Raw genomic sequence first — 57,671 nt, forward strand, 5'->3', positions numbered from 1 at the left:
CCCCCCCCCCCCCCCCCCCCCCCCCCCCCCGGTGGTGTTTACCCTTCCAGATTCAGCTCCACGTTGCGCTTAAGCACCAGACGCATAATGGCGTAATACACCACGCCGACGGCCAGCCAGCTCAGGCCGAGCACTTTGGCTTCAACATCCATCTCATAAATGACAAAGCCGATAATGCACAGCCCAATCACCGGGAAGAGCAGGTGCATCACCAGATTGCGCGACTTTTGGCGAATCAGATAGTGGTTGATCACCGCCACGTGCAGCACCAGAAAGCCCATCAGCGCGCCGAAGTTCACCAGCCGACTGAGGTTGTCGATATCGCCGTAGAACCAGAGACCGGAAACCAGTGAAATCAGCGCGACAAATAAGGTACTGACATACGGGGTTTTCAGGCGCGGATGCACCTTCGCCAGCAGCTGCGGGAGCTGCTTATCGCGGGCCATCGCAAACAGGATGCGTGAAACCGCCGCCTGAGCAACCAGCGCGTTGGCGATCCCCCAGGAAATCACCGTGGACCACATGGTGACGTATTTCAGCCATTGGCCGCCGGCCAGATTGGCGGTGTCGTAGAACGCGGTATCGAGGCTGCCAAATTTCATACCCTGCGCCAGGTCCGCGGCAATCCAGGTCTGGACAATGAACAGCGTACCCACCAGCATCAGGGCGCCTAACGAGGCCTTGCCGACGGTATCGACGCCGCCTTTGGTTTCTTCCGACAGCGTCGATATACCATCGAAGCCGAGGAAAGAGAGCACGGCAATCGAGACTGCGCCCATCACCAGCGGCAGGCTGAATTTATCGGCATTATACAAGGGGTCGAGCGTCAGGTGGCCTGCCCCGGCTCCGGAATAAAGCGCAATCAATCCCAGCACCACAAAAATAGTGAGCACCACGATTTCAGCAACCAAAATGGTATTATTCGCCCGCGCGGTAAAGGTAATGCCGCGTAAGTTAATCAGGCTGTTAATCGCGATGAAGCCGATAATCCAGACCCAGCCCGGAACGCCAGGCAGCATCGGCCCCAGCGCCGCCGCGCTGACGATATACAGCAGCGATGGCACCAGAATGTAGTCCAGCAAAATCAGCCAGCCGGCAAAAAAGCCGACGATAGGGTGTATTCCGCGCTGAGCGTAAGCGTATACCGAACCGGAAACCGGGAATGCGCGCGACATCGACCAGTAACTCATGGCGGTGAAAAACATTGCCACCATGCCGATCAGATAAGCCAGCGCCACCATGCCCTGCGCGCCATCCCAGACGTAGCCGAAGACGCCGAAAGGGGCGATGGGCACCATAAAAATCATGCCGTAAACCAGCAGATCGCGGAAGGTCAGCGCTCGATGGAGCTCCTGTTTATAGCCGAACTGTTCAACGCTCATGCTTGCCCCCATCAATCGACAGAGAAAGCTGTTTGGCGACCGTTTTCGGCAGCGAGTAGCGGCAGGTTTTCAGCGGATCAACGACCTGGCAAATTTGTAGGTCTCCGGCGATGCTCAGTACGTTAATCGCCTCAGCCAGCGTTAATGCGGTATTGTCGGCGATGAAATGGGCCATATTACGTGCCGCAAGGGCTGCCGCATCGTCGAGGGTAACGGCGGAGGCGAGGGTGAAAATCGTTTCGTTGTTTTCCAGCATCGGTAAGGGGAGCTGACGGTTTTTAACAACGGTTAACTCAACGAGGACTTCGCCCGGCACTTCCAGACCGCAGACAGACACTTCGCCATCCCCCATCGCGGCGTGTAAATCGCCCAGCCCGAATAGCGCGCCAGGCACGTTGACCGGCAACCACAGCGTGCTGCCGGCGGCGATCATTTTGCAGTCCATATTGCCGCCGTGACTATCCGGCGTGCCGCAGGAAATGGGTTCTCCTGCTGGAGCAACGCCAATGACGCCGATCATCGGCTTCAATGGCACGCGCACGTTTCCCGGGAGGACCGCATGATCCTCGACGATTGGGACGATGGTGACTGTGGGCTCATGCAGTTCATCGCCAATGACGCCGAGCTGCGGCGCGGTCACCATCACCGCCTGTTGAGCCGTCAGGGTGATGCGTTTGATGCTGACTTTTAAGCAATCGCCCGGCTCTGCGCCTTCAATAAAGACGGGGCCGGTTGCTGGGTTAATGCGCTGCCAGTCCAGTTCATTAAAGACGGCATCGGCTGAGGTAATTTGGTCGGAGAAGCAGTCGCAGGTTTCGAATAACACTTCACTTCCACTGTTGACGGTGGCGACAGGAACGTTATCGCGCGACATGGCGTAAACCACCCGATCTTTGGTTATTTTCATTAGATTCATCCCGATAATATTGTTGTGTTTTTTTATTTGGTATTTCCCGTCGGGGAAAGGGTGAATGTATCGGGAATATCGCAGGAAGGCAATTATGAGTGGCCTAAGAGTGTTTGCGGTGATTATTATTTAAAATCAAAACTTTATACTTAGTGTCTTAAATATAATAAAGTGGTGTATCTGATGTTTTTTTGTTTATTGTCTTATTCACAATAGCTAATTTCCTGATTTTTACTGCTCACCTGCTTATTTTGCAGCATATTATGCCAAGTATAATTAAATTGGCGATCCGCGAGATACACCCATAGTAATTATCAATAACTCTTACTATTTTCGCCAGCACTTCGACTGAGCAGAGAAGAAGATAGCAATCTCTTGCCTGGCAACGAACTGGCGCAGGGTGATAAACCCATCGCTCCGGTGAGTACAGCGTCAGCGGAAAATCACTCCATCGCCACTTTCACCGCTTCCCCCAGCTTGACCATCACCTCTTTATGCTTCTCGATCGGCGGCAGGGCGCAGTTGATCCTTAAGCAGTTGCGATACTTCCCGGATGCCGAAAACAGCGATCCTGGCGCGACCTGGATCTTCAGCCGACACAGCTGCTTGGCGACGCAGACCATATCCACCTGCTCCGGTAGCTCGACCCACAGCATAAAGCCGCCTTTTGGCCGGGTGACGCAGATGCCGCAGGGGAAAAACTCCCGCAGCCAGCAGGTATAGATCTCCATATTACGCTGATAGATCTGCCGCATCCGCCGCACGTGGCGGTGGTAATGGCCTTCGCGAATAAAGTTACAGGCCGCCAGTTGGGTGGAAGGGACGTTGGTGCCGCTGGCGGCGTACTTCATCTGTAGCAGGCGATCGTAGTAGCGGCCGGGGGCAATCCAGCCGATGCGCAGGCCGGGGGCGATAGTTTTGGTAAACGAGCTGCAAAGTATCACCCGACCGTCGATATCCCATGAATGAATCGTGCGCGGGCGCGGGTATTCGGTCGCCAGCTCGCCGTAAATATCATCCTCGAAAATCACGATATCGTGGCGCTGGGCAAGAGACAGCACCGCGCGTTTGCGCGCGTCACGCATGATGTATCCCAGCGGATTGTTGCAGTTAGGCACCAGGATCACCCCTTTGATTGGCCACTGATCCAGCGCCAGCTCTAAGGCCTCGATGCTGATCCCTGATTCCGGATCGGTTGGGATCTCAATAGCTTTCAGCCCCAGGCCGCGCAGTATCTGCATGGTGCCGTAGTAGCAGGGGGATTCGACAGCGACAATATCGCCGGGATGACACACCGACAGCAGCGCCAGCGATAATGCGTTGTGGCAGCCGCTGGTGATCAGCAGATCGTCGGCGGTGACGACTGACCCGCCGTCGAGCATCAGGCGGGCGATCTGTTCGCGCAGTTCGCGACGCCCGGCCAGCTCGTCGTAGTTAAGCACTTCGCTCAGGTTGTGCTGAATTGCCCGGCTCAGTTCGCGCCAGATAGGCTTAAGGCTTGGTTGGGTGACGTCCGGCGAACCGCCGCCGAAGGTGATGATCGATTTATCGTTGCGCGCATCGAGCATGGTCAACACCTGGTCCCACTGGGTGATCTCCACCGGGCGCTGCACCGGGCGCGACATCGGCGGCACCGGCGCCTGGGCTTTGCGCGGGGCGACGAAATAGCCGGAGCGCGGCTGCGGCACGATCAGCTGTTGCTGTTCCAGCGTCTGGTAGGCCTGCTGAACGGTACTGATGCTGACGCCATGCTCCTGGCTCAGGTTGCGCACCGACGGCAACTTTTCGCCGTGGCGATACAGACCTTGTTCGATACGCTCAGCCAGCAGGCTGGCCAGATGTTGATAACGGGTCATGCTGTATCCTTAATTATCGCCATACAGATAGATAAACCAGTACAGATGGCGGTCAAAAATGGGGCATGGTGTACGTTTTAGCCAATCTGTATGTTAAAGAAAAGTGTTTTGTGAATCTGTATTGTTCTGGCCCGGATCCGTGAAGATAAAGCCTCTGGCAAGGCGAGGAGGTAGAGGATGGAATTTCACGAGAATCGGGCAAAACAGCCGTTTATCGGCTGGGTATTTCTGGTGCGAGCGATTAAAAAATGGTGGCTTCGTGGGCAAACGCGCAAAATATTGCAGCGAATGAGCGACGAACAGCTGAAAGATGTCGGGTTGCGCCGGGATCAGATTAATTAAAAAGTGCGTTTTGTAGCCCCGGTAAGCGTCAGCGCTACCGGGGAATTACATTCACAAAATTTATCAATTGATGCTTCTACATCCTTCGTTTCTTGATACTTACCCTGATAAGTATTATTTTCCCCACAGCTAAGTGAGGAAAGTAACATGACCGAAGACGAACTGTTTGCCCGCCGCCCGATGGGGATGCGCATGGCGATGGTGGTGCGCCAGTGGCGCGCGATTATCGACAGCGCCATTACCGATACCGGCCTGACCCAGTCAAGCTGGACGGTGCTGATGCAGCTGCATCAGCTGGGGTGCAACGTCTCGGTAAGCGAACTGGCGGAAGTGCAGGGTATTGAACTGCCGCCGCTGATGCGCACCCTCACGCAGCTGGAAAAGCAGGGGTATCTACTGCGCTCAACATCGCCATACGACAAGCGCATCCGCCTGCTTACGCTGACGGCAGAAGGCCGTACCATCCTGGAAAAGCTGAACCGCGTCATTGAGACTTATCAACGGCGCGTGACGGAAACCATCCCCGATGCGGATCTCGACACCTTCAGCGCCACGTTAAATCAAATCGCCTGCAACTTGCGGACAATCCGCGAAGAAGATAACAAGATCTAAAACACTATGATGACGCCAGAACAAAAATTTGCCCGCTGGGTAAGGGTAAGTATTGCCGCTTTCCTGGTGATATTCGCCTGGTTTATCGTTGCCGATATCTGGATCCCACTGACCCCGGACTCCACCGTGATGCGCGTGGTGACTCCGGTCTCGTCGCGGGTCTCCGGCTACGTCTCGCACGTCTACGTGCACAACAATAGCCAGGTGAAAAAAGGCGACCTGCTGTATGAGCTCGATCCCACGCCATTCATTAATAAAGTTGAAGCGGCGCAAATCGCCCTTGAACAGGCCAAACTGAGTAACCAGCAGCTGGATGCGCAAATCGCCGCCGCTCGCGCCAACCTGCGCACCGCGCAGTACACCGCGCGTAATGACAAAGTCACTCTCGACCGCTACCAGCGCCTGAGCACCATGCAAAACGTGTCGCAATCGGATCTCGATAAGGTGCGCACGACATGGCAGACCAGCGAACAATCGGTCAGCGCCCTGAATGCGCAGATTCAGAACCTGCTGATCCAGCGCGGCGAGCGTGACGACAAGCGCAACGTGACGCTGCAGAAATACCGCAACGCGCTGGAAGAGGCGCAGCTCAACCTCGGCTGGACCCAGGTGCGCGCTGAGACCGACGGTATGGTCAGCAACCTGCAGCTTAATCCGGGTATTTACGCCACCGCCGCCACCGCCGTGCTGGCGCTGGTTAACAACAATACCGATATCGTCGCTGACTTTCGTGAAAAAAGCCTGCGCCATACGGCGGTGAATACCGATGCGGCGGTGGTTTTCGATGCCCTGCCGGGTAAAGTGTTCCCGGCGCACGTGACCAGCAGCGACGCCGGGATTCTTGCCGGTCAGGAAGCGGTGAATGGCCAACTGTCGCAGCCTGAGCAGTCTACCCGCTGGGTGCGCGATGCGCAGCGCATGCGGATTCACGTCGCGCTGGATCAACCGCTGGATAAGCCGCTGCCGACCGGCGCCCGCGCCACCGTCCAGTTGTACAATAGCGACGGCCCTTTCGCCCGCACCTTTGCCGGCCTGCAGATCCACCTGGTGAGCTGGTTGCACTATGTCTATTAACACCCTGGCGCACGTCTTTACCCCGCACGGCAATATCGTCTATACGGCCAATGATTTTCGTCAGACGGTACGCATTGCCGTCGCCGGGACCATCGCGCTGAGTATTTCGACCTTCTACGACGTGCAGTATGGCGTGTTTTTCGTCGTTTATCCGCTGATGCTGATGTCGTTGGTGCCGGTGTTCAACCGCCACGTCGCCCGGCAGTTTGTGTTCAGCGCGGCGGTCAATTGCGTCGAAATGGTGCTCATCGTTGGCTATCTGTCGCAGTGGCCGGTGATCATGACGTTAGTTGTGTTCGGTCTGTATGTGATGCGCTTTCGCTTCATGAGCCAGGGGCCGCTGTTCCTGCTGGGGTCGATGGGCGTGGTGTGCCAGAGCACGATGCTCAATTTTATGAGCTATCCCACCAGCAACTGGCACACGCTGATGTTCTCCAATATGGAGGCCTGCGTGATGGCGGTGGCGCTGAGCGCGCTGCTGCACTACCTGATCCCGGATGTCGAACCGCGTAAGCCGCCGCCGCGCATAGAGAAAGACGCCGCGCGGATCCGCCATGAATCGCTGCTTTCCGGCACGGTTGCGACCATTATCTTTGTGATCTTCCAGATCTGCGATCTGAGCGATTCGCTATCGGCGCTGATGGCCGGGGTACTGATCCTGTTCCCGATGCATTATCGCGGCGCGGTAATCAGCTCGATCTGGCGTGTGGCGGGGGGGGTACTGGCTTGTCTGTACATTCTGGTGGTGCAGCTGATTATCTATGATTTCAGCAACCACATGATCCTGATGATGCCGCTGATTGGTCTTGGTCTGGCCTTTAGCGCCCGCCTGCACGTGATGGAAAAAGTGGGCGCGGGCGTGGGATTCGCCAGCATCACCACTATCGGTATTATGTTTGGCCAGAATCTGCATCCGAATCAGGATCTGGTGTTCAGCGATCTGTACCGTATTACTTCAGTCACGGTATCGCTGGTGGCGACGCTGACCATGGTGTTTCTGGTCCATCGGGTACTGAACTGCTTCGCGCCGACTCGCTTTGTAGTGAGTGAATGATGTCACATCGTCAGGCCCTGCTGGCAATGGGATGATCGCCAGGGATAGCCCGCAAAATGCCGTGGGCTATCGCTTCCCGGGCGGCAAACTCAGTCATAATAGATCCCCACAATATCGGCTTCCCGGCTAGTTATAGATAATCATTATTCGTGCAGAAAATAGAAAAGGAGAAAAAACGGGAGTAAACCATCATGAAAATAAGGCAGTAGTCGCAGTGGTTGCCAAAAATAAGATATCGATATGCCACAAAAAAGATAAATAAGTAAGGCGCATGCATTCTGATGAATTTTCGGAAAAAGGGACGTGTCTTATTTATTGCAGGGTGTCTTATATCAACGTTATAAATCAAAAAGGCAATACATTAAAAAGCTGCCACATTGCTAACAACTAAACAGATATTTCATGATGTGAGGATAGGGTATGAGTGAAAATAAAACGTTGGAACGTTCCTCCAACGACGCAACAACTGAGTGGCGGGTTGGGCCGGGAGCATGGATCTCGCTGGTCGTGGTGTTATTAGTCTTCTCCGGGCTGCTTTTTAAAGTGGAAGGAATGGCATGGCTGGGAGCCTTTGACTTCACCACCCTGGGCGGCGCGTTTGGCACGATGAAGACCCCGGAAACCAATACTTTCATCGGTAGCGGCGGCATCAGCGCTAAGGCCGGTTTCCTCTTTGCGCTGTCGCTGGTTCCAACGGTGATGTTAGCGCTCGGGTTGCTGGAAATTTTTACCCACTATGGCGCAATACGCGCGGCGCATAAACTGTTGACGCCGCTATTACGTCCGTTACTGGGGATCCCCGGTTATACCGGTCTGGCGCTGATTACCGATCTACAAAGCACCGATGCCGGCGCCGCGTTGACCAAAGAACTGTATGACAGTAAAAAAATCAGTCGTAAAGATGTGGTGATTATGGGGGCATGGCAATATTCCGGCGCCGGTCTGATTAATAACTATTTCTCAATTGGTTCAGCGCTTTTTGCCTCATTAACCATTCCTATTATTATTCCGCTGCTTTTAATGTTTGTCCTGAAATTCGTTGGTGCGGCAATCACCCGTTTGGTTTTAAATACCGCCTACAAAGGGGACTTGGATAATGAATAATTCGTCAAAAGTCGCCAGTAACCCGTTTGATATTTTTGTTATCGGCGCACGTAAAGGATTTAATATCGCCATCAACAACCTGATGCCGAATGTATTAATGGCGTATGTGATTGCCGAAATGCTTAATTTGCTCGGGGTGATGCAGTTAATCGGCCAGCTGTGCGCGCCGCTGATGGGGCTGTTTGGCCTGCCGGGCGAAGCGATTACCGTGCTGCTGACTTCCTGGCTTTCCGCCTCGGCGGGGACCGGGGTTGCTGTCAGCCTGTTGAGTAAAGGCACCCTCAACGTGGTGGACATCACCATCCTGATCCCGGCAATCTTTCTGATGGGATCGCAGCTACAGTATATGGGGCGGCTGCTTGGGGTGGCGGATGTACCGAAAAAGTATTGGCCGCTGCTGATGGCGGTGAGCATTATCAACGCCGTCATCGCCATGTTGGTCATGCGCGTGATTGCATAATAAAAGGCAAGGAGTCAGTCGTGTCGCGAACGTTAGAACATTTCAATTATCTGCATCAAATTCCTGAGCTGGGCTTTGAGGAGTACAAAACTTCGGCTTACATCGGCGATACCTTAGAGGCGGAGGGATTCAGAGTTCACCGCCATGTTGGCGGGACCACCGGGATTGTCGCCGAAATCGATAGCGGCGAACCAGGGCCTGTGGTGGCGCTGCGGGCAGATATGGATGCGCTGGGCCATATTATCGATGGGCGCTTAGAGGCCCGCCATACCTGCGGCCATGATGGTCACTCCTCGGTGGTATTAACCGCCGCTGAAGAGATCCTCGCCGAGAGGCTGGTAAAACGCGGCAAGTTAAAAGTGTTGTTTCAGCCTGCCGAAGAGCTGGGGACGGGGGCGATGGCGTTAACGGAGGCCGGGGTACTGGATGACGTGGAAATGTTATTTGGCTTCCACCTCCGGCCACTGGAAGAGTGTCCGATGGGCAAGGCCGTTCCGGCGATGTACTACTCAGCCTCCGCGACGGTGATGGTTGATTTCCACGGCAAAGCCGCCCACGCCGCTCGCCCCCATCTGGGCATAAACGCGTTGGATGCCGCTTCGCATGCGGTACAGGCGGTGAATGGCATCCATCTGGCGCCTTCACTCACCTGGAGCGCGAAAGCGACGCGTTTTCTTTGCGATGCGGGCGTCACCAACTCTGTGCCGGAGAACGCGCACGTCTGTTGGGATCTACGCTGTGAGGAAAATGACGGCATGGCGACGCTCAAAGAGCGGGTGGTGAGAGCGATTGAGAGCAGTGCCGCAGCATATGGCGCCAGTGCGGATATCCGGATCGTCAAAGAGATGCCGGCGGCGATTATCGATGAAGACGCCACGGCTATCGTGAGCCAGGCGATTCGCGAAACCTTTGGCGAGGCTGGCTTAACGGCCGCGAAAAGTACGCCGGGTAGCGAAGACTTTTTTCACTATCTGCGTTTGCGCCCGGCGGTGAAAGGCGGCTTCTGGGGGCTGGGCTGCAACCTGCAGCCGGGCCTGCATCATCCGGAGATGCATTTCGATCGCGCCGCGCTGGCGGATGGCGTGCGGGTATTCAAATCCTGCGTTCGCCAGCTGTTGGGCTGAGGCTAAGCTGCCAGCCCCCGGGTAGCTGTTGGGCATTTGGTCGGTAGCCCCGGTAAGCGTAAGCGCTACCGGGGAAGAGTCCCGGATGTCGGCTTACGTCTCATCCGGGCTACCGCGGTGCGCATAGTTCGCCAACAGGTGATAGTCATTTCCGGCGACGCGAAACAGAGCTGCCGTTTCGCCGGGTATAACCCATCGTTGCTCATCGCCCGGCATACAGCTCAGGTAAATGCACAACCCGCAGCCGCTGCGCAGCTGGCGGGGAATATCCTTCACCTCGAAGGTCATCGCTGCCGCCTGCAGGGCTTTGCGCATCCGCACGACGCCCACTGTTGAATGGAATAAGAATAGATATTTGCTCATTCGCGTCTCCGCTGGCGCTGGCCGATCAGCGCCGCGCCGATCGCCCCGGCAAACTGAGCGTCGGGATGGGTCGCGACCGGCATGCCAACATGCTTCTCCAGCATGTGGGCGAAGGAGACGCAGTGGCTGACGCCGCCGGTAAACAGCAACGGTCCCTGCGTCGATAAACGGCCAATAAAGTTCGCGCTGCGCCGCGCCATGGCGTTGATCACCCCGGCCAGAATTGACTCCGGCGCGACTCCGGCGGAACGCAGGCTGATGACTTCCGACTCGGCGAACACCGTACACATGCTGGTGATGGCGTGCGGTTCTACACCTTCGGTAATGGCGTCCAACTGGTCGACGCTGGCGCCGAGGGTCCGTGAAATCACTTCCAGAAAGCGCCCGGTACCAGCGGCGCATTTGTCATTCATCAGAAAATCACTGAGGTTGCCCTGCGCATCCAACTGAATGACTTTGCTGTCCTGGCCGCCGATATCAATCACCGTGCGGGTTTCCGGCGCCAGCAGGCGCGCGCCGAGCCCGTGACAGGAAATTTCGGTGACCTGTTTATCGGCAAAATCGACCAACTGGCGACCATAGCCGGTGAGGGTTAAAAAAGGCGTTGCCGCGAGGTCCGCGCGCAGCGTCTCCCAGGCCTCGTGAATGGCATCGGCGGGGCGAAAGGGCGTCGGGCTGAGGAAACGGCGCACGATGGCGCCGTCTGCCAGCAGGATACCTTTGGTGGCGGTGGAGCCGGAATCAATACCTACCGAGTAGATCACGCTTGCTCCTTATAGCATTTCGATAAACGCGGCGACGCGGGTACTGAGCTGGCCGAGATCCGCCGTCGAATAATCGGTCTCGATCGCGATATAAGGAATGTCGTGCCGCTGGCGAACGTGACGCTTAATCGCCAGCGATTCCACGGCGTAGGTATGGCAAGCCTGCAGAATGACATCGACCACGCCGTCGGCCTGGTATTCCTCAACCATCTGGCTTAGCAATTGCAGGCGCTGGTCGTTAGGTGAAATACAGGAGCAGCCGATGGCGAGATATTTATCGGTTAAGGCATCGTAGACGTCGCCATCTTCCGCCACGCAGCGCTCGGTGGCCTTCGCGCCGGTACAGTTCTCGTAGCCCACCACCCAGCCGCCGTTTTCTTCGATAGCGCGGACGACTTTTTCCGCCGCGCCGCCGATCGGGCAGCCGGTGATCAGAATGCGCGGGCGGGAGGCTAACCGGTTTCCCTCCTGCCATTGTCGGCGGATGTTTTCCGCCATGGCATTGAGTTCGTCAATCAACGCGGTTTTGTCGAAGCGAAAGGTGGCGCCATAAACCACCTTTAGAATATCGCTGCCGCTAAGCGCCGGCGGATTGAGTTGCCCAAGGCGATAGAAGTTGGCCAGCGCCCGGCGTTCGCGATTTTTCAGTACGATGGCTTCACGCAGCGCTGCTTCGCTAATGGGCGTGGCGAACCGGGTTTCAATCACCTGCTGCAGACGCTTGATCTCTGCTTTCCACAACGCGCGGGAGGCGGCGTCGCTGGCGCTGTTCGGCAGTTGCATTACGTGTACCGCCTTGAATTCGGCCATGTACTCGTACATCTTCTTTTTGCCGTCGCAGGTGGTTTCGCCGACCACCAGATCGGAGAAATAAAAGTAGGGGCATTTATCGGTTTTGCCGAAGCCGTAGCTGCTTTTAATCAGCGGGCAGAGATTGCGAGGCAGGTCTTTCTCCGCCTCTTCAATGGTTTCATCAGAAGTGGAACACAGTGAGACGACCACGGCGCCCGCCGCCATGGCTATCTCCTGGGGCATAAAAGTGCAGTAGGTACCGACCAGCGGCACGTTCTGCTCTTTGAGTTCCATTACGCTGAGAAAGCCTTTCTGGCGAGCTTCTGAGAATTGATCGAAGAGGGTGGGTAGTTCGGTGATAAGCGACATGATTTTCCTTCCCCGTACACGGGAGATGATGAAAGAGTCGCCATTATAACCATGTTATTTGTGTGTGTTTATTGATCTCCCGCCCATCCTGACGGCGTTAATAGACCTTCTTCAAATCCATCTCTTCCTGAATGCGCTCGCTCCATGCCAGATGGGTGCGGATGGCTTCCTCAATACCGGCGTTGTAAAACAAAGGCCCCAGCTCTTTGGCGATAAAGTCGACAAAAAACTCGGCGTCGAACTGTTCCAGCTCCAGGTTAAAGGTCTCTTCGCAGTACTTGCTTAGCCGCTCGCGCAGCAGATCGCGCTGTGCCGGGCTGAGTTCAATATCGCTCATGCGTGGTTATTCTCTGTGGGTTATTCAGGATTGCCGGGCTTCGATGACCGCCTCTGAACGCTGGCGCAAATTACGGAGTAACCCTGCCAGACAGCAGGCGGCGACGATCCCGGCGGCCACCGCCAGCAGGTGGAACGGTAATCTGCCGCCATGGAACCACAACCAGCGCGCGCCTTCAATCGATAACGCGCTGACGCTAAGGATCACGATATTCAGCGAGGCGGACACGGTACCTTTCGGCAAATCGTTGGAAAACAGGGTAAAGCGGAACAGCGTCGGGAAAATCAGCCCGATGCCGAAGGCGTAGAAGCAGGTGCCGAGCACCGACCACAGCCAGACGTGTGGCCACGTCAAATTACCGATAATCAGGATCGCCAGACCAACCATCTGGATGGGCACGGCGCTTAACACAAAGCGCGGGCGAGTCGGGTCTTTCACCCAGCGCGCCACCGACAGATTAGCGATAATGACCGCGCTGAAGACCGGCACCTGGCTCCAGGCAAACTCGCTGGTGGTGAGCCCGCCGGCGTCCATTAAAATCACCGGCGATACCGCCACCCAACTCATCAGCGGAATATAGCTCAGCGCCAGCGTGGCGGCGCCGAGTAAAAAGATGCGGTTGCGGAAGACGTCGCGAAAATCGCGCACCACGCCGAGCGGGCTGAATGGCACGTCGCCGCGACGCACCGTCTCCGGCATGTTAAACAGTAAACCCAGCCAGGCCACCAGCCCCATCGCGGCGATAATGCCAAACAGCGCTTTCCAGTGGATAAAGTGCATCAGCGCCGCCCCGGAAAGCGGGCCGACGATCGGCGCCACCAGCACGATGGAGGTAATCACCGCCATCAGCTTGATCGACCGCTTTTCGTCATAGGCCTCCTGCACGGTAACGTAACCGACGGTGGCGATAAAACAGATGCTGGTGCCCTGCACAAAACGGGCAATCAGGAACTGGGTCATTGAGGTCGTCCACAGGGTGGCGAAGCAGGCGAGGGTAAAAATCAGCGCGCCGCTCAGCAGTACCGGTCGGCGGCCAATACGATCGGAAAGCGGTCCCAGCAGCCACTGTAGCGCCATTCCACCGGCCATATACAGGCTCACCGAGGCCGGAGCCAGCGCCACATCGGCGTTAAAATCCCGCACTACGTGCAGGATCCCCGGCTGGATGAGATCGGTGGTCAGGTAGGCGGAAAAGTCATACAGGATCAGCGCCATCGGAAAGAACAGCGATGCGCAGTAGCGTGCGCTCAATCGCGAAATCCATGACATAACCTTCTCCTTGCCGTCGTGTATTCATCGTTAGAATGGTTATGATGCTACCATTGTCAGCCGATATGCAGATGCAGCAGGGCCGGAATTTGCGATAACAGCCACAGGCCGAGGCCGATAGTGCCGCCGACCAGCGTGCCGTTGATGCGAATAAACTGCAGATCCTTGCCGATGTTGAGCTCGATCTGTCGCGACATATCGCGCGCGTCCCAGCTTTTGACCGTATCGCTGATATGGCGAGTCAGGAAGGCGGCAAATTCCGGCGCGACCCGATGCGCCGCCTGCTCCAGATGCTCATTCAGCGATTCACGCAGCGCGTCGTCGCGCACCAGCGTTTCGCCGAACCACTGACCGGCCTCGGCGATCCGTTGCTTGATGCGCGAATCGTCACTGCTGATATCGTTTTTCACCCAGCCGCGCAGATCCGCCCACACCTCGCCGAGATAGCGATTAAAGGTCTCATCGTTTTTCAGATACGCTTTGATGTTATCGGCTTTTTGCGCCATTTGCGGATCGGATTTCAGATTGTCGATAAGCTTCTGCGCCGCGCGGTCAAAGGCCTGGCGAATCTGGTGGCTGCGGTCCTGAGTGACCTCATCGAGCAGCGTATTTACCGCGTCGGTGACCATTTCGGCGCTGTGCTCGCCAAGCCACTCGGTGGGTAACAGTTTGGCCTTCAGCGGGTGTTCGGTCTCCAGCCAGTGCACGATACCGCGGGCGATAAAGGCACGTGAGCTGTCGCGCTGTAGCAGGGCGATCAGCTGGCTTATTAGTGAATCCAACAGCTTTTGATGACGGTTGTCGCGGGTTAGTCCCTCCAGCATCATGGCGCTGGTTTGCGTCAGGTCGACCTTATCGATAGCCTTGTGCACCGCGCGCCGCAGCAGACGCTGAATACGGGTATCATCGGTGAGCTCGAGAAAACCGCTCATCACCTGTAGTAAATGCTGGCCGACCCGGCGGGCGTTTTCGGGCTGGCTAAACCAGTTACCGAGCATCAGGGCCGGTTCGTAGCGGCGGATTAGCGCCACCAATGAGGGAGTATCAAGAAACTTCTCCTGTACGAAATGGCCAAGATTATCGGCGATACGGTCTTTATTGCGCGGGATGATCGCCGTATGGCGGGCGACAAACGGCAGCGGAATACGGCGAAACAGGGCCACCACCGCAAACCAGTCGGCCAGCGCTCCGACCATCGCCGCTTCGGAAATAGCCTTCAGCGCGCTGACCCACGGCCTCGGCGGTAGCAGCAGCGTAGTGATAAACAGCGCCGCCGCAATCAGCAGCAGCGACAGCGCCAGCAGTTTGGCGCGTTTTAATTCAGCGAGTTTTTCCATAGGGTTAAGCATATAACCTGACGGCGAGGTCATGCAAAAATCGGCACAACTTCCTGTACGCGCGGGTCAATTTGCGAGTGGGCTTCCAAAGTCAGGTCACGTATGCAGCAAGCAGAAATTAGCTTTCGGCACGGCTCGTGAAAGCGCGGTTTGCCCTCATGGAATATTCCGGATATACCTAACTTTACCCGCGTCGTCAGCTATCTCGACTACCCTTAATATCCTTAGCGGCATTTTTGACTGCGTTAATAGCGATAACAAGGAGACATGCGATATGGCTTATCAGACAGTGAATCCTGCGAATAACCAGCTTATTAAAAGCTATCCCGCACACAGCGATGCGGACGTGGAGGCGGCGCTGCGGCAGGCCGATGCGCTTTATCATTCTGCGTGGGCGAAAGGCGATATTGCGCAGCGTCTGCCGGTGCTGCATAAGCTTGCCGACCTTATCGACAGCCGGACGGAGGAGCTGGCGAAAATCGCCAGCCAGGAGATGGGCAAGCTCATTAAACAGAGCCGCGGCGAGGTCAAACTCTGCGCGCAGATCGCCCGCTATTATGCCGACAACGCCGAACGGTTCCTGGCGCCGGTGAAGTATCCCTCCGACCTTGGCGAAGCCTGGGTTGAACACCATCCCATCGGCGTCTTAATGGCGGTGGAGCCGTGGAACTTCCCCTATTACCAGTTAATGCGCGTGCTGGCGCCAAATCTGGCGGCCGGTAATCCGGTTATTGCTAAACATGCCAGCATCGTTCCGCAATGCGCCGAGACCTTCGCGCATCTGGTGCGCGAGGCTGGCGCGCCGGAAGGGGCGTGGACCAACCTGTTTATCTCTCAGGAGCAGGTGGCGAAAATCATCGCTGACGATCGGGTGCAGGGGGTGGCGCTGACCGGCTCGGAAAAAGCGGGCGGCATCGTGGCGTCGCAGGCGGCGAAACATATCAAGAAAGCGACGCTGGAGCTGGGCGGCAATGATGTGTTTGTGGTACTCGACGATGCCGACCTGGAACGCGCGGTGAAAATAGGCGTACAGGCGCGGCTGAACAACGCCGGGCAGGTTTGCACCGCCGCTAAACGCTTCATTCTGCATGAAAAAATCGCCGAGTCGTTCCTGAGCAAGTTTAGCGATGCCTTCCGCCAGGTGAAGATCGGTGATCCGCTCGATGAAAGCACCACCCTTGGCCCGCTCTCGTCGAAAGAGGCGCTGGAAACCTTAAGTAAACAGGTCGACGAGGCGGTGAAGCATGGCGCCAAATTACACCTCGGCGGCAAGCCGGTTTCCGGCGAAGGTAATTTCTACGAACCCACTATTCTGACGGGAATTACCCGTGAGAACCCGGCGTACTTCGAAGAGTTCTTTGGCCCGGTGGCGCAGATATACGTGGTGAAAGACGATGATGAGGCGATTGAGCTCGCCAACGACTCTCACTACGGCCTGGGCGGCGCGGTGTTTAGTCAGGACATTGAGCGGGCGAAGCGTATGGCCTCGGGGATTGAAACCGGCATGGTCTATATCAACTGGTTAACGGATACCGCGCCGGAGCTGCCTTTTGGCGGCGTGAAGCGCTCCGGCTTTGGCCGTGAGCTTTCCGACCTCGGTATCAAAGAGTTTGTGAATCAGAAGCTGGTGGTCGTTCGCCGCTAAACCATCCATCATGAAGAATCCCTCTCCCATAGGGGGAGGGATTCTTCCTTGCGGCGGCTATTTACGGAGCCCGGCAAACGCGGCGCGGATTTCTTCTTCCGGCAGTTGAATGCCGATAAACACCAGCGTGCTGTGCGGCGTTTCATCGCCCCATGGGCGATCCCAGTCGGCGCTGTAGAGGCGCTGCACGCCCTGGAACAGCAGGCGATTTGGCTCGCCGTCGATCCACAGCATGCCTTTATAGCGCATCAGTTGTTCGGCGAAGGAGAGCAGCAGGTTTTCCATCACCCGTGAAACTTCACTGATATCCACCGGATAGTCGAGCTCGACCACAATCGACGAGACGTCGTTCTGTTTTTCTGCCACAAAATGAAAGCGCGGTGTGGCGCTGACAACCTTCTCTTCCAGCATAAAACCGCTGGTATTAAAGAGCTGGCTTAAATCGATATCGCCGTGGATGACGGTATAAATCGGCGCCCGCGCGTTAATGCGCGTCAGCCGTTCACGCAGCTTTTCGGTGTCGCCGGCGACATCGGTTTTGGTTAACAGAATCCGGTCCGCGTAGCCGACCTGCGACTGGGCAATGGTAAACTGATCCATCTGCTGGTCGGCATGGACGGCGTCGACCAGGGCAATCACGCCGTCCAGCAGATAGCGTTCGCAAAGCACCTCGTGGGAGAAAAAGGTCTGAATAATCGGCCCTGGGTCGGCCATGCCGGTGCATTCAATCACCAGTCGGTCGAAGGCAATCTCGCCGCGATCGCGGCTGTCGAGCAGATCGAGCAGGGCATCTTCCAGTTCGTTGGAGCGCGTGCAGCAAATACAGCCGTTGGTCAGGGTTTTAATCTGCGTGGCGCGGTCGCCGATCAATTGATCGTCAACGGAAACTTCGCCAAATTCATTTTCAATCACGGCGATTTTGAAACCGTGCTGCTCATTAAGGATGTGGCGCAACAGGGTGGTTTTTCCTGCGCCGAGAAAACCGGTTAATAGGGTGACTGCAATCGGTGCCATTATTGCCTCCATTAACAGCAGCGTACGCCGCCTTTGCCGTCGCCGCCGTAGCGGGCCTGCTGGCGTTCGCGGAAGAATTCTTCATAAGTCATGTACGGCTGATCCGGATGGTTGGTTTGCATATGGGTGACGTAGTTGTCGTAATCCGGAATGCCGATCAGCATTTTCGCCGCCTGACCGAGATATTTTTTTGCCTGACCTAAGTTACCAAACATTGTAAGTTCCAGATAACGAATAAAGCCGGATGGCGACTCGCGCCTTATCCGGCCTACGTTAATGTGCTTTTTGTAGGCCGGATAAGCGTAGCGCTATCCGGCATCAGGATTAATGATGTGACGAGGTCTTCACGCCGCCTTCCGGTACCGGCACGTACGGAGTCTCTTTATCGGTACGCACCTTATTGTTGCGGACATTGAGCCAGGTTTTGATGCCGTAGAAGATGATGCTATACACCACCACCAGGAACAGAATGCTCAGGCCGGCGTTGGTGTAGTTGTTGACCACGATATGGTTCATGTTGGCGATCTGCTGTGCGGTCAGCTCGCCGCCGGCGGCAATCTTCTCTTTATACTGCTGAGCCATAAAGAAGAAGCCTTCCATCTGCGGGTTGCTGCTGAACAGCTTCAGGCCCAGCGCCCAGGTGGTACACAGCAGCAGCCACGCAGCCGGGATAACGGTGACCCAGATATATTTGGTGCGCTGCATCTTGACCAGCACGACGGTGCCAAGCACCAGCGCCACCGCGGCCAGCATCTGGTTAGAGATACCGAACAACGGCCACAGGCTCTTCACGCCGCCCAGCGGGTCGACCACGCCCTGATACAGCAGGTAGCCCCACAGCCCGACGCAGCCGGCGGTACCGATAATACCGGCGACCAGCGAGTCGGTTTTTTTCAGGAACGGCACGAAGTTACCCAGCAGATCCTGCAGCATAAAGCGGCCTGCGCGGGTACCCGCATCCAGCGCGGTGAGGATAAACAGCGCTTCAAACAGGATACCGAAGTGGTACCAGAAGCCCATATCCGCCATCGGGATGATTTTATGGAACACATGGGCGATACCGACGGCCAGCGTCGGCGCGCCGCCGGCGCGGTTCAGGACTGAAGGTTCGCCGATATCTTTCGCCGTCTGCAGGATCTGCTCAGGTGAAATCACGAAGCCCCAGGAGCTGACGGTCGCCGCCGCGTGGACGGTGACTTCTTTCAACTGCGCTGCGATCATCGCCGCGTTTTCACCGCCCATTTCATGCAGGTTTGGCATGACGATGCCAAGGCCTGCCGGCGGGGTGTTCATCGCGAAGTAGAGGCCCGGTTCGATAATCGAGGCCGCAACCAGCGCCATGACTGCAACAAAGGATTCCATCAGCATCGCGCCGTAGCCGATAAAGCGGGCGTCGGTCTCGTTGGCCAGCAGCTTCGGCGTGGTGCCGGAGGCGATCAGCGCGTGGAAACCGGAGACCGCGCCGCAGGCGATGGTAATAAACAGGAACGGGAACAGCGCGCCTTTCCACAGCGGGCCGGTACCATCAATGTACTGGGTCACTGCCGGCATTTTCAGGTCCGGGTTGAGGATAACAATCCCCAGCGCCAGGCCGACGATCACGCCGATTTTCAGGAAGGTGGCCAGATAATCGCGCGGCGCCAGAATCAGCCATACCGGCAGCAGCGCGGAGATGAACGCGTAGCCAATCAGGGTAAAGGTGATAGTGGTATCTTTAAAGGTCAACGCCGGGCCCCAGTACGGGTCGTGGGCAATGATGCCGCCGAACCAGATAGATGCCACCAGCAGCACGATACCGATCACCGAGACTTCACCCACGCGCCCTGGACGCAGGAAGCGCATGTAGATACCCATAAACAGGGCGATAGGCACCGTCGAACAGACGGTAAAGACGCCCCACGGGCTTTCCGCCAGCGCTTTCACCACGATGAGCGCCAGTACCGCGAGGATGATGATCATAATCAGGAAGCAGCCGAACAGGGCGATAGAACCCGGTACCGGCCCCATTTCCTGTTTAATCATCTCGCCCAGCGAAGCGCCGTTACGCCGCGAGGAGATAAACAGCACCATGAAGTCCTGTACCGCGCCCGCCAGCACCACACCGGCCAGCAGCCAGAGGGTGCCCGGCAGATAACCCATCTGCGCGGCCAGTACCGGGCCAACCAGCGGGCCGGCCCCGGCAATGGCGGCGAAGTGGTGGCCAAACAGCACGTAGCGGTTGGTCGGCACGTAGTTCAGGCCATCGTTATTAATGACCGCCGGCGTCGCGCGCGTTGGGTCAAGCTTCATCACCTTCTGCGCGATATACAGGCTGTAATAACGGTAGGCGACGAGGTACACGGAAACCGACGCGACGACGATCCACAGGGCACTGACGTGCTCACCGCGGCGCAACGCGACGACTGAGAGGCAAAATGCCCCGATGATTCCGAGAATCACCCAGGGTATGTGCTTGAGTAGTTTTTTGGTATCCATAGTAAAACCTGGCGTTAATTAGATTAATAATTGGCCGAAGCCGTCTGGTTTTGTGTTTGGGTTGGTGGAGGTATTGATTAGCTAGGCTGCCTCCGATCTTGCCAGAACGCCGCGCGCGTAAAGTTGGGTAAATCGGTGAGTGGTTATATGCGGGGTTAAGCGGTCGCTAGCCGGGGTAAGCGGTTGGCTATGAAGTGAGCAAGAGGGAAATATGTGATTGAGATCACGGGGTATTGTCGTGTGTCGCGAGGCATACCTGCGTCAGAATATATCAATTTAAACTCATTTTTCTCATTTCATAATGACTTCACACTTTACATCGGTTACTGAAATATATTCACTGATCCGATGAAAATAGCCTGCCATTGATGAAATTCCCGCTGAATTATTTTTGCGGTGATTGCCTTGTTAATATGAGTTGATATTTATACACGTTTGAATGTATTTAAAGGTTATAACTTTTCGTTGTATCCAACATGGATGGCTTTGGCTTTAATAATAATGAATAAATGGAGTTTAATTCATAAGGTTTTTATTATCTCTGCGCTGCCAGTGTGGGGATACGCCGCGCCTGGGGATACCGAACGTGAGCAGCAGTTCATCAACCAGCAGCAGCGCCAGCAAGCCTTGGAAAGTCAGCTCGCGCCTCCGTCACCGGATATTCATTTATCCGCGGAAGAAATAAATGTCGATGATGGTTTATTTCCCGTGGAACAACCTTGCTTTGCTATTTCTCAGGTTATTTTGCAGGGCGCTGAAGCCTTACCGCATTGGCTTCCGCTCCAGCGCCAGACAAATAAAGCGATTGGGCGTTGTCTGGGTGGGAAGGGAATAAATCTATTGATGGCCCAGTTGCAGAATATATTAATCGATCGCGGTTATATCACCAGCCGGATCCTTGCCCCGCAGCAGGATTTAAAAAGCGGTGTTTTACGCCTGGTGGTGATGCCGGGTTATATCCGTGAAGCCAGGCTTACGGAGGACAGCGATGATTATCTGTGGCTGGCGAGCGCATTTCCGGCGACTGACGGGAAACTACTGGATTTGCGCGATATTGAACAGGGGCTGGAAAACTTGCAGCGCCTGCCGACGGTACAGGCCAGCATGGAAATTGTTCCGGGCGAAACGCCTGGGCAAAGCGATATTGTCATTAACCGCCGACAGGAACGCTTCTGGCGCGTCGACGCCTCGCTCGATGATTCCGGCTCTAATGCCACCGGCCGCTATCAGGGGAACCTGACGCTGTCACTGGATAACCCGCTAGCCTTAAGCGATCTTTTTTACCTTTCCGGCTCACATAACCTCGACGGCAACGGCGGTAAATCCTCAAAGAACCTGACCGGCCACTATTCGATTCCGCTGGGTTACTGGCAGCTCGGATTAACCGCCAGCCAGTACGATTATGTGCAAACCGTGGCGGGGGCCAACGGCGATTACCAGTACAGCGGTAAAAGCAAGAACGTTGATTTCCAGATGAGCCGCGTACTGCACCGTAGCGGTAGTCAGAAGACCACGCTTAGCGCCGATGTGTTAGCCCGCGAGCAGCGCAACTTCATTAACGACACCGAGATTGCCGTTCAGCGGCGGCAGACGGCGGCCTGGAAGCTTGGTCTGCAGCATCGCCATTACCTGGGCAACGCCACTCTCGATGCCGGAGCGAGCTATCAGCGCGGTACCCGCTGGTTTGGCGCTCAGCCCGCGCCGGAAGAGCAGTGGGGAGAAGCAACCGCCCTCAGCAAAATCCTGCAATTCAATGCTCAGCTCAATTTGCCTTTTGCCCTGGGCGGGCAAAATTTTCGCTTTACCAGCCGCTATCAGCGGCAGATGAGCAGCACGCCGCTGACTTCGCCGGATATGTTTTCCATCGGCAACCGCTGGACGGTACGCGGCTTTGACGGCGAGCGCACCCTGACCGCCAGTCACGGCTGGTACGTACGTAACGATATCGCCTGGTCGACTCCGTTGCCGGGGCAGGAGTTTTATCTGGGGGCGGATTACGGCGAAGTCGGCGGCGCAGGCAGTGAAACGCTGGTGGGCAAACACCTCGCCGGGGGCGTGGCAGGGCTGCGCGGCCAGTACCAGCGCGCCAGCTACGACCTGTTCGCCGGTATCCCTTTAGCCAAACCAGATGGCTTTAAAACCGACCCGGCGACTTTTGGTTTCAGCGTCAGCTGGAACTACTGACTTTACTCACGCGCCGCCCGGCGGCGCGTGCTGCGCACATGGACGATCTTCCGCGCCGCGGTGGACAACGGATGACGAGTAACGGCAATGAATAAACGCTTTTATCGAATCGTATTTAATAAGGCTCGCGGGATGCTGATGGTGGTGGCGGAAACGACCCGCTCTCATCGGGCGGGCGTGTCGCCGCAATCCGGCGCCGACGCGCGAACCGGGTCGACGCTGACGTCCTCCCTGGCGCCGCTGGCTTTTAGCTTTCTGCTCGCTTTTTCCTGTCTCACTCCGGCTCAGGCGGCGATTGTCGCCGATAACCATGCGCCCGGCGGCCAGCAACCGCAGATCGCCAATAGCGCCAATGGCACGCCGCAGGTCAATATTCAGACACCGAGCGGCGCAGGCGTTTCACGCAACGTCTACAGCCAGTTTGATGTCGATGGGCGCGGCGTGGTGCTGAATAACAGCCACGCTAACACTTCAACCCAACTGGCCGGGATGGTCGCCGGCAACCCGAATCTGGCGAAAGGGGAAGCCAGAGTGATCCTCAACGAGGTGAATACCCGCGATCCGAGCCGGCTGAATGGCTATATCGAGGTTGCCGGACAAAAAGCGCAGGTGGTTATCGCTAACCCTGCCGGAATTAGCTGCGATGGCTGCGGGTTCATCAATGCCAACCGCGCGACGCTGACGACAGGCCAGGTGCAGTACGGTAACGGGCAGATTAGTGGTTATGATGTCAATCGCGGCGAAATTATCGTACAGGGCGGCGGCCTTGATGCGAGCTCGGTAGACAGTACCGACCTGCTCGCCCGCGCGGTGAAAATCAACGCCGGGGTTTGGGCGCAGGAGCTAAAGGTCACCGCAGGGCGTCATCAGATCGATGCGGCGCACAGCCGAACGACGGCAAAATCAGCCGACGGCAGTGCGCCGCCAGCGGTGGCGATAGACGTCAGCGCCCTGGGCGGGATGTACGCCCATAAAATTCGTCTTGTCGGTACCGAGCGCGGCGTAGGCGTTCACAATGCCGGCAATATCGGCGCGGCGGCGGGGGATGTAGCAATCAGCGCTGATGGCGCGCTCAGCAACAGCGGCGTGATTCAGTCCGCGCAGAATCTACAACTGTCCGTTAAGGGCGATCTTCACAACCAGGGGCAGCTGTACGCCGGAAAAGATAGCGTGGTGACGGCCAGCGCGACGCTAACCAATGACGGCATGATCGCCGCGCAAGGCGATACGCGGATTGCCGCCAACGCTTTGCGTAGCGCGCAAAACAGTACGCTCGCCGCCGGATTAAATAGCGATGGTTCTACCGCCAGCAGCGGCGCGCTGACGCTGAATAGCCAGAGCTCGCTGGCGCTGAATGGCCGCAATATGGCGGCAGGAACGCTGACGGCGCAGGGCAGGACGGTGGATCTTGATAACAGTCGAACCTCGGGGGCGCGGATCGTGGTCAGCGCCGCGTCCGGCGATATCACCACCCGAGATGCGGTGGTGGCGGCCAGCGAAAAACTCCAGTTGGCCACCAGCGGCAAACTCAACAACCACAGTGGCCTGTTGACGGCCAGCCAGCTTGAGCTGAAAGCAATGGCGCTGGATAACCAACAGGGCGTAATCCAGCAGATGGGCGAGGACGATCTACGCCTTGATTTTCGTGCGGGATTGGATAACCGCGGCGGTGAGATTGCCAGCAACAGCCATGCTTTGACGCTCAGCACCAGCCAGTTGCTCAATCAAAACGGAACGCTGCTGCATACCGGCAGCGGCGGCATGTCTATTACCAGCGAAGGCGCGCTGGACAATGGCGAAGGCACTATTGCCGCTAACGGCAATATCGTTTTGCACTCCGATAACATTAATAATCGCAGCGGTAAAATCAGCACGACGCAGGGCAATGCTCAGCTCACTACGCGTCACGAGCTGGAAAATTCGCAAGGGAATATCGTTGCTGGCGGCAGCCTTTCTCTACAAGTGGCCAGCCTTCGGAACCAGCAGGGGCAAGTGATTGCGGCGCAGGGCGACCTGGCCATGAGCGCTGAAGGAGGGCTGGATAACCGCGAAGGCGTTCTTGCCGCAAATGGCAATATCAAGCTTGACGCCGACAATCTTACCAACCATGGCGGAAAAATCAGCGCGGCGCAGGGCGACATTCAGCTCACTGCGCGCCATGGGGTGGATAACTCGCAGGGGAATATCATCGCCAGCGGCGATATCCAACTCCAGGCTGAAAATCTTAATAATCGTCACGGGCAGATAGGCACGGCGCAGCGGGGCAGCGTCAACCTGACGACGAGCGGTTTACTGGATAACCAGCAGGGCACTATTACCGCCTTTGATGCCCTGGGTATTCAGAGCGCCACCGTTGATAACCGGCAGGGAGAACTGCAGTCCGGCGGTAATCTCAACATCACCATTCACAACCGGGGGCTGGATAACCGGCAGGGGCAGATCGTCTCCGCCGCCGCTCTGGAAATAGCAGGCGTCAACCTGGCGTTGGCTAATACGGGCGGAACGTTACTTGCCGCGAGCAAACTTAGCCTCGATGCCGATTCCCTCAGCGGCGATGGCGAGGCGCTCTCTCAGGGCGATATGTCGCTCACGTTGCGTCAGGCGTTTCATAACGCCGGGAGGGTCATCGCCAACGGCAACCTGCAGTGGAATCTTTCCGGGCTGGGGCTGATTAATCAGGGGGTTATCAGCGCCGGCCGGGCGCTCAATCTCTATGCGGCGAAGCTGGATAACCGTCAGGAAGGTGAAATCAGCGCTGGCGAGAACCATTTGACGGTCAACGGCGAGTTGGTCAACCGGGGGCTGATTGACGGTGGTTTAACCCATATTGTCGCCACGACGTTAACCAATATCGGCAGCGGGCGCCTGTACGGCGACGCCGTCGCGCTGCAGGCGGCAACGCTGACTAACGCCGCGGAGAACGGCGTGGCGGCGACGATTGCCGCACGGGCATCGCTGGCAATGGGCGTCGGCACGCTCAATAACCAGGATCACGCGCTAATCTACAGCGACGGTACGCTCGCCATTGGCGGTCAGCTTGCTGAAGACGGTTCGCTCAGCGGCCGGGCGGGAGTGTTTAATAACCACAGCGCAACGCTTGAGTCCGCCGGTGATATGGCGCTCGATATCCAACAAATCAATAACTACAACGATCATCTGGTGACGAAAGATGTGGTGGTCGAGCAGTCATGGCGCCATGAAGCGGCGCTGAAAGGATCGGTACAGCGCTTCGACTGGTCGCTGGTCGATACCAGCTATAAAAACAAATATGGCGTTCACGACGCCATCATGCCGGACGGTAGCCGCGGCGATGAGTTCTATGAATACCAGTACCAGCGTACCGTTGTGGAAACGCAGGTGGTGGAAAGCGATCCTGGCAAAATCCTCTCCGGCGGCCGGCTCATCATCAACAGCGATAAGCTGAATAACTACGATAGCCAGATTATCGCCGGAGGAGCGCTCGGTGGCGTGATTGGCGAACTAAACAACGTCGCCACGACCGGCAAACGGGTGACCACCGACGTCGGCACCCAGACCCGTTGGTATGAGAAAAAGACCAGCCGCCCGTTTGGCGGCACCAAAACCAGCCAGGGGAAAAAAAGCAGCGAATATGAACCGACGCCGACGGTTCAGACCATCGATTTGCAAACCATGGAGTGGCAGGGCAATACCCAAATTGATGGCCATAGCGGTGTGATTAATCCGCGCGATCGCGCCGATGAAACAGGCGAAATACCCGCCGGACGACAGGTGGAAGTGACGCCGGTTAACGCTGACGGAACGGTTATTCGCGTCGTCACGCCGGATACCCGGCTTTCTGTCAGCAGTCTGTATCAGATCGATCCGCAGGCTAAAGCAGGCTATCTGGTGGAAACCGATCCGCGTTTTACCAACGGTAAAGCGTGGCTCGCCAGCGACTACATGCAAAATCAGCTGGGCGTTGATCAGGCGATGAAGCGGCTTGGCGACGGCTATTACGAACAGCGGCTGGTGCGTGAGCAGATCGTTAAGCTGAGCGGCGGGCGCTACCTGCAGGGCTACAGTAACGATGAAGAGCAGTACCGGGCGCTGATGGACGCGGGCGTCGCCTTCGCCAAACAGTACAACCTGATGGTCGGGGTGGCGCTGACGCCAGCGCAGATGGCGCTGCTGACCAGCGATATGGTCTGGCTGGTCGCCAGAGAGGTCACGCTAACGGATGGCTCCGTGCAGCAGGTGCTGGTGCCGCAGGTTTACGCGCGGGTTAAAGCGGGCGATCTCGATGGCAGCGGCGCGTTGCTTGGCGGTGAAAACGTGGCATTCAGCGTGAGCCGTGATGTGACCAACAGCGGGCACATCCACAGCCGCGGCGTGACCCAGCTAACCGCGGAAAACATTCATAACAGCGGCTATATCGGCGGCAACCAGCTTACGCTAAACGCGCGTACTGATATCAACAATATTGGCGGAACGCTGCAAGGCGGCGATAGCCTGATCGCGCAAGCCGGGCGTGATATCAACAGCGCCAGCACCCTCGGCGGCGGCCCAGGTAACATCAGCCTCGATCGGCCTGCGGGGATTTATGTCCAGAATGAAAACGGCCAGCTGGGGCTGCAGGCGTTACATAACATTAATCTGACGGCAAGTATGGTGAGTAACAGCGCGGCGGGCAGCCAGACGCAGATTATCGCCGGCAACGATCTCAACCTGCAGACGCTCGCCACCACCCATAGCGAAAGCGGAAGCTGGGGGAAAGGCAACGATCGTTCCTTGACCCAGCGTAGCGATATCGGCACGCAAATTAACGGCGGCGCGGTGGCGCTGTCCGCCGGCCACGATATGAATGCCCGCGCCGCCAGCGTGACGGCGACCAGCAGCCTGACGGTTGCCGCCGGCAATGATATTAACCTCAGCAGCGGCGAGTCCTCATGGCACCTGACGGAAAACAGCCATCAAAGCAGCAGCGGCCTGCTGGCTCGCCGCTCGCTCACCACTCACGATGAAGTGTGGGCGCAGAACGCCATCGGCAGCAATTTTAGCGGTGACAGTATTGTGATGCAGGCCGGGCGCGACCTGCTGGTGTCCGGCAGCAGTGTTGCCGGCACCCAGGACGTCAACCTTGTGGCGGGGCGTAACCTGACCATCACCACCGCCGAGGAGCGTCGCCAGGAAAACCATCTACGTAAAGAGAAACATAGCGGCTTTTCCGGCACCGGCGGCGTTGGCTTCAGCGTCGGCAGTTCGTCGCTGAAAGCCACCGATGTGACGACGGCGTTGAGTAGCGCCGCCAGTACCGTCGGAAGCTCACAGGGCAACCTTAGACTGAGCGCCGGTAATGTATTGACGGTTCAGGGATCTGACCTGGTGGCCGGCAACAATATGGCGTTGACCGGTAAAACCGTGAATATTCTGGCAGCGGAAAACCAGAGCACCCAGACCCATACCGTGGAGCAGAAAACCAGCGGCCTGACGCTGGCGTTATCCGGGATGGTGGGCAGCGCCATTAATACCGCGGTTTCCAGCGCCAACCAGGCCAGCACCGAGAGCAATGGCCGTCTCGCCGCGCTGAGCGGGCTGCAGTCGGCATTATCGGGCGTACAGGCGTATCAGGCATCGCAGATGCAGACTGCGGATTCCAGTTCGGAGAGCATGATAGGGATCAACCTTTCCTGGGGTAGCCAGTCCTCGAAATCCACTCAGCGACAAACGCAGAACACCAGCCGCGGCAGCAGCCTGATGGCCGGCAACAATCTCAGCATTATCGCCACGGAGACGGATATCAACGTTGAGGGCAGCCAGCTGCAGGCCGGCGGCAGCGCGTTGCTCAATGCCGCGCGCGATGTGAATTTATTCTCTGCGGAGAACGCCAGCACCCTGAGCGGTAAAAACGAGAGCCATGGGAGTTCGTTTGGCGTCGGTATTAACTTCGGTCAGGGCGCGAACGGGCTGACGGTCAGCGCCAGCGCCAACGCCGGGAAGGGCCACGAGAAGGGCAACAGCCTGACGCATAACGAAACGACCCTCAGCGCCGGTGAGCGGGTGACTATCGTCAGCGGTCGCGATACGACGCTGACCGGGGCGCAGGTGAGCGGCCATCAGGTGACAATGGATGTCGGGCGTAACCTGACGCTGAGCAGCGAGCAGGACAGCGATAACTACGATTCGAAGCAGCGTAGCGGCAGCGTGGGGGCGAGCGGCAGCATGGGCGGCGGTTCGGGGTCTCTTAACCTGAGCCAGAGCAAAATGCACAGCACCTGGGCGTCGGTGGAGGCGCAGACGGGGATTTTTGCCGGCGAGGGCGGTTTTGATGTGAAGGTGGGCGGGCATACGCAGCTGAACGGCAGCGTGCTGGCGAGCACGGCGGCGGCGGAGCTGAACCGGCTGGATACCGGGACGCTGGGTTTCCGGGATATTAAAAACTATGCCGAGTACAGCGTGGAGCAGCAGAGCGCGGGGGTGAGCACGAGCGGTAGCGTGGCGGGGCAGTTCCTTGGGAATGCGGCCAGCGGTCTGCTGATGGGGGCGAACGGCAGCGGCAGCGACAGTTCGCTGACGCGGGCGGCGGTGAGCGAGGGCAGTATCGTTATCCGCGACGGCGCGAATCAGCAGCAGGACGTGACGGGGTTAAGCCGGGATGCGGCGCATGCGAACCAGACGCTGAGTCCGATATTTGATAAGGAGAAAGAGCAGAACCGTCTGGCGACGGCGCAGAAGATAGGTGAAATCGGGCGCCAGGTGAGTGATGTGCTGGTGACGCAGGGCAAGCTGAACGCGCAGGCGGCGCAGAGCGACCCGGCGGCGCGGGCAGCGGCGCGGGCGAAGCTGGTAGCGGGAGGGAATGGCAGTCCGAGCGAGGAACAAATCAGCGCGCAGGTGAGCCGGACGGCGACGGCGGACTACGATACGGGCGGAAAGTACCAGAAGGTGGCGCAGGCGGTAACGGCGGCGATGCAGGGTCTGGCGGGGGGTAACCTGGCGCAGGCGGCGAGTGGCGCAGTGAGCCCGTATGTGGCGGAAATCATTCACAGCCAGACGACGGACAGCGCGACGGGTAAGGTGAATGTGGAAGCCAATGCGATGGCGCATGCGGTGTGGGGAGCGATAGCGGCGGCATCGGGAAATAACAGCGCGCTGGCGGGAGCGGCAGGCGCGGTGAGCGGCGAGCTGCTGGGGCGCTGGATAGCGGCGGAATATTATCCGGGTGTTAAGACAGAAGAGCTGTCGGATGAGCAGAAGTCGACGATAAGCGCGCTGAGTACGCTGGCGGCGGGACTGATGGGGGGGCTTAGCGGAGGCAGCAGCGCGGATGCGGTGGCGGGTGCGCAGGCCGGGAAGAACGCGGTGGAGAATAATGCTTTGAGTCCGATTGATTTCGGTAAAGGCATGGCTGACATGGGTTTATCCCAGCAGTCGCTCGGCGTTCATATGCTCCAGAATGGTGCCACACCAGAAGAACTCACGGCGGCGCTGATCAAGAACTCACAGGGACAGATACCGGACGGACAGAATGCAGCTAAAGGCCTGATGATTGCCTGGGCAGAATTCTTTGGGGTTCCGGTGAGTGCGTTGGCGGCGGATGGGGAAATGACGCCGCAACGAGCTGCGGAAATCTTGGCAAGTGGCGTGCCGACCAGTGAAGCGAAGTTAGTACAATATGTAGCAGCTAAGGCGTTTTTGGTTGTTGCGAAGAACACCTCTTATCCATCTGGAATTAGTTTTAAAATTGACCAACTGGAACATATGGGTTCTGTTGTAAAATACAATCAACAGAAAGGTATTACAGGTGGTCATAATGCTGATGCTTTCTATTCAACAGTAAGTGAGAAAAATGTGAAAATTGTCGGTGAAACTCAAAGCAGCGTGAAGGGTATTACTGAGGTTCAATATAAAATACCCGCTTACGATCGCGCCGGTAATATTACAGGTTATAAGGATAAAATATTTACCAAAACAATCTATGACCCTAAGATCTTTACTGACCAAAAAATGTTAGAATTGGGGCAGCAAGCTGCAAGTAGTGGTTACAAAGCAGCTATTGCATCTGGACAACGAGAATATACGGCAACCGCCGGCGGGATAAAATTCCAAGTTTATTTGGATAAAAAGACAGGAATGGTAGAAAATTTTCATCCGGTGACTAAATAATGAACGAATATATTTTTGAGAACATAGATTATGAAAACGATCCTGAATGGGTTGTTCGGGATTATTTTAATTCAATGTATCTACAGGGTAAATTCATATGGATGTTACCGTATCTTATAAATAAAATAGGCTGCGGTGTTAACGAAACATATTGTTCATTCCCTGATTTTGAAGACCCTGATCCAGAATGTCATTTTGAGGGCATAATGTTTGGGGTATGGGACGGAGAACTTATAGTTCCTGAATTTGTAGGCTTTAAATATGTCCGTCTGGCCTGTGAAAAGTATATTCAGTTACATCCTGAAGATACTGAAAAAGTAAATGAGTTGCTGGCTAAAATTCCAGCCTGAGTAAAGATCTCGGCTAGTGAGCCGGGATCGAGTTATCGGCGGTTATCCGCGACGGCGCGAATCAGCAGCAGGACGTGACGGGGTTAAGCCGGGATGCGGCGCATGCGAACCAGACGCTGAGTCCGATATTTGATAAGGAGAAAGAGCAGAACCGTCTGGCGACGGCGCAGAAGATAGGTGAAATCGGGCGCCAGGTGAGTGATGTGCTGGTGACGCAGGGCAAGCTGAACGCGCAGGCGGCGCAGAGCGACCCGGCGGCGCGGGCAGCGGCGCGGGCGAAGCTGGTAGCGGGAGGGAATGGCAGTCCGAGCGAGGAACAAATCAGCGCGCAGGTGAGCCGGACGGCGACGGCGGACTACGATACGGGCGGAAAGTACCAGAAGGTGGCGCAGGCGGTAACGGCGGCGATGCAGGGTCTGGCGGGCGGCAACCTGGCGCAGGCGGCGAGCGGGGCAGTGAGTCCGTATGTGGCGGAAATCATTCACAGCCAGACGACGGACAGCGCGACGGGTAAGGTGAATGTGGAAGCCAATGCGATGGCGCACGCGGTGTGGGGAGCGATAGCGGCGGCATCGGGAAATAACAGCGCGCTGGCGGGAGCGGCAGGCGCAGTGAGCGGCGAGCTGCTGGGGCGCTGGATAGCGGCGGAATATTATCCGGGTGTTAAGACAGAAGAGCTGTCGGATGAGCAGAAGTCGACGATAAGCGCGCTGAGTACGCTGGCGGCGGGACTGATGGGTGGGCTTAGCGGAGGCAGCAGCGCGGATGCGGTGGCGGGGGCGCAGGCCGGGAAGAATGCGGTGGAGAATAACCTGATGGGCGGGAACGAATGGAGCCAGGGTGAGAAAGCCAGAGAGCATGGCGCAGATGTTCTCTCATGCGCAGATAACCCGTCTGGTGAAGCCTGCCAGCGAGGAATTGCTGAAAATAAAGCTTATGCAGGTGCGTTGGCTTCAGCGGGGCTAATCTATCTGCCGGGAGGAATGCAGATTACTGGCGCGATAGGTGGAACGGCAAATGCTGGTATCCAGTATCTTATGAATGGAGAAGTTAATCCAACGGATGTGCTCATTGCGACGTATGTTGGAGCATTTACTGCAAATACGGGAGCCTGGGGAACCGTGGGCTGGAATGCGGCAGGTGGTGCAACATCCAGCTATCTGAACGGTGATGATCCATTTAAAGGTGGCGTAATAAGTGGTGCCGCTTCGGGTATCGGTTATGGAATAGGTAAAGTTGCCAAAATTTCATTAGATAAATGGGTTAATCCTGCATGGAAAAATTACGAGTGGGTTAATTTGGAGATGGGAATAAGCAAACCATTACCTTTATCACCGATACCTGGAATATCTGGGAACGCTATATCATCAATCATTACAGAAGCAACAGGACAAGGTGGCTCTAAAACTACTAATAATTTGTGGAAGAGAACTGAAAATGAAAAATGATTTTTACCGTTGGCTCACTGTTTTCACTGTTCTGATGATAATCATGAGCTTGAGTTCATTTCTTGCACTTTTTATTAAGCCAATTATTTTTTATTTCGAAACAGGAACTATTAATGTTTCAGTTATTAATTATTTGTTTTTGAGTATAAAAATTGGCTCGTTTGTTAGCGGGGTAATAATCATTGGTTTATGGATTAAACATCGATTTAATATCCACTAATATAGCTATTTAAAAAGATCCCGGCGCCAGTGCCGCGATCCTATCCATATAATAAACTACGATACGGGCGGAAAGTACCAGAAGGTGGCGCAGGCGGTAACGGCGGCGATGCAGGGTCTGGCGGGGGCAACCTTGCGCAGGCGACGAGTGGCGCAGTGAGCCCGTATGTGGCGGAAATCATTCACAGCCAGACGCCAGACTGCGATACAGACTGTAAAGGAAAACTTGCTGAAGATGTGGCAAAAGGGAATGCAGTAGTATCAGCCCATCTGGCAGGTACTGTTGGGTTAGGTATATTGCCAAAGGGGGCTCTGATAACAGCAACCATCAGTGGCGGAGCCAATACTGCAATACAATATGCCACGACTCGTGAAGTGAATTACACAGATGCGTTGATAGCGACTTGGGTTGGAGCAGCAACCGCAAAAACTGGTTGGTTAGGAACTGTGGGATGGAATGCGGCAGGTGGAGCAACATCAAGTTATATTAAAGGAGATGACCCCATGGTTGGGGCTATAACAAGTAGTGTTGGCTCTGGATTAGGATATGGGGTTGGTCATTATGTAGTGAAGCCTACTGCAAATACAATCGGTAAATGGATAACTGGTGGATGGGACCCCAAATTTGATCCCGTTAGATTAAAATATACGGAAATAAAAGGGCTGATTGGAATATCGAAAGAAATATCGCCAAGTAAAATTCCTTGAGCAACAGGAAACATAACTGGTTCCTTTCGCACAGAATACGGCAGTGTTGAAACTCAAGAAATTATCAATAAGGTTAAGAAATGAGTAGTTCAATCTTTCTTTTAAAAAGAAAAATGATCGCTAGTTTTTGCATATTTTTTGTCTGTATGTTCTCTGTAATTATTACTGGGCTATTGGCAAAAATTTTTTTTGTTACAGTACTATGGATTCTGGGTGATGAATTTCAATTGTCATGGAATGATATCCTACAAGGCATAAAAATCGGGAGTGTGGGAGGAGGGGTACTAGGTATCGGAATTATTCTTTCGCGCCTTTTTAAGGTTGAAGGATTCTAGTTCACGTTCAGAAGAAGTTTGTTCATAATATTATGAGTCCGCTATGTGACAAGGAGAAAGAGCAGAACCAGCCGGCGGTGACGCAGGGCAAGCTGAACGCGCAGGCGGCGCGGCGCTGACACAGTTTGCCCGGCAGGAACGCTAACGCGAATCTGTATTGCCCCTCCCCGTTATCCGGGGAGAGGCAGGCGAGGCCATTACACCGCGACTTCCATTTCCATCATCACCGGGTGGAAACGGCGTTTAAAGTAAATCAGGCCGTGCCCTTGCGGGCTCAGGGTAATATTGCGGATCTCCACCAGATACACCAGGTGGGTACCAATGGTTTGCACCTGGCTAATCTCGCCTTCGAGGCTGGCCAGCGAACCCTTCAGTACCGGCTGTCCGAGCGCGCCCTGCTGCCAGCCGCTGAGGGCAAACCGCTCTTCCATCGTCACCCCGGTCATCCCGGCGAAATGACGGGCCATGATTTCCTGTTCGTGGTTCAGCACGTTGATGCACAACTTGCCGTTGCCCTGAAATACCGGGTTCATCGCGCTGTTGGCGTTGATACAAACCATCACCGATGGCGGCGTATCCGTCACCGAGCAAACCGCCGTGGCGGTAATGCCGCAGCGGCCGGCTTCACCTGCGGTGGTGACAACGTTAACCGCAGCCGACAGGCTGGCCATGGCATCGCGAAAACGCAGGCGTTGTTCATCTAATTGCATTATGACCTCCCGCTGTGAATTACTTCAGCAGCTTATCCAACATGTTGATATCAGCGTTATTGTGCAGATGCGGCACCGTCCAGCCGTTCTGGTCGTACTCGGACAGGCAGCGGTCAACCATCGCCATCATTTTGTCCATATTGCCGGAGCTCTGCGCCTGGCGCAGACACTGCAGGCGAATTTCATCCTGGCTACCGGAGTAGTTGATCTCATACAGTTCATGGCGGCCGCCGAATTCGCTGCCGATGGCGTCCCACATCAGTTTGAGGATCTTGATACGTTCAACGTGATCCATACCGTTGGAGCCGCGCACGTACTTCGCCAGATACTGATCGATCTGCGGGTTGTTCAGATCGCGGGCGCTGGACGGCAGATAAATCAGGCCGCTGGTGACGTTACGCTCGATGATGTTCTTGATCTTGGCGTAGGCCATCGGCGCCATCACGCGATAGGTCTGCAGCGCGGCGTGATCCGGCAGCCATGCGCCGTTGACCCACGGCGTCGCTTCCGAGCACATGGAATCGCTTAACGCCCAGAACATGTTGCGCCACGCAACCACTTCGCCAAGGTCGGCCTGCACGCCGCGGAATTCGAGGGTGCCGGTACATTCCAGAGAACGTTTCAGCAGGGCGGTGATAAAGTCGAGTTTTACCGCCAGGCGCACGCAGGCCTGCAGCGGGTACATGCGGGCGAAACCACCTTCCATGGTCCAGCGGCGGCAGCGGTCAAAGTCGCGATAAATCAGTACGTTCTCCCATGGGATCAGCACCTTATCCATTACCAGAATCGCGTCGTTCTCGTCGAAACGGCTGGAAAGCGGATAGTCGTACGGCGATCCGGTCGCGCCGGCGACCATCTCATAGGAGGCGCGGGAGATAAGCTTGACGCCTTCGGCATCCATCGGCGCGACGAACATCAGCGCGAAGTCCGGGTTCTCGCCCATCACCTGTGCGGAGCCGAAGCCGATCATGTTGTAGTGGGTCAGCGCCGAGTTGGTGGCGACCACTTTCGCGCCGCTGACGATGATCCCGGCATCGGTCTCTTTTTCCAGCTTGATGTAGACATCCTTCACTTCATCAGCCGGCTTGTGGCGGTCGATCGGCGGGTTGACGATAGCGTGGTTAAAGTACAGGCCGGTTTCCTGAATGCGGGTGTACCAGTTGCGGGCGTTCTGCTCGAACTGGCCGTAAAACGCCGGGTTGGCGCCCAGCGCGCAGCCGAAGGCGGCTTTGTAGTCCGGGGTGCGGCCCATCCAGCCGTAGCTTAAGCGCGACCATTCGGCGATGGCGTCGCGCTGCTGGCGCAGATCGTCGGCGCTTTTCGCCACGCGGAAGAATTTGTGGGTGTAGCCGCCGCTGCCGGTATCGGTGCCCCAGCACAGGGAATCCTGCATCTCCGGTTTGTGCAGCGCATCGTACAGCTGAGCGACGGAAGCCGCGGCATTACGGAAGGCCGGATGCGTGGTGACATCCTTCACGCGCTCGCCGTAGATATAAATTTCGCGGCCATCCTGCAGGCTTTTTAAATACTCTTCGCCAGTTAACGGGCGTTTCGCGTCGGCGCGGAAATCTTCAGGTTTCATAGGGGCCTCTTCAGTATTTATCGGAATAATGATGTTAAATATATGTTTTGTTTTTGTTGTTTAATTGAAGCGGTTATTGCGCTTGTCGTGAAGGGACGTTTGCGACAACGGCGGGTACTTTTCAGGCGGGAGTGAATTTTGTGATCTCTGCAGCTTTTGGCGGGCGGCGCGGCGCTGACAGGCCCTATGGACCGTAGCCCCGGCAAGCGCAGCGCCGCCGGGGTATTACGATACCGGTACTTTTTGCGCCCGGTAACTGCTTGGCGAGCAGCCGACCTGGCGGCTAAAAAAGCGCGCAAAATAAGCGGGATCTTTAAACCCCAACTGCCAGGCTATCTCATTGACCGCGCTATCGGAAAACAGCAGCAGCCGCTTCGCCTCGCGTAGCTGGCGGTCGAATATCAGCCGCTTCGGCGGGCGGTTGGCGAAGCGGCGGCAGATATCGGTCAACCGCGATTCGGTCAGATGCAGCTCGCTGGCGTAATCCGGTACCGTCCAGTGTTGATGGAAGTGGCTGTCGATCATCTGGTTAAAGCGCTGGAATAATTTCAGCTCGCCGCGCATGCCGCTGGCGGCATGATCGTCGAGCCTGGCGTTGCGCAGCAGCAGGGTAAATACCGCCTGCGCCAGCAGCGCCAGGGTATGCTCGCGCCCCGGTAACTGAGCGGTGGATTCACGGCGAATCAGCTGCCAGTAGTGCGCCAGCGCCGCCAGCTCGTCGGGTTTATCCGCCAGCGACAGGCAGATCCCCGGCAGACCGAAGGTCTCCCGCGTACCGGGATAAAGCACCTCCAGCAGCGGCCAGATGAGTTCTTCGTGCACCGTCAACACGTGACCATCGCTATCGGACTCGGTAATAAAGGCGTGCGGTACCGAGGGCGGTGTTATCACAAACAGCGGCGCCTGCACAGAATAGCGGTGGTCATCAAGCTGCAGCTCAATCTGTCCGGTATCAAGAAAGTGCATCTGAAAATAGCGGTCGTGGCGATGCGCCTGCATGTCGCGGCCAAAAAAGGCCGCCATGCGGGCAAACGACTGATAGTGCACCTCTTCGGTGCCCAGACTCTCGTCGTAATCTTTATTGATGTCGATGTTGGCGATTGAATGCTGGCACATACCCGCTCCTTAGTGGCCTTTTTGCGCCGCTAAGCCCGGCGCGGCGGCGGCGTCCTCGCGCTGGCTCATCGGAATGCGGGTGAGCACCAGCGCGCCGACGATCAGCAGCCCGGCGACAAACCACAGCCCGGAGCTAAAGCTGCCGGTGGTATCGCGCAAAATGCCGATCAACAGCGGGCTGACGGCAGAGCCGACGTTGCCGATGGCGTTGATCACCGCCAGCGCCACCGCGCGCGATTGCAGGCTGATCACCCGATCCGGGGTGGTCCAGAAAATGGCCATCGCGGTAAAGGATCCCACCGAAGCCATAATAATGCCGATCAGTTGGATCAGGCTGTGGTGCGTTGCCGAAGCCAGCAGCCAACCCGCCGCGGCGAACAGGTAGGGCAGGATGGTATGCATCTTGCGCTCTTTGCGCCGGTCGGAGCGGCGGCTCCACCAGATCATGCCGAAAATGGTGCAGAACTGCGGGATCGCCGCCAGCAGGCCAATCATGATGTTGCTACTGCCGGTGTTGAAGCTCTGCAGGATCTGCGGCGTCCAGATATTAATGGCGCTGAGGGTATTGGTCAGGCAGAAGTAGGCGAGGGTATACATCAGCACCGCTGGCGTCAGTACTTCGCGCAGCGTGGAACGCGGCGAAGCCGGGACGATCGCCGCATGTTCCCGCTCGCGATCGATCATCGCCTTCAGCGCCTGTTTCTCTTCGTTGTCCAGCCAGTTGGCTTTATCCGGCGTGTCGTTGAGGAAGAACCAGGTGACGACGCCGAGCACCACCGACGGCAGGCCTTCCAGCAGAAACAGCCACTGCCAGCCTTTCAGGTTCCACAGGCCGTCGAGCGCCAGGATATAGCCGGAAAGTATCGAGCCGAGCATCATGGTCACCGGCATGGCGATCATAAACAGGGCGTTGGCGCGGGCGCGATGATAGGCCGGGAACCACCAGGTCAGATAGACGAGGATCCCCGGCAGAAAACCGGCTTCGGCGATGCCGACCAGCATCCGCAGGATGTACAGCGTATGCGGGCTGGTGGCGAACATGGTGCAGGTCGAGGCGATCCCCCAGACCACCATGATCCCGGCGATCCAGCGGCGCGCGCCAACTTTCGCCAGCATGATATTGCTGGGGATCCCGCACAGCACGTAGGTGACATAGAACAGCGTCGCCGCCAGGCCGAACATGGTGGAGGTCAGGCCGAGATCTTTACCCATCGTCAGGCCGGCGAAGCCGATATTAATGCGATCCAAAAATGAGAAAACAAAGAGAACAAACAGGAAGGTGATCAGGCGGCGGAACAGCTTTTTGATCACCCGGTTTTCTACTTCAACGGCTTTATTATCATTGTGTTGCAGGGTAGAGGTAGTCATGTTGCGCTCCACATTATCCGTTCAATAGACGGATTTATTGTTATCGGTTGTGGTGGTTGCGGTGTGGGTAAAACGGGCCGCCAGCGCTTCTGCGCCGCGGGCCAGCAGGGTGGTATCGACGCCGACGGCGACGAACAGCGCGCCCAGTTCGAGATAGCGTTTCGCCAGCTGTTCATTGGCCATCAGGATCCCCGGCGCCTTTCCGGCCTGGCGGATTTGCTGGATGGCATCTTCAATGGCGGCCTGCACTTCCGGGTGTTGTGGGTTGCCGCCGTGGCCCATATCAGCGCTGAGATCCGCCGGGCCGATAAACACGCCATCCACCCCTTCGACATCGAGGATCTGCGGCAGATTTTTCAGCGCTTCGCGGGTCTCAATCTGCACCAGTACGCACATGGCGTCATTGGCCCGGTGGATATAATCCGGGACGCGATTCCAGCGCGAGGCGCGGGCCAGCGCGCTGCCGACGCCGCGAATGCCGGCAGGCGGGTAGCGGGTGGCTCTGACCGCCAGCCGCGCTTCTTCGGCGTTCTGCACCATCGGCACCAGCAGGGTTTGCGCGCCGACGTCCAGCAGTTGTTTAATTTGTACCGGATCGTTCCACGACGGACGCACCACCGGCTGGCTGGGGTAGGGTGCAATGGCCTGAAGCTGGGTCAGCACCGTTTGTACATTGTTGGGCGCGTGTTCGCCGTCGATCAGCAGCCAGTCGAAGCCCGCGCCGGCCAGCAGTTCGGCGCTGTAGCTGCTGCACAGCCCAAGCCACAGGCCGATTTGCGGACGCCCGGCCTTGAGCGCCTCTTTAAATGCGTTGTTCATGTTGCTCTCCTCAAACAAAGCGGCAGCTGATGGCGCCCATGTTGCCGTAGTCGACGTGGAAGGTATCGCCCTTGCGCGCCGGGACCGGGCGGGTGAAGGAGCCGCCGAGGATAATCTGCCCGGCTTCGAGCTGGACATCGTATGGCGCCAGTTTGTTGGCCAGCCACGCCACGCCGTTGGCCGGATGATTGAGTACGCCCGCGGCGACGCCGGTCTCTTCAATCACGCCGTTGCGATACAGCAGGGCGGAGATCCAGCGCAGGTCGAGCTCGTCCGGTTTAATCGGCCGGCCGCCGAGGATCACCCCGGCGTTGGCGGCGTTATCGGAGATAGTGTCGAACACTTTGCGCGGACGCTGGGTTTCCGGGTCGATGTTGTGGCAACGCGCGTCGATAAGCTCCAGCGCCGGGATAACGTAGTCGGTGGCGTTGTAGACATCAAACAGCGTGCAGTTCGGGCCGCGCAGCGGTTTGGCCAGCACGAAGGCCAGCTCGACTTCAATACGCGGCACGATAAAGCGGTCGGTGGGAATATCGCTGCCGTCGTGAAAGAACATATCGTCGAGCAGCGCGCCGTAGTCCGGCTCGCTGATCTGCGAACTGGCCTGCATCGCTTTAGAGGTCAGGCCGATCTTGTGGCCTTTGAGCACGCGGCCTTCGGCGATCTTCATCTCGACCCACTCGCGCTGGACGGCGTAGGCGTCCTCAATGGTGATCGACGGATAATCCAGCGAGATCGCGCGGATCTGTTCACGCTGTTTTTCGGCCTGGTTCAGCCGCTGGGCAATCAGGGTTCGGGTCTGTTTATCGAGCATAGTGATTCCTGTGGCATTGTATTGCCGGATGGCGCTTCGCTTATCCGGCCTACAAATTCATGGCCGTTGTAGGCCCGGTAAGCGCAGCGCCACCGGGCAATTTGCACATTATTTAAATAACGCGTGCACGTTGTTCTGTTTGTAGTTCAGCGTCGGGTCGAGTTCTTCCATGGCGAACGACAGCGCCAGATAGCGGCTCTCCATCAGCGCGGCAAAGTGGGCTTTGATCAGCGCGAAAAGCATTTCGCCCACCTCCTGGCGGCTCTCAAGGCTGCGCCCGGCGCCGATCTTCAGGGTCATATGCACGAAGGCGTAATCATGCTTGCCGTCGGCCATCTGCCAGGTATCGAGCCAGTGGGCGCGGCTACGAATGCCGCCAATCGGAAAGATACCGGTGGCGGCCAGCGCCTCGTTGACTTTAGCGAACAGCCCCGGTAAATCGGCCTGTTCGCGGATATTGTCGCTACACTCGGCGATAAAATGCGGCATACGGCCTCCTTACGCCTGCGCCGGCAGCGGGAACACGGCGTTAACCTGGCCGGTACCGGAACTGGCGAATAGCTCGGTGATAAACTCCACCTTGCCGTCGTATTTATCCCAACCCAGCAGACCGAGCAGCATCACCGTGTCGTGCATGTTGCCTTCGCCGTAGCAGTAGTCGGCGTACTCCGGCAGCATGGTGCAGAACTCTTTGAATTTGCCCTCGCGCCACAGCTTCACCACGCGCTCATCCATCTGATGATCAAACTCGCGGGTATAGCTGTTCATCCCCTCTTCGGCGCGCTGGTCGTCGATAAAGCGATGCGACAGCGAACCGCTGGCCAGCACCGCTACGGTGCCGTCATATTTGTCGATGGCCTTGAGGATGGCCTCGCCCAGCTTGCGGCTGTCGGCAAAATCGTGAACGGTACAGAAGGCGGAAATGGACACCACTTTAAAATGCTTATCGCTATTCATGTAGCGCATCGGCACCAGGGTGCCGTACTCCAGCTTCAGGCTCGGAATATTGTGCGCTTTGGCGCGTACGCCAAGCTTGACGGCCTCGTCGGCAATCAGGTGGCCCAGCTCCGGGTTGCCGTCGTAGTCGTAGGTCATGTCGCGAATAAAATGCGGCAGTTCGTTACTGGTGTAGACGCCCTGAAAATGGTCGGCACAGTTGATGTGGTAGGCGCTGTTGACCAGCCAGTGGGTATCAAACACGATAATGGTATCGACGCCCATTTCACGGCAGCGCTTGCCGATTTCTTTATGCCCGTCGATAGCGCCCTGACGGCAGCCGTGGTTTTTCCCCGGCAGCTCAGACAGATACATCGACGGCACGTGAGTGATTTTTGCTGCTAACGCTAACTTACCCATATCAGACTCCCCATTTCGGGATCGGATGGTCGCCCATCGAGATGCAGACGTTTTTCATTTCGGCGAACACTTCAAAGCTGTATTCGCCGCCTTCGCGGCCGGTGCCGGAGGCCTTCACGCCGCCGAACGGCTGGCGCAGGTCGCGCACGTTCTGGGTGTTGACGAACACCATCCCGGCTTCAATACCGCGCGCCAGGCGCAGCACTTTGCTGACGTCCTGGGTCCAGATGTACGACGCCAGACCGTATTCCACATCGTTCGCCAGGCGCAGCCCTTCCGCTTCGTCTTTGAACGGCAGCAGGCAGGCGACCGGGCCAAAAATCTCTTCCTGGGCGACGCGCATGCGGTTGTCGACATCCGCCAGCACTGTCGGGCGCAGGAAGTTGCCGGATTTCAGATGCGCCGGCAGATCTGATGGTTTATCCGCGCCGCCGGCCAGCAGGGTGGCGCCCTCTTCAATGCCGAGGCGAATGTAGCCGGACACTTTCTCCCAGTGCTGCTTGCTAATCAGCGCGCCGACCTGGGTATTCGGATCGGTCGGATCGCCCACGCGCAGGCGGTTGGCGCGCTCGGCGAAGCGTTTGACGAACTCCGGATAAATACTCTGCTGAATGAAAATGCGCGAACCGGCGGTGCAGCGTTCGCCGTTGATCGAGAAAATGGTGAACAGCGCGGCGTCGAGCGCGCGCTCGATATCGGCGTCTTCAAAAATCAGCACCGGCGATTTTCCGCCAAGCTCCATGGAGTACTTTTTCAGTCCGGCGTTTTTCATGATGTTGCGCCCGGTGGCGGTGCCGCCGGTGAAGGAGACGGCGCGCACATCATGATGGCGTACCAGCGCGTCGCCAGCGGTGGCGCCATAGCCCTGCACCACGTTGAGCACGCCAGCCGGGATCCCGGCCTCCAGCGCCAGCTCGCCCAGACGATCGGCGGTCAGCGGCGACAGCTCGGACATTTTCAGCACCGCGGTATTCCCCAGCGCCAGGCACGGCGCCACCTTCCAGGTGGCGGTCATAAACGGCACGTTCCACGGCGACACCAGCGCGCAGACGCCAACCGGCTGCACGAGGGTGTAGTTGAGCATCTTGTCATCGACCGGATAGGTCTTGCCGTTCATCTGCTGGCACACTTCGGCGAAAAATTCGAAGTTATGCGACGCCCGCGGGATCAGCACGTTTTTGGTCTGGTGGATAGGCAGGCCGGTATCGGCGGTTTCCATCGCCGCGATCTCCGGGACGTTCTGATCGATCAGATCCCCCAGGCGGCGCATCAGGCGCGCGCGCTCTTTCATCGGCAGGTTAGCCCACTTCGGGAAGGCCTCTTTCGCCGCCGCTACCGCCTGGTTGATTTCGGCTTCGCCGCCGGAGGCGACTTCAGCCAGTACCTCGCCGGTGGCCGGGTTGGTGGTATGAAAATAGTCTGCGCCGGCAACGTTTTTACCGTTGATCCAATGGTTAATCTTTTTCATGACAGTGTCTCCTCATACGCTTGCTGGCTGATGATATGGTTGACCAGGCGGCCCACGCCCTCGACTTCAACGATCACCTCGTCGCCCGGCACCACATCGGATAGCCCTTTCGGCGTGCCGGTGGCGATCATGTCGCCCGGTTGCAGGGTCATAAATTCGCTTAAATAAGCGATGAGGAACGGGATGCTGAAGATCAGATCGGCGGTGGTGCCCTGCTGGCGCAGTTCGCCGTTGACCCAGGTGCGCAGGGCCAGATTATGCGGATCCGGGATCGCCTCTTTGGCGACGATCCACGGGCCAATCGGCGTCAGGGTATCGCGGCTTTTCACCCGCAGGTTCGGGCGGTAGTAGTTTTCCAGATAGTCGCGGATCGCGTAGTCGTTGCACACGGTATAGCCAGCGACATAATCCATGGCCTCGGCTTCGCTGACGCGGCGCGCGGTTTTCCCGATCACTACCACCAGTTCGGCTTCGTAGTGCATGTATTCGACGTTATCCGGGCGTACCGACTGCTGCTGGTGGCCAATAAAGGTGTTTGGCGCTTTGATGAACACCAAAGGCTCGGTTGGCGGTTTAAACTCCAGCTCGCTGGCGTGGTCGGCGTAATTCAGCCCCAGCGCGAACAGCGTGCCGTCGGCGGGCGGCAGCCAGCGGAATTCGCCTTCTTTCAATACCGTACCATCGTGCAGGCGCACCTGGTCGCGTTCATCGACCAGCACGTCGCGTACCTGTCCTTGCCATTCAATGCGTGCCTGTTTCATGCCAGCTCTCCTTCTGCGACAACCGGGTTTTCGAGCGCCGGGAAACCGTCGGCGAGAATACGTACGCGGTCGCCGGGGCGCAGCGTGACGCGAGAGTGGGGCGTGCCGATAAGGATCGTGTCGCCGGGATTGAGGGTGGCGAACTCGCTTAAGGCGCTAAGCAGCTGCGCGGCATTTCGCTGCAGATCGCCGGTATGCCAGCTATCCGCCTCGCGGCCGTTGATTTCGGTGATGATGGTCAGGTTATCGACGTTGCGCACCGCCGACAGCGCGCCGATGGGGCAGAAGCCATCGCGGCATTTGGCTTTAATCGCCGGGCGATAAAAACTCTCTTCCGGCAGGCTAACGTCGTTAGCCAGCGCGTAGCCGGCGATATAGTGCGCCGCCTCTTCCGCCGCCACTTTACGCGCGGTTTTGCCGACAATCAGCGCCACCGTCGCGCCGCTTTGTACGGTCTCGCCCTGCGGATGGGGAATGGCTTCGCCATCGCCAATCACGGTATTGCGGGGTTTGATGAACCAGACCGCGGTTTTCGGCGGCGTCTTGTAGGGGGCCTGTTGAAACGCTTCGCGCCAGGCGTCGAGCTGGCTGCGATGATTGAGCGCAACGGCGAAGATGGTACCTTTCATTCACCACTCCTCTGGTACTGATTATCGATTCGAAGGAATTTCATTAATATGTTAATGATCATCTTTTATTCTTTGCGCGCCGGTTTGGCAAATAGAAGTGAATGTTTTGTGATCGGATTAACACAATATTTACATATTTTTTATTTATTTATTATTTATCATATAGATACATTTATTTTTAATGACGACTGGTACTTTTCAGGTGCAGAAACCGGTTGTACATGGCAGGATTAGGGCTAATTATTAAATTGTTAATAAGTTTTGGTGAGCGTTGTTGAGGGGATACCATGCATGATTCATTAACCATTGCGCTGCTGCAGGCGCGGGAAGCGGCGATGGCCCATTTCCGGCCGATCGTCAAACGCCACAACCTGACCGAACAGCAGTGGCGTATTGTGCGTATCCTTGCGGAAAACCCATCGATGGATTTCCACGACCTGGCCTGGCGCGCCTGCATTTTGCGCCCCAGCCTGACCGGGATTCTGACGCGCATGGAGCGCGACGGTTTAGTGTTGCGTTTAAAACCGGTCAACGATCAGCGCAAGCTCTACCTGTCGCTGACGCCCGCCGGGCTGGCGCTGTATGAGAGCGCCCAGGCGCAGGTGGAAGAGGCCTACCGGCAGATAGAAGCGCAGTTTACGGCGGAGAAGATGCGTCAGTTGACCACGCTGCTGGAGGAGTTTATTGCGCTTGGCGTCCCTGCCGGGCGCGGTGATGAAGAAGAGTAGCGGTTACGGCTCGGCGCTCAACCTGGCGAGGGCAATAAGCGTTTCCGCGCGGGCAGGGGCCAGCGGCCAGCCCGCGGCTGCCGCCATATCGCCGCAGCGTACATCTTCGCAGCGGCACAGCAGGATCTCCGGCTTTGCCGCGTTTTTCAAAGATTCCGCCAGCCGGAAGGCGCGGTTGATTGCTTTGGCGAAGCGCCGCCACCCGGGATGCCTGTCAAAACAGCGTGTCGAGCTCGTCCAGCACGTTGTAGTCGTCATCGACCAGCAGCAACGTCTTCCACTTATCAAAGGTCAGACAGGGGTGCGAGGTGCCGAACAGCAGAATATCGCCGACCTGCACATCGCTGCCTGGCGCCAAGCGCAGCATGCAGTGCTGATCCATGATGCCGATACTGACGATCGACTCCGCGCGCAGCGCTAACTGCTGGCCGTTACGATAATGGGCGATCGGCTGCGGCAGCCCGGCGTCGAAGGCGCAGTCGCGCTTGCCGAAGTTTACCACCGCGCGATCCGCCTCAGGCACCGATTGCACCATCGCCATCAGCTCCAGCGCTGATGTAAGATCGCCGGCGAGATCGCAGGCAATCGGATCGCGGGCGATCAGTTCTTGTTGTGCGAGATCGTAGATCCCGCGATCGTGGGTGATATAACAGCCAGGGCGGATGACGATACGGCAGCGGCGCGGTTTTGCCGCCGCCAGCCAGATGTTGCACACCACGTCATACCAGACGGTGCCCGCGCCGGTGAGAATAAATTCGCCGTCAACCAGCGGCTCCATGCGGCAGGCAAGCGCCGCGGCCTGTTGTAACAGCGCTTCCACCTGCGGTTGCGGATCGTCGCCGTGCAGCACCCCTTCATACAATTCCAGTCCGCGTAGCCGTAACCCCGGCAGATCGCTTACCCGCTGCGCCAGCGCCAGCGCGTCATCAACGCTACGACAGCCGCAGCGCCCGCCCGGCACGCCAAGTTCAATCAGCACATCCAGCGTTTGTCCCTGGGCGGCGAAGAATGCGGAGAGGGCGCGCACGTTGGCCTCGCTATCGACGCAGCAGATAAAATCCACTGCCCGATAGTGGGCTTTTAGCTGCGCGACCACCTGCATATTGGCCTTGCCGACCAGCTGATTGACCATCAGGACGCGTTGGACGCCGCTGGCCATCGCCGCGCTTGCCTGCCAGGCGCTACCCACGCCAATCCCCCACGCTCCCGCTCGCTGCTGCGCCTGAAAAATCCATGGCGTCATTGTCGTTTTACCATGCGGCGCCAGCGACACGCCGCGGGCGTCGGCGTAACGCTGCATCCATGAAATATTATTTTCCAGCGCCGACTTTTTTAGCAGCGCGGCGGGTAGACAGACCTCTTCCGCCAGCAGATTAGCCGGCGCGGACATGAGGGCGGATTTGTGCGGGATGAGCGGTGCTGAATGGTATTTCATAACACTATCCTTTCAGGGGTTATAATCGGTTAGTCTCTTGGTATCATTTATAACTATTTGATAAATATATTTTTAATATAAAAATGTTATTCGTTTTGAATAAAAGTATCACAAAATGATCTGGGTTTTGCGTAGTTTTCCACTGTTTTTTGCGCTTGTAAATGGTTAACTTATCGGCATGTCGAAAGGGAGTAATTGCTATGAAAGTTGACTGGCTTTTCAAAAACGTCACGGTGATCGACGGGAGCGGCGGGCCGCAATACCGTGCTGATGTGGCGGTGAAGGGCGACCGAATAATGGCTATCGCCCCGGCGCTGGATGTCGCGGCGGAGCAGGTGATTGATGGCCAGGGGCGGGTACTGGCGCCGGGCTTTATTGATGTGCATACCCATGATGATATCAACGTTATCCGTATGCCTGAGTACTTGCCGAAACTCAGCCAGGGGGTGACGACGGTGATCGTCGGCAACTGCGGGATCAGCGCGGCGACCGCTACCATGCGCGGGGAAGTGCCGGACCCGATGAATCTCCTCGGCGAACAGCAGCACTTTATCTATCCCACCGTGGAGGCTTATGCCCACGCGGTGGAAGCGGCGCGACCGTCGTTGAACGTCGGCACGCTAATCGGTCACACAGCGCTGCGTAATAACCATATGGACGATCTGTTTCGTCCGGCGAGCGAGACGGAAATCGCCGGTATGCGCGTACAGCTACGCGATGCGCTGCGCCAGGGAGCATTAGGGCTCAGTACCGGGCTGGCCTATGCCAGCGCCTTCCAGTCGACTACCGAAGAGGTGATGGCGCTGGCGGAAGAGCTGGCAGCCGGGAAGGGCATCTATACCACCCATTTACGTTCAGAGTTTGAGCCGATTCTCGAGGCGTTGGATGAAGCCTTCCGCATCGGCCGCCACGGCAACGTGCCGGTGGTGGTTTCGCACCACAAGTGCGCCGGGGCGAAAAACTGGGGGCGTACCAAAGAGACGCTGGCGTTTTTCGATGAGATGCGCCAGCAGCAGGATATCGCCTGCGACTGTTATCCCTACTCCGCCAGCTCGTCGACGCTGGATATGAAACAGGTGACCGATGAGTTTGATATCGTGATCACCTGGTCCGAAGCGCAGCCGGAGCAGGCGGGGAAAACGCTGCAGCAGATCGCCAATGAGTGGCAGGTGAGCCTGCACGACGCCGCGGCGCGGCTGATGCCGGCGGGCGCTATCTACTACAACATGGATGAGCAGGACGTACGGCGAGTGATGCGCTATCCGGTCACCATGATTGGCTCTGACGGGCTGCCGAACGATCCGATGCCGCATCCTCGCCTGTGGGGCGCCTTCCCGCGGGTACTCGGCCACTATAGCCGCGACGAGCAGCTATTCCCGCTGACTACCGCGGTACACAAGATGACCGGGCTGTCGGCGGCGCGCTTCCAGCTGGCGGATCGCGGGCTGGTGAAAATTGGCTACTTTGCCGACCTGGTGCTGTTTGACCCGCAGACGGTGCGCGATGTCGCCAGTTTCTCCGACCCGAAACGACCGGCGGACGGCATTGAGGCGGTGATGGTCAACGGCGTGATGAGCTACGGCAGTGATAAGAAAATTACCGGGCGGGCAGGGCGTTTCCTGCGCCGTCGGATGGACTAAGGAGTTGAGTATGAGTATCAAACGTTATGGCGTAGAAGGCGGTACCGGCACCGGCGGTCAGCATCTGCCGTTTGCCCGCGCGGTGGAAGCCGGCGGCTGGCTATATGTCTCCGGGCAGACGCCGATGAAAAATGGCGAAGTCGTAGAAGGCGGCATCGTCGAACAATCGCGGCTGGCGATCCAGAACTGCGTCGACATCATGAGCGAAGCCGGTTACGGCCTGGCGGACGTGGTACACGTGAAAGTGATCCTCACCGACGCGCGCTATTTCCAGTCGTTCAATAAGGTATTTCGCGAGTTCTTTGGCGATAATCCGCCAGCGCGCATTTGCTGCGTGGCGGACCTGGTGGTGGATTGCAAAGTTGAAGTGGATGTGACCTGTTTTAACGCTGCGCGACAATAACGCCTGACGGCAAAAAAATAATTCCCTCCCTTTCCGGGGGGGATCATCAAAAAAATGTGATATCGGCACCAGAGTGAATAAATAAATCGGTGCCACTGGGTTCGCTATGCCTTTTTTCAGGCATGGTTCCTGTTAACTCATAATATTCAGCGGCACGAATATTATTTATTACGTCTGGATGTGAGCCATGAATAATATGTCATTTATGATTTGGTTTTCCGTTTATGCCTGCGCGATGATTACCTTAGGTTGGTACGTTTCGCGCAAACAGAAAACCGGCGAAGACTTTTTACTTGGCGGTCGTTCGCTGCCGATGATCCTCACTCTCGGTTCGACGGTCGGCACCATGGTGGGGACCGGCTCCAGCGTCGGCGCCGTCGGCTTTGGCTACAGCAACGGCTGGGCCGGGATGCTTTACGGCCTTGGCGGCGCGGTGGGGATCCTGCTGGTGGCATGGTTATTCGCACCGGTACGTAAACTTCGCTTCATGACCATGAGTGAAGAAATGTCGTATTACACCGGCGGCAGTAAAATTATCAAAAACCTCGTCGCGATACTTATTTTTATTGCCTCTATCGGCTGGCTGGGAGCGCATATATTAGGCGGCGGATTATATCTGGCGTGGGCCAGCGGCATTGATATTAATGTCGCGAAAATTATTATCGCGCTGGCTTTTGTGGTTTATGTCGGTATCGGCGGCTATTCCGCGGTGGTGTGGATCGATACCATTCAATCAATCGTGCTGTTCGTCGGCTTTATTTTAATGGCGGTGCTGGCGGTTCATCACGTTGGCGGCTGGAGCCATATTCAGCAGGCCGTCGATCCGGCGGCGCAAAGCCTGTTCGCGGTCGATAAATTAGGCGTGTTGCCGGCGCTATCATTGGCGATGGTGATCGGCGTCGGCGTGCTGGCGACGCCTTCTTATCGCCAGCGTATTTACTCGGCGAAGACCGTCTCCTCGGTGCGCCAGTCCTTTACCATTACCGGCCTGCTGTATCTGGGCTTCTCCTTCCTGCCGGCGATCATCGGTATGGCGGTATGGACCATGAACCCGCAGCTGGAAAACAGCGGCTTCGCTTTCTTGTTTGCCACTCAGGTGCTGCCGCCGGTGCTGGCGATGGCGATCCTGATTGCCGGGATGTCGGCCAATATGTCTTCCGGTAGCTCTGATGCCATCGCCGCGGTGTCCATTATGCTGCGCGACCTCTACACCCTGGTGACCGGCCATATGCCCGCGCCGGAGAAAGCGATTCGCCTGTCGCGGATCTTCCTGGTTCTGGTGATTGCGCTGGCGCTGCTGTTTGCGCTGACCTCCAACGACATCATCAGCTATATCACCAAAATGATCTCGATGATTATGTCCGGCATGTTTATCTGCACCATGCTTGGCCGCTTCTGGAAACGTTTTAACTGGCAGGGCGCGGTCGCCGCGCTGGCCGGCGGCGCCGGGGCATCGGTTGCGGTGCTGGTAGATAGCGACTGGTTGGCTTTCTGGGGCAACCCGTGTATTCCGGCGGTACTGACGAGCCTGGTGGCTTCGGTGGTGGTGACGTTACTGACCCCGGCCAGCAGCATGAGCCGCGAGCAGGCGCTGGAGATGATTACCCGCGAGCGTGAAAGCCGCCCAACGCCGCCGCCGCTGCCGATTGGCAAACGTCATACCTCACGCGGGTAAGGGGCAATCATGAACGAGTATATTGCCGTCGATTGGGGCTCTACGCAGCTGCGGGCATGGCGGATGCGTGATGGCGAATGCATCGACCAGCTGAAGCTGCCCTGCGGCGTCACGCGCCTGAACGGGCAGCGCGCCGAAGCGGTATTTCAGCAGCAGCTGGCGCCGTGGCGCGGCGACCCCGCGCTGCCGGTGGTGATGGCGGGCATGATCGGCAGTGATGCCGGCTGGCAACCGGTGCCTTATCTGGCCTGCCCGCTGGCGCTGGAGGCGCTCAACGGTCAGTTACATGAGGTGGCGGAAAACGTGTGGATCGTGCCGGGGCTGAAAGTGGCGCAGGCCGCAGATTACGACGTGATGCGCGGTGAAGAAACGCAGCTGCTGGGCGCCTGGCAACTGATGCCCGCGGAGTGTTACGTGATGCCCGGCACCCACTGCAAATGGGTGCAGGTGCAAAACGGCGTGGTGCGCCAGTTCGCCACGGCGATGACCGGCGAACTGCATCACCTGCTGCTTAACCATTCGTTGCTCGGCCAGCAACTGCCGGTACAACAACCCGATGACGCCGCTTTCGCTCTCGGTATGGAAAAAGGGCTAACTCAGCCGGCGCTGCTGGACGGGTTATTCAGCGCTCGCGCCGCGCGGGTGTTAGGCGCGCTGGCGGCGGCTTCGGTGAGCGATTATCTCTCCGGGCTGTTGATTGGCGCGGAGGTGGCGACCTTTAGCGAACGCTACCGCGCCAGCCGCGTGGTGCTGGTTGGTGAGCACTCGCTCAGTGCCCGTTATCAGCAGGCGATGGCGGCGCGTGGGTTAGCCGTTTCCTGTTGTTCCGGCGAGGCGGCGTTTCTTTCGGGTATAGCGAGGATGATTGATGGACAAGGTTAAACTGGTGGCGATTTTACGCGGTATTCAGCCTGGTGAGGCGGCGGAGCATATCGCCGCACTTATCGAGGCGGGTTTTCGCTATATTGAAATTCCGCTTAACTCGCCGGACTGGCAGCAGAGTATTCCGGCGATGGTGCGCCAGTTTGGCGAACGGTCGGTGATTGGCGCGGGGACGGTGCTGAAGGTTGAGCAGGTTGATTTTCTGGCTGAAGCCGGGGCGAAGCTTATCGTGACGCCCAATACGGCCCCGGCGGTGATCCGCCGCGCGGTAGAAAAGGGGATGCTGGTGTGCGCCGGCTGTGCCACGGCCTCCGAGGCGTTTAGCGCGCTGGATGCCGGGGCGCAATGGCTGAAAATCTTTCCGTCATCGGCATTCGGCCCGGACTATATCCGCGCGCTGAAAGCGGTGTTGCCGCCGGAGGTGCCGGTGCTGGCGGTCGGCGGCGTGACGCCGGAAAACCTGCACAGCTGGCGTCAGGCGGGCTGCGCGGGGGCGGGGTTAGGCAGCGATCTCTACCGCGCCGGGCAGCCGTTGGCGCGTACCCGCCAGCAGGCGCAACGCTTTATCGCCGCCTGCGGCGATTAATCGCCGAGCGGCAGTCGGTCGACGCCGTCGCGGTGGTCGTCGAGCGCCAGCTTAATGCGGCGCAGACGGTCTTTCGCCTGCGGTTTATTGGCCATCGCCAGCTCGGTGGCCAACACATCCACCATCGCCAGCATCGCATAGCGTGAGGCGCTGGGCTTAAAGATATAGTCGTTTTCGCTCACCAGAAGCGGCAGCACGATATCGGCCTGCGCCGCCAGCGGCGTTTCCGGCGGGGTAATAGCGACAATTTTCGCCCCGTATTGCCGGGCGATAGCGGCGCTTTCGATCATCTCTTTGGTATAGCCGCCGAGCGACAGCACAATCACCACATCTTTCGCCGTCACCGCCGAACTCATCATGCGAACCAGCAGGCCGTCGCTCTGGCTGACTACCGGCAACCCGAGGCGGAACAGGCGATACTGGATCTCCTGCGCGCAGATGGTCGAGCCGCCGCCCATACCCAGCGCAAGCACCTGGCGGGCGCCGCTAATCCATTCCACCGCGCGTTTCAGCGCCGCAAGATCCAGCGCCCGGCGGTTGGTTTCCAGTACGCTGATGATCGATTCATAAATTCCCTGTACGCCTTCCAGATCCGGCACATCGAGAATAAAGCGCTGACCAATGGCCAGCGACTGGGCGAGCTTCATTTTCAGTTCGCGCACGTCTTTGCAGCCCAGCGCACGCGCAAAGCGCGTCACCGATGCCTGGCTGGTGTCGGTCAGGCGCGCCAGTTCGGCAATCGGCATTTCCGCCGCGGCGGCGACGTCGTCGAGAATAAACTGCGCAATGCGCTTTTCGGTCGCGGTCAGCGCCATGAAGCGGTCGGTGATGCAGGAGATGATATCGATCGAGTAGGCCATTCCGGGTATCAGGTTATGTATTGGGAATGGTACTTTGTACCATATGCCGGTGACAAAATCAGCGCGGCGCCTCTCGCGGCGCTAAAAATCAAGGCGCATCGCGCAGCGGGTTTCCGCCGTCAGGCCGTGCTCCGTTTCCAGCGCGCGTTTCGCCGCCAGCCCTTCGGGTAGGTGCAGTTCATTGAGGATGGTGAAGCCCAGCCGGGTATAAAATGGCGCGTTCCACGGCACCTCGCGAAAGGTGGTGAGCGTCACCGCCGGGAAGCCGTCGCGGCGGGCGTTGTCGATAGTTTGGCTAAGCAGGGCACGGCCAATACCCTGGCCCTGCCACTGCTGATGGACGGAGATTTCTACAATAAACAGCGCATCGTCCAGCGGCTCGCTCAGCAGGAAACCGACGGGCCTGTCGTCCGCGAGCGCCAGCAGGCTATGGCCGGTTTCCAGGTATTGCCGGTGCTGTTCAACGCTCATTACCGGGCTTTCCGCCAGCCAGGCGAAAGCGGGAATGCGCGCAAAGGATTGTGCCGCCGAACGTTCCAGCGCGGGCAGCTGCGGCAGATCGCCTTCTTCAGTCAGGCGAAAAGTGATGGTGGGGTTTATAGTGTTAGTTTTCATCGCCTCAGCATAGCAGCCTCAGGGAGAAATGCATGGAGTTCACCGCCGTTCCTGCCGTCCAGTTTAGCGGCGCGCAGTTGACTACGATTTTGAATGACTGCTTTGCCGATTATCTGGTGCCGGTGTCGATGTCGGTAGATCTGTTTGTACAGCGCTTTAGCGCCGAAGGGTTAAACCTGTTGCAGTCTAAGGTGTGGCTGGCAGGAGATGAACCGGCGGCTATCGGGCTCATCGCCCGTCGCGGGCGTGATGCGCGGCTGGCGGCCTTTGCTATACATCCCGGCTTTCGCGGCAAAGGACGAGGGCGACAATTGATGACCTCGCTTATCGCCGATTTACGCGCTCAGGGCGTACAGCGAATGTGGCTGGAGGTGATCCGCGATAATCACCGGGCGGTGGCGCTGTATCAGTCATTGGGCTTTACCGTGCGTCACGGGCTGTGCGGCTATCTCAGCGCGGGGCAAGCGGAGCCGCGTGAATCCAGCCTGGATGAGTATGATTTGCTGAGCCTGCTGCGTCATGCAAGCCTGGAGCTGGAAGGGCAACTGCCGTGGCTGCTGGATCCGCTGACCTTTATTACCTTGCCCTGTCGGGCGTTGACGCTGCAGCAACAGGCCTTCGCCGTACTGGCAACCACCGCCAGCAAGCCGCAGTTACAGTTTTTATGGCTGACGCCGGCGGCGCGCGGACGCGGGCTGGGGCGGGAAATGCTGCTCGCGCTGGCTCAACAGTTTCCGGGATTAAGCACTTCGGTGACCATCCCGGAAACCTTCACGCCGCTGTTTAAATCGGCGGGCTATGCGCCGCTGGCGCTGCAGCAGTACGAGATGTGCCTGCGCTTGAACTAGCCCGGCGCAGACGCCGGGCCGCAGGCGTTAACCTTCGCGACTGACGATTTTAATGTCGACCATACCAATGCCCAACTGGCGCGGCGCGTGGCCGACAATATTGCCTTCGTTGGTGGACTGGGGCTCCGGCGGAGTGATGGTTAAGGTGTTGCTGCGCGCCGGATTGTCGAAATGCAGCGTCGTCGTGGTCACTTCATTGGCTAAAGTAAGTACTTGCTCGCTTTTCCCGACGCGCACCGGTATTGGCTGGTTGGCGTTCGGGCCGAAGGCTTTGGCGGTGATCACCAGATCGAATTTTTCCGGCAGCGGTTCTTTATATTCAATCTTCACCTCGTCACCGAGCTGGGCATTAGACCAGCGTCCCCACAGCTCAGGCCGCGAGATGCCGCTGAACTGTTTGACCTCTTCCGGCGCGCCGGCGACATTAAACACAAAGCTATCGGCTTTGTAGCGAATATCGTTATCGACAATTTTCAACGTATCGACGTTGCCTTTATAGCGCTCCATATCAATGACGGTATCTTTAAAGGCGGTTTTGCCCTGCCACTGCGGCTTATCGACATGCTGTACTTTTTGTTCGCCGCCCAGTTGACCCTGAGAGACGCACCAGTCGGTGGACAGCGCCAGTTCCGGCCGCCACAGTTGGCCCATTTTGTAGCAGCGGTCGACCCATACGAAGTTGTCGCGCGGGGCGAAATCCGCCAGTTGGAAGCGTAGCGGCGCGGAATATTCGCTTTCCGGAATCGGCTCGACGCGCTGATCAGAGACCCGCAGCAGCAGCGGCAGACGGAAGTGGCTACCGGAGAATGCGATCATGTTCTTCTGCGAGTCGATGCTGAAGTTCTTTATCTCCTTCGGGAAATTCCACAGACGAATGACGTCCGGTTTCCATGCCAGCACTTTCTCTTTCATGTTCATGAAAATGGTTGAAAGCGATTCGGCGGAAAGGCTGCTGCGGCCAAGGCCGATATAGTTATCGCCGCCGAGAATATCCAATACCGTTGCGCCGTTATCCATGGTATTACGCTTCACGGCCAGCACATCCTGTTGAGGCTGGTCGCCGCGCAGGATAAAGAACAGGTTGCTGCGATCCTGTTTGTTCAGATAATCCCAGGCGGTGTTCTTCATCGCCAGATGATCGGACGAAACCACGATGACCGTATTTTTGAAGTACGGCGAGGCCTTAATCTTTTCAATCAGCGCGGCGATGTGCTCCTGGCTACAGGCCACGGCGCTGAAGGAGAGGTTCTTTTTGCCATCCATGTCATAGCGTTTACGCTCGCAGGTGCGTGAGATAAAGCCGTCAGGGTGGTGGGTATCGACGGTGAGAGCGAACAGCGAAAAGCGTTTGCCGGATTGGGAGAGCGCTTCGAACTTTTTCCACGTTTCGTCGAGCACAGTGTCGTCGTAGAAGCCCCAGTCGTTGCGGTAGGACGGGTCAGCCACCGTTGTTTTCAGCTCTTCTGCGCCGTACAGGTGATCGAAGCCGTGAGATTTGAGGAAAACGTCTTTACCGGCAAAACGCAGGTTGGCGCCCTGCACAAAGTAGTTTTCGTAACCGGAGTTTTTCAGGATATCGCCGAGACAGATATTTTGCGGAAAGAAGCTGGATACCGCCGCGGAAGCGTTGCCTTCGAACGGCGCGAACAGCGGAATACCGCACTGGGAAGCGACCATGCCGGCGATGGTGTAATCGGTGCCGGGAAGCTGCGCGGTGTTGCTGAAATCCAGCCCTTCGCTTTTGATTTTACCCAGTTCCGGCGTTAGTTCGGGGAAAGCCTCGTTATTGAAATAGGTGCGTTCCAGGCTCTCGCCGTAGATATAGACCAGATTAAGCTGCGGATTGTTGATGCTTTTCGACGGCTCTTTGTAGTAAGCCGTGAAGTCCGGATCGCCGTCGCGGGATTGCGATTTCACGAGTTCGGTGATTTGACGGAACGCCGGGCTGGCGTCGACGGAGGCCAGCGCCAGTACCAGCGCAATCAGGCTGTAGCCAAAGTGATGCGGATGATGCCGGCGACGGCGTAATATCCAGCCGAGAGCGCCAAATACGGCGACCAGCGCCAGCACCAGACCGATACCCGGCAGAATATATTTACTGACGCCCGCGCCGGTCAGGCTGTTGGTCAGGGTATAGAGTACCGCATCGTTAATACCGTCGCCGGTGAAGTAGTCGCTGGCGTACAGGGTGATATTAAGCACAACAAACAGCCCCAACACCGCCAGGGTGGCAGAGAACCACCAGGTGTTGCGACCGGCTTTCCAGGCATAGATCACCACCGAGGCGAGAAACAAGGCGATGGATAACAACTCTGACACAGCTAACCCTCGTATGCGCCAGCGGCGGGCTGGCCGGATAGATCGATTTTCACGCTACACTGTAATCGCAGCGCCTTTCTGCTGCAATTGTAGTGTCATGAAAGTGTGCTGTGATTCAGAATTGGTTTAGAAAGCCTCTTTTTTGTACGATGTCTCATCCTGTCGTCACGGGGAAAACAGGAGCAGAAAAGTAAAAATAGCGATTGCGGCCGCGCTGGCAACGCTAAAGCGCCAAACGCGGCATCGGCGGGGAAATTTAAGACAGGAAGTTAACGCCCTGTTTCAGTACCAGGTCACAGGCTTTGGTCTTCACTTTTTCAGCCAGCGGGCTGCTGCCCAGGGTGTTCAGATTCAACTGCTGGCCGTTATTACTGCTCAGCAATCCCTGTAGCCCTTCCAGATAACCGGTATCCTGTTTCTGTTTCTCCGGCGTGCTCAGGCCAAGCTTATCCAGTACCTGGTTTTTAACGTTGTCGGCGTTGGTGACCGAGGTCAGTTTTTTTTGCGCGCAATAAGAGAGAACGCCGGCGGCATTGTTCATGCTGCTGGAGGTGAGTGCCTGGTTGCCGCCGTTGAGCAGGCTGGTTAAGGACGACATCGACATACCGCCGCCGCTTTGCTGGGAACTGCTGCTGAGCTGGCTGGCGGCGCTATTGAGCGAGTCCTGCCAGGAGGCGGCGTAGGTAGGGGCCGCCATCAACGCGCCGGCTGCGATAGCGGCGCAAAAAGCTGTCTGCAAAGATTTCATAAACGTACTCTTCGTCGTTACTTAAGAATCTCTTCAGTATAACGCCGCTTGCGCTCGGAAATCTCTCAATACTCTTTACCGGTAACGCGATCGCGGTAGCTATCCCAGGTGAAGTTCACCCACAGGCTATTGCCAAGGCGCATGCGATCCATAACGCGTTCGCCGAGCAGTTTGTTCATTTCATCCATGGTACTGTTAGTCAGCATGCCGGTTGGGCGTTTCGAGGAGGAGCGACGATCGACAATCTGGTTGATAATCACTTTCTCGTAGCGTGATTCGGTTTGCATACCGATTTCGTCGATAACCAGCAGATCGACCCGGCTCAGGTCGCTGAGCAGTTGCTCTTCGCTGGTTTCCCGATTACCAAAGGTATCTTTCATCGCCGACATAATATCGGCGACGGTGATGATTAATACCGATTTACCGCGCAGCAGCAGCTCGTTGCAGATAGCGGCGGCAAGATGATTTTTACCGGTGCCCGGCTTGCCGGAGAAGATGAAGCTCGCAATATTGCCGTCAAACTCTTCAACGTACTGGCGGGCGCGGGACAGGGCGATCATCTGCCCGTCGTTTTCGACCCGGTAATTATCGAATGAACAGTTCTGATGTAATGGACGGATCCCGGAGCGATTAAAGGTGCGCTGCATTTTCATCGCCCGAT

Annotated in this window: 52 protein-coding genes and 1 pseudogene (1 of these 53 running past the window's edge); 21 read left to right on the forward strand and 32 right to left on the reverse strand. The window is 57.3% G+C overall.

All coding sequences use genetic code 11. From position 1 onward, the window contains the following. Window positions 1-38: 38 nt before the first annotated feature. From ABLU86_RS16490 to ABLU86_RS16500, 3 genes are all read right to left on the reverse strand, one after another. Window positions 39-1,382 (reverse strand): APC family permease, encoded by a 1,344-nt coding sequence (locus tag ABLU86_RS16490; RefSeq protein WP_015368458.1) that lies wholly within the window; start codon window positions 1,380-1,382, stop codon window positions 39-41. Beyond that, complete coding sequence (locus ABLU86_RS16495) at window positions 1,372-2,289, reverse strand: acetamidase/formamidase family protein (protein ID WP_032715938.1); 918 nt, start codon at window positions 2,287-2,289, stop codon at window positions 1,372-1,374. Before ABLU86_RS16495 ends, ABLU86_RS16490 begins: the two co-directional genes overlap by 11 nt. A 443-nt stretch (window positions 2,290-2,732) precedes the next feature. After that, window positions 2,733-4,145 (reverse strand): PLP-dependent aminotransferase family protein, encoded by a 1,413-nt coding sequence (locus tag ABLU86_RS16500; RefSeq protein WP_348796315.1) that lies wholly within the window; start codon window positions 4,143-4,145, stop codon window positions 2,733-2,735. Window positions 4,146-4,322: 177 nt separating this feature from the next. On the opposite strand from ABLU86_RS16500, the gene ABLU86_RS16505 reads away from it, so the two are divergent. From ABLU86_RS16505 to ABLU86_RS16535, 7 genes are all read left to right on the forward strand, one after another. Continuing rightward, the gene (locus ABLU86_RS16505) at window positions 4,323-4,487 is read left to right on the forward strand and encodes a DUF1127 domain-containing protein (protein WP_015368455.1); all 165 of its coding nucleotides are present in this window, start codon (window positions 4,323-4,325) and stop codon (window positions 4,485-4,487) included. Between the two features lie 147 nt (window positions 4,488-4,634). Then, window positions 4,635-5,099 (forward strand): MarR family transcriptional regulator, encoded by a 465-nt coding sequence (locus ABLU86_RS16510; protein WP_015368454.1) that lies wholly within the window; start codon window positions 4,635-4,637, stop codon window positions 5,097-5,099. A gap of 6 nt (window positions 5,100-5,105) precedes the next feature. After that, window positions 5,106-6,173, forward strand: coding sequence for an HlyD family secretion protein (locus tag ABLU86_RS16515; protein ID WP_015368453.1), 1,068 nt, complete (start codon window positions 5,106-5,108; stop codon window positions 6,171-6,173). Next, entirely contained in the window at window positions 6,163-7,227 is a 1,065-nt protein-coding gene (locus ABLU86_RS16520; RefSeq protein ID WP_348796314.1) for a DUF2955 domain-containing protein, read from the forward strand. Before ABLU86_RS16515 ends, ABLU86_RS16520 begins: the two co-directional genes overlap by 11 nt. Before the next feature lie 420 nt (window positions 7,228-7,647). Then, window positions 7,648-8,331 (forward strand): nucleoside recognition domain-containing protein, encoded by a 684-nt coding sequence (locus ABLU86_RS16525; protein ID WP_348796313.1) that lies wholly within the window; start codon window positions 7,648-7,650, stop codon window positions 8,329-8,331. Beyond that, a complete protein-coding gene (locus ABLU86_RS16530; RefSeq protein WP_042892570.1) occupies window positions 8,324-8,791 on the forward strand; it encodes a YjiG family protein in 468 nt (155 codons plus the stop codon). Before ABLU86_RS16525 ends, ABLU86_RS16530 begins: the two co-directional genes overlap by 8 nt. A 20-nt stretch (window positions 8,792-8,811) precedes the next feature. Beyond that, on the forward strand, window positions 8,812-9,915 hold the full coding sequence (locus ABLU86_RS16535) for a M20 peptidase aminoacylase family protein (protein WP_042892568.1): 1,104 nt from the start codon (window positions 8,812-8,814) through the stop codon (window positions 9,913-9,915). Window positions 9,916-10,008: 93 nt separating this feature from the next. On the opposite strand, the gene ABLU86_RS16540 is transcribed toward ABLU86_RS16535, so the two are convergent. The 6 genes from ABLU86_RS16540 to ABLU86_RS16565 all read right to left on the reverse strand — a co-directional run bounded on the left by ABLU86_RS16540 (window position 10,009) and on the right by ABLU86_RS16565 (window position 15,158). Further along, window positions 10,009-10,278, reverse strand: coding sequence for a DUF3343 domain-containing protein (locus tag ABLU86_RS16540; protein ID WP_042892566.1), 270 nt, complete (start codon window positions 10,276-10,278; stop codon window positions 10,009-10,011). Continuing rightward, window positions 10,275-11,042 (reverse strand): putative 2-hydroxyacyl-CoA dehydratase activator YjiL, encoded by a 768-nt coding sequence (yjiL, locus tag ABLU86_RS16545; protein ID WP_047041202.1) that lies wholly within the window; start codon window positions 11,040-11,042, stop codon window positions 10,275-10,277. The genes ABLU86_RS16540 and yjiL overlap by 4 nt, the downstream gene beginning before the upstream one ends. Before the next feature lie 9 nt (window positions 11,043-11,051). Then, on the reverse strand, window positions 11,052-12,203 hold the full coding sequence (locus ABLU86_RS16550; protein WP_047041205.1) for a double-cubane-cluster-containing anaerobic reductase: 1,152 nt from the start codon (window positions 12,201-12,203) through the stop codon (window positions 11,052-11,054). Window positions 12,204-12,300: 97 nt separating this feature from the next. Then, complete coding sequence (locus tag ABLU86_RS16555; RefSeq protein ID WP_015704280.1) at window positions 12,301-12,540, reverse strand: DUF2164 domain-containing protein; 240 nt, start codon at window positions 12,538-12,540, stop codon at window positions 12,301-12,303. Window positions 12,541-12,564: 24 nt separating this feature from the next. Then, window positions 12,565-13,809 (reverse strand): multidrug efflux MFS transporter MdtM, encoded by a 1,245-nt coding sequence (mdtM, locus tag ABLU86_RS16560; RefSeq protein WP_020079709.1) that lies wholly within the window; start codon window positions 13,807-13,809, stop codon window positions 12,565-12,567. 56 nt (window positions 13,810-13,865) lie between these two features. Continuing rightward, complete coding sequence (locus tag ABLU86_RS16565; protein WP_162184017.1) at window positions 13,866-15,158, reverse strand: DUF445 domain-containing protein; 1,293 nt, start codon at window positions 15,156-15,158, stop codon at window positions 13,866-13,868. A 262-nt stretch (window positions 15,159-15,420) separates the two neighbouring features. Here ABLU86_RS16565 and ABLU86_RS16570 point away from each other — a divergent pair, with 262 nt between their 5' ends. Further along, on the forward strand, window positions 15,421-16,791 hold the full coding sequence (locus ABLU86_RS16570; protein WP_047054112.1) for an NAD-dependent succinate-semialdehyde dehydrogenase: 1,371 nt from the start codon (window positions 15,421-15,423) through the stop codon (window positions 16,789-16,791). 57 nt (window positions 16,792-16,848) lie between these two features. Here ABLU86_RS16570 and yjiA read toward each other — a convergent pair whose 3' ends face one another. The 3 genes from yjiA to ABLU86_RS16585 form a co-directional block, all read right to left on the reverse strand. Beyond that, on the reverse strand, window positions 16,849-17,805 hold the full coding sequence (gene yjiA / locus ABLU86_RS16575; protein WP_047041211.1) for a GTPase: 957 nt from the start codon (window positions 17,803-17,805) through the stop codon (window positions 16,849-16,851). 11 nt (window positions 17,806-17,816) lie between these two features. Next, window positions 17,817-18,020, reverse strand: a complete 204-nt coding sequence (locus ABLU86_RS16580) for a YbdD/YjiX family protein (RefSeq protein ID WP_002887451.1) — start codon at window positions 18,018-18,020, stop codon at window positions 17,817-17,819. 109 nt (window positions 18,021-18,129) lie between these two features. Beyond that, the gene (locus ABLU86_RS16585) at window positions 18,130-20,280 is read right to left on the reverse strand and encodes a carbon starvation CstA family protein (protein ID WP_015368441.1); all 2,151 of its coding nucleotides are present in this window, start codon (window positions 20,278-20,280) and stop codon (window positions 18,130-18,132) included. A 501-nt stretch (window positions 20,281-20,781) separates the two neighbouring features. On the opposite strand from ABLU86_RS16585, the gene ABLU86_RS16590 reads away from it, so the two are divergent. The 3 genes from ABLU86_RS16590 (at window position 20,782) to cdiI (ending at window position 30,938) form a co-directional block, all read left to right on the forward strand. After that, entirely contained in the window at window positions 20,782-22,464 is a 1,683-nt protein-coding gene (locus ABLU86_RS16590) for a ShlB/FhaC/HecB family hemolysin secretion/activation protein (protein ID WP_048230067.1), read from the forward strand. A gap of 87 nt (window positions 22,465-22,551) precedes the next feature. Further along, window positions 22,552-30,588, forward strand: coding sequence for a hemagglutinin repeat-containing protein (locus ABLU86_RS16595; protein WP_348796312.1), 8,037 nt, complete (start codon window positions 22,552-22,554; stop codon window positions 30,586-30,588). Further along, complete coding sequence (gene cdiI / locus ABLU86_RS16600; protein ID WP_015704291.1) at window positions 30,588-30,938, forward strand: ribonuclease toxin immunity protein CdiI; 351 nt, start codon at window positions 30,588-30,590, stop codon at window positions 30,936-30,938. The genes ABLU86_RS16595 and cdiI overlap by 1 nt, the downstream gene beginning before the upstream one ends. 83 nt (window positions 30,939-31,021) lie before the next feature. Here the strand turns inward: cdiI and ABLU86_RS16605 are convergent, their stop codons facing one another. Beyond that, window positions 31,022-31,423, reverse strand: coding sequence for a hypothetical protein (locus ABLU86_RS16605; RefSeq protein ID WP_225317853.1), 402 nt, complete (start codon window positions 31,421-31,423; stop codon window positions 31,022-31,024). On the opposite strand from ABLU86_RS16605, the gene ABLU86_RS16610 reads away from it, so the two are divergent. From ABLU86_RS16610 to ABLU86_RS16620, 3 genes are all read left to right on the forward strand, one after another. Then, window positions 31,406-32,386, forward strand: coding sequence for a VENN motif pre-toxin domain-containing protein (locus tag ABLU86_RS16610; protein WP_225317852.1), 981 nt, complete (start codon window positions 31,406-31,408; stop codon window positions 32,384-32,386). The two genes, ABLU86_RS16605 and ABLU86_RS16610, sit on opposite strands and share 18 nt — an antisense overlap. A 387-nt stretch (window positions 32,387-32,773) precedes the next feature. Beyond that, a complete protein-coding gene (locus ABLU86_RS16615; RefSeq protein WP_225317851.1) occupies window positions 32,774-33,313 on the forward strand; it encodes an adhesin in 540 nt (179 codons plus the stop codon). An 80-nt stretch (window positions 33,314-33,393) separates the two neighbouring features. Then, window positions 33,394-33,648 (forward strand): hypothetical protein, encoded by a 255-nt coding sequence (locus tag ABLU86_RS16620; RefSeq protein WP_020079701.1) that lies wholly within the window; start codon window positions 33,394-33,396, stop codon window positions 33,646-33,648. A gap of 197 nt (window positions 33,649-33,845) precedes the next feature. On the opposite strand, the gene ABLU86_RS16625 is transcribed toward ABLU86_RS16620, so the two are convergent. From ABLU86_RS16625 to ABLU86_RS16675, 11 genes are all read right to left on the reverse strand, one after another. Next, window positions 33,846-34,358 carry a 4-hydroxyphenylacetate 3-monooxygenase reductase subunit gene (locus ABLU86_RS16625; protein ID WP_002887467.1) on the reverse strand — a complete coding sequence of 171 codons (513 nt, stop codon included), beginning with the start codon at window positions 34,356-34,358 and terminating at the stop codon, window positions 33,846-33,848. A 19-nt stretch (window positions 34,359-34,377) separates the two neighbouring features. Continuing rightward, a complete protein-coding gene (hpaB, locus tag ABLU86_RS16630) occupies window positions 34,378-35,940 on the reverse strand; it encodes a 4-hydroxyphenylacetate 3-monooxygenase, oxygenase component (RefSeq protein ID WP_002887473.1) in 1,563 nt (520 codons plus the stop codon). A 225-nt stretch (window positions 35,941-36,165) separates the two neighbouring features. Further along, entirely contained in the window at window positions 36,166-37,056 is an 891-nt protein-coding gene (gene hpaA / locus ABLU86_RS16635) for a 4-hydroxyphenylacetate catabolism regulatory protein HpaA (protein ID WP_015368434.1), read from the reverse strand. Between the two features lie 9 nt (window positions 37,057-37,065). Then, window positions 37,066-38,424 (reverse strand): 4-hydroxyphenylacetate permease, encoded by a 1,359-nt coding sequence (gene hpaX / locus ABLU86_RS16640; protein ID WP_002887477.1) that lies wholly within the window; start codon window positions 38,422-38,424, stop codon window positions 37,066-37,068. Between the two features lie 21 nt (window positions 38,425-38,445). Continuing rightward, window positions 38,446-39,243 (reverse strand): 4-hydroxy-2-oxoheptanedioate aldolase, encoded by a 798-nt coding sequence (gene hpaI / locus ABLU86_RS16645; protein ID WP_015368432.1) that lies wholly within the window; start codon window positions 39,241-39,243, stop codon window positions 38,446-38,448. A 10-nt stretch (window positions 39,244-39,253) separates the two neighbouring features. Then, the gene (gene hpaH, locus ABLU86_RS16650; protein ID WP_002887487.1) at window positions 39,254-40,057 is read right to left on the reverse strand and encodes a 2-oxo-hept-4-ene-1,7-dioate hydratase; all 804 of its coding nucleotides are present in this window, start codon (window positions 40,055-40,057) and stop codon (window positions 39,254-39,256) included. A 108-nt stretch (window positions 40,058-40,165) separates the two neighbouring features. Then, window positions 40,166-40,546, reverse strand: coding sequence for a 5-carboxymethyl-2-hydroxymuconate Delta-isomerase (locus tag ABLU86_RS16655; protein WP_015368431.1), 381 nt, complete (start codon window positions 40,544-40,546; stop codon window positions 40,166-40,168). Between the two features lie 9 nt (window positions 40,547-40,555). Then, the gene (gene hpaD, locus ABLU86_RS16660; protein ID WP_009485358.1) at window positions 40,556-41,413 is read right to left on the reverse strand and encodes a 3,4-dihydroxyphenylacetate 2,3-dioxygenase; all 858 of its coding nucleotides are present in this window, start codon (window positions 41,411-41,413) and stop codon (window positions 40,556-40,558) included. 1 nt (window position 41,414) lies between these two features. Next, complete coding sequence (gene hpaE / locus ABLU86_RS16665; protein WP_009485357.1) at window positions 41,415-42,881, reverse strand: 5-carboxymethyl-2-hydroxymuconate semialdehyde dehydrogenase; 1,467 nt, start codon at window positions 42,879-42,881, stop codon at window positions 41,415-41,417. After that, window positions 42,878-43,642, reverse strand: coding sequence for a fumarylacetoacetate hydrolase family protein (locus tag ABLU86_RS16670; RefSeq protein WP_020079698.1), 765 nt, complete (start codon window positions 43,640-43,642; stop codon window positions 42,878-42,880). The genes hpaE and ABLU86_RS16670 overlap by 4 nt, the downstream gene beginning before the upstream one ends. Next, complete coding sequence (locus ABLU86_RS16675; protein WP_046883362.1) at window positions 43,639-44,271, reverse strand: fumarylacetoacetate hydrolase family protein; 633 nt, start codon at window positions 44,269-44,271, stop codon at window positions 43,639-43,641. The genes ABLU86_RS16670 and ABLU86_RS16675 overlap by 4 nt, the downstream gene beginning before the upstream one ends. A 287-nt stretch (window positions 44,272-44,558) precedes the next feature. Between ABLU86_RS16675 and hpaR the strand changes: the two genes are divergently transcribed. Then, window positions 44,559-44,999, forward strand: a complete 441-nt coding sequence (hpaR, locus tag ABLU86_RS16680) for a homoprotocatechuate degradation operon regulator HpaR (RefSeq protein WP_015704296.1) — start codon at window positions 44,559-44,561, stop codon at window positions 44,997-44,999. Window positions 45,000-45,002: 3 nt separating this feature from the next. Here hpaR and ABLU86_RS16685 read toward each other — a convergent pair. From ABLU86_RS16685 to ABLU86_RS16695, 3 genes and pseudogenes are all read right to left on the reverse strand, one after another. Then, window positions 45,003-45,200, reverse strand: a pseudogene (locus tag ABLU86_RS16685) (FAD/NAD(P)-binding oxidoreductase); the annotation flags it as partial. A gap of 13 nt (window positions 45,201-45,213) precedes the next feature. Further along, window positions 45,214-46,434: an amino acid deaminase gene (locus ABLU86_RS16690; protein WP_047041249.1), complete on the reverse strand. Its 1,221-nt coding sequence runs from the start codon at window positions 46,432-46,434 to the stop codon at window positions 45,214-45,216. 43 nt (window positions 46,435-46,477) lie between these two features. Continuing rightward, the gene (locus ABLU86_RS16695; protein WP_042929906.1) at window positions 46,478-46,657 is read right to left on the reverse strand and encodes a hypothetical protein; all 180 of its coding nucleotides are present in this window, start codon (window positions 46,655-46,657) and stop codon (window positions 46,478-46,480) included. Here ABLU86_RS16695 and ABLU86_RS16700 point away from each other — a divergent pair. From ABLU86_RS16700 to ABLU86_RS16720, 5 genes are all read left to right on the forward strand, one after another. Then, the gene (locus ABLU86_RS16700) at window positions 46,635-48,074 is read left to right on the forward strand and encodes a D-aminoacylase (RefSeq protein ID WP_015704304.1); all 1,440 of its coding nucleotides are present in this window, start codon (window positions 46,635-46,637) and stop codon (window positions 48,072-48,074) included. The two genes, ABLU86_RS16695 and ABLU86_RS16700, sit on opposite strands and share 23 nt — an antisense overlap. Before the next feature lie 10 nt (window positions 48,075-48,084). Beyond that, complete coding sequence (locus ABLU86_RS16705) at window positions 48,085-48,477, forward strand: RidA family protein (RefSeq protein WP_015368415.1); 393 nt, start codon at window positions 48,085-48,087, stop codon at window positions 48,475-48,477. A 187-nt stretch (window positions 48,478-48,664) separates the two neighbouring features. Beyond that, window positions 48,665-50,152, forward strand: coding sequence for a sodium:solute symporter family protein (locus ABLU86_RS16710; RefSeq protein ID WP_015368414.1), 1,488 nt, complete (start codon window positions 48,665-48,667; stop codon window positions 50,150-50,152). 9 nt (window positions 50,153-50,161) lie between these two features. Continuing rightward, window positions 50,162-51,034 carry a 2-dehydro-3-deoxygalactonokinase gene (locus ABLU86_RS16715; protein WP_047041252.1) on the forward strand — a complete coding sequence of 291 codons (873 nt, stop codon included), beginning with the start codon at window positions 50,162-50,164 and terminating at the stop codon, window positions 51,032-51,034. After that, entirely contained in the window at window positions 51,021-51,620 is a 600-nt protein-coding gene (locus ABLU86_RS16720; RefSeq protein WP_047041254.1) for a 2-dehydro-3-deoxy-6-phosphogalactonate aldolase, read from the forward strand. Before ABLU86_RS16715 ends, ABLU86_RS16720 begins: the two co-directional genes overlap by 14 nt. On the opposite strand, the gene ABLU86_RS16725 is transcribed toward ABLU86_RS16720, so the two are convergent. Together ABLU86_RS16725 and ABLU86_RS16730 are read right to left on the reverse strand one after the other, a co-directional pair. Further along, on the reverse strand, window positions 51,617-52,480 hold the full coding sequence (locus tag ABLU86_RS16725) for a MurR/RpiR family transcriptional regulator (RefSeq protein WP_045379739.1): 864 nt from the start codon (window positions 52,478-52,480) through the stop codon (window positions 51,617-51,619). The two genes, ABLU86_RS16720 and ABLU86_RS16725, sit on opposite strands and share 4 nt — an antisense overlap. Window positions 52,481-52,561: 81 nt before the next feature. Further along, window positions 52,562-53,095 (reverse strand): GNAT family N-acetyltransferase, encoded by a 534-nt coding sequence (locus ABLU86_RS16730; RefSeq protein WP_015704309.1) that lies wholly within the window; start codon window positions 53,093-53,095, stop codon window positions 52,562-52,564. Window positions 53,096-53,127: 32 nt separating this feature from the next. On the opposite strand from ABLU86_RS16730, the gene ABLU86_RS16735 reads away from it, so the two are divergent. Beyond that, window positions 53,128-53,943 (forward strand): GNAT family N-acetyltransferase, encoded by an 816-nt coding sequence (locus tag ABLU86_RS16735; RefSeq protein ID WP_015368409.1) that lies wholly within the window; start codon window positions 53,128-53,130, stop codon window positions 53,941-53,943. Between the two features lie 27 nt (window positions 53,944-53,970). Here the strand turns inward: ABLU86_RS16735 and opgB are convergent, their stop codons facing one another. The 3 genes from opgB to dnaC all read right to left on the reverse strand — a co-directional run. Next, window positions 53,971-56,262 (reverse strand): phosphatidylglycerol--membrane-oligosaccharide glycerophosphotransferase, encoded by a 2,292-nt coding sequence (gene opgB, locus ABLU86_RS16740; protein ID WP_032715963.1) that lies wholly within the window; start codon window positions 56,260-56,262, stop codon window positions 53,971-53,973. Between the two features lie 256 nt (window positions 56,263-56,518). After that, window positions 56,519-57,010, reverse strand: a complete 492-nt coding sequence (locus ABLU86_RS16745) for a DUF2501 domain-containing protein (protein WP_015368407.1) — start codon at window positions 57,008-57,010, stop codon at window positions 56,519-56,521. Between the two features lie 65 nt (window positions 57,011-57,075). Continuing rightward, window positions 57,076-57,671, reverse strand: the 3' portion of a protein-coding gene (dnaC, locus tag ABLU86_RS16750; RefSeq protein ID WP_015368406.1) for a DNA replication protein DnaC. Its footprint extends 142 nt past the window's final position; only the last 596 of its 738 coding nucleotides appear in the window; the start codon falls outside the window, past its right edge; its stop codon occupies window positions 57,076-57,078.

The organism is Klebsiella sp. JN_Kp121, from assembly GCF_040062145.1.
Lineage (GTDB): Bacteria > Pseudomonadota > Gammaproteobacteria > Enterobacterales > Enterobacteriaceae > Klebsiella > Klebsiella aerogenes.

Coding starts and splice junctions, on each gene's coding strand:
- ABLU86_RS16720 (WP_047041254.1), top strand. CDS start 51,021: ATGGACAAGGTTAAACTGGTGGCGATTTTACGCGGTATTCAGCCTGGT.
- ABLU86_RS16730 (WP_015704309.1), bottom strand. CDS start 53,095: ATGAAAACTAACACTATAAACCCCACCATCACTTTTCGCCTGACTGAA.
- ABLU86_RS16670 (WP_020079698.1), bottom strand. CDS start 43,642: ATGAAACAGGCACGCATTGAATGGCAAGGACAGGTACGCGACGTGCTG.
- ABLU86_RS16505 (WP_015368455.1), top strand. CDS start 4,323: ATGGAATTTCACGAGAATCGGGCAAAACAGCCGTTTATCGGCTGGGTA.
- ABLU86_RS16590 (WP_048230067.1), top strand. CDS start 20,782: ATGAATAAATGGAGTTTAATTCATAAGGTTTTTATTATCTCTGCGCTG.
- ABLU86_RS16490 (WP_015368458.1), bottom strand. CDS start 1,382: ATGAGCGTTGAACAGTTCGGCTATAAACAGGAGCTCCATCGAGCGCTG.
- ABLU86_RS16580 (WP_002887451.1), bottom strand. CDS start 18,020: ATGTTTGGTAACTTAGGTCAGGCAAAAAAATATCTCGGTCAGGCGGCG.
- ABLU86_RS16595 (WP_348796312.1), top strand. CDS start 22,552: ATGAATAAACGCTTTTATCGAATCGTATTTAATAAGGCTCGCGGGATG.
- ABLU86_RS16540 (WP_042892566.1), bottom strand. CDS start 10,278: ATGAGCAAATATCTATTCTTATTCCATTCAACAGTGGGCGTCGTGCGG.
- ABLU86_RS16585 (WP_015368441.1), bottom strand. CDS start 20,280: ATGGATACCAAAAAACTACTCAAGCACATACCCTGGGTGATTCTCGGA.
- yjiA (WP_047041211.1), bottom strand. CDS start 17,805: ATGGCACCGATTGCAGTCACCCTATTAACCGGTTTTCTCGGCGCAGGA.
- ABLU86_RS16710 (WP_015368414.1), top strand. CDS start 48,665: ATGAATAATATGTCATTTATGATTTGGTTTTCCGTTTATGCCTGCGCG.
- ABLU86_RS16625 (WP_002887467.1), bottom strand. CDS start 34,358: ATGCAATTAGATGAACAACGCCTGCGTTTTCGCGATGCCATGGCCAGC.
- ABLU86_RS16555 (WP_015704280.1), bottom strand. CDS start 12,540: ATGAGCGATATTGAACTCAGCCCGGCACAGCGCGATCTGCTGCGCGAG.
- ABLU86_RS16715 (WP_047041252.1), top strand. CDS start 50,162: ATGAACGAGTATATTGCCGTCGATTGGGGCTCTACGCAGCTGCGGGCA.
- hpaI (WP_015368432.1), bottom strand. CDS start 39,243: ATGAACAACGCATTTAAAGAGGCGCTCAAGGCCGGGCGTCCGCAAATC.
- ABLU86_RS16515 (WP_015368453.1), top strand. CDS start 5,106: ATGATGACGCCAGAACAAAAATTTGCCCGCTGGGTAAGGGTAAGTATT.
- ABLU86_RS16495 (WP_032715938.1), bottom strand. CDS start 2,289: ATGAAAATAACCAAAGATCGGGTGGTTTACGCCATGTCGCGCGATAAC.
- ABLU86_RS16655 (WP_015368431.1), bottom strand. CDS start 40,546: ATGCCGCATTTTATCGCCGAGTGTAGCGACAATATCCGCGAACAGGCC.
- ABLU86_RS16735 (WP_015368409.1), top strand. CDS start 53,128: ATGGAGTTCACCGCCGTTCCTGCCGTCCAGTTTAGCGGCGCGCAGTTG.
- ABLU86_RS16520 (WP_348796314.1), top strand. CDS start 6,163: ATGTCTATTAACACCCTGGCGCACGTCTTTACCCCGCACGGCAATATC.
- ABLU86_RS16675 (WP_046883362.1), bottom strand. CDS start 44,271: ATGAAAGGTACCATCTTCGCCGTTGCGCTCAATCATCGCAGCCAGCTC.
- ABLU86_RS16510 (WP_015368454.1), top strand. CDS start 4,635: ATGACCGAAGACGAACTGTTTGCCCGCCGCCCGATGGGGATGCGCATG.
- hpaX (WP_002887477.1), bottom strand. CDS start 38,424: ATGACTACCTCTACCCTGCAACACAATGATAATAAAGCCGTTGAAGTA.
- ABLU86_RS16550 (WP_047041205.1), bottom strand. CDS start 12,203: ATGTCGCTTATCACCGAACTACCCACCCTCTTCGATCAATTCTCAGAA.
- ABLU86_RS16565 (WP_162184017.1), bottom strand. CDS start 15,158: ATGCTTAACCCTATGGAAAAACTCGCTGAATTAAAACGCGCCAAACTG.
- hpaE (WP_009485357.1), bottom strand. CDS start 42,881: ATGAAAAAGATTAACCATTGGATCAACGGTAAAAACGTTGCCGGCGCA.
- hpaD (WP_009485358.1), bottom strand. CDS start 41,413: ATGGGTAAGTTAGCGTTAGCAGCAAAAATCACTCACGTGCCGTCGATG.
- ABLU86_RS16525 (WP_348796313.1), top strand. CDS start 7,648: ATGAGTGAAAATAAAACGTTGGAACGTTCCTCCAACGACGCAACAACT.
- ABLU86_RS16570 (WP_047054112.1), top strand. CDS start 15,421: ATGGCTTATCAGACAGTGAATCCTGCGAATAACCAGCTTATTAAAAGC.
- mdtM (WP_020079709.1), bottom strand. CDS start 13,809: ATGTCATGGATTTCGCGATTGAGCGCACGCTACTGCGCATCGCTGTTC.
- ABLU86_RS16725 (WP_045379739.1), bottom strand. CDS start 52,480: ATGGCCTACTCGATCGATATCATCTCCTGCATCACCGACCGCTTCATG.
- ABLU86_RS16700 (WP_015704304.1), top strand. CDS start 46,635: ATGAAAGTTGACTGGCTTTTCAAAAACGTCACGGTGATCGACGGGAGC.
- hpaR (WP_015704296.1), top strand. CDS start 44,559: ATGCATGATTCATTAACCATTGCGCTGCTGCAGGCGCGGGAAGCGGCG.
- ABLU86_RS16705 (WP_015368415.1), top strand. CDS start 48,085: ATGAGTATCAAACGTTATGGCGTAGAAGGCGGTACCGGCACCGGCGGT.
- cdiI (WP_015704291.1), top strand. CDS start 30,588: ATGAACGAATATATTTTTGAGAACATAGATTATGAAAACGATCCTGAA.
- hpaH (WP_002887487.1), bottom strand. CDS start 40,057: ATGCTCGATAAACAGACCCGAACCCTGATTGCCCAGCGGCTGAACCAG.
- ABLU86_RS16745 (WP_015368407.1), bottom strand. CDS start 57,010: ATGAAATCTTTGCAGACAGCTTTTTGCGCCGCTATCGCAGCCGGCGCG.
- ABLU86_RS16530 (WP_042892570.1), top strand. CDS start 8,324: ATGAATAATTCGTCAAAAGTCGCCAGTAACCCGTTTGATATTTTTGTT.
- hpaB (WP_002887473.1), bottom strand. CDS start 35,940: ATGAAACCTGAAGATTTCCGCGCCGACGCGAAACGCCCGTTAACTGGC.
- hpaA (WP_015368434.1), bottom strand. CDS start 37,056: ATGTGCCAGCATTCAATCGCCAACATCGACATCAATAAAGATTACGAC.
- ABLU86_RS16620 (WP_020079701.1), top strand. CDS start 33,394: ATGAGTAGTTCAATCTTTCTTTTAAAAAGAAAAATGATCGCTAGTTTT.
- ABLU86_RS16690 (WP_047041249.1), bottom strand. CDS start 46,434: ATGAAATACCATTCAGCACCGCTCATCCCGCACAAATCCGCCCTCATG.
- ABLU86_RS16500 (WP_348796315.1), bottom strand. CDS start 4,145: ATGACCCGTTATCAACATCTGGCCAGCCTGCTGGCTGAGCGTATCGAA.